At 37.1% G+C, this 57,671-nt stretch carries 53 protein-coding genes, 1 pseudogene, 1 riboswitch and 1 other annotated feature (2 of these 56 cut by a window edge); of the genes and pseudogenes, 24 read left to right on the top strand and 30 right to left on the bottom strand.

Annotated elements, in window-relative coordinates:
• The 3 genes in view from KD050_RS13860 to KD050_RS13850 are tightly spaced (at most 58 nt apart) and all read left to right on the top strand, a layout consistent with a single transcriptional unit that may run on beyond the window.
• Nucleotides 1-176, top strand: the final stretch of a protein-coding gene (locus KD050_RS13860; protein ID WP_211892925.1) for an iron-hydroxamate ABC transporter substrate-binding protein. Its footprint begins 745 nt before the window's first position; 176 of the gene's 921 nt are visible here — the last part of the coding sequence; its start codon lies beyond the left edge, outside the window; its stop codon occupies nucleotides 174-176.
• Between the two features lie 58 nt (nucleotides 177-234).
• Complete coding sequence (locus KD050_RS13855) at nucleotides 235-1,233, top strand: FecCD family ABC transporter permease (protein WP_235753817.1); 999 nt, start codon at nucleotides 235-237, stop codon at nucleotides 1,231-1,233.
• Nucleotides 1,230-2,237, top strand: a complete 1,008-nt coding sequence (locus tag KD050_RS13850; RefSeq protein ID WP_211892923.1) for a FecCD family ABC transporter permease — start codon at nucleotides 1,230-1,232, stop codon at nucleotides 2,235-2,237. Before KD050_RS13855 ends, KD050_RS13850 begins: the two co-directional genes overlap by 4 nt.
• 735 nt (nucleotides 2,238-2,972) lie before the next feature.
• On the opposite strand, the gene KD050_RS13845 is transcribed toward KD050_RS13850, so the two are convergent.
• From KD050_RS13845 to KD050_RS13830, 4 genes are all read right to left on the bottom strand, one after another.
• Entirely contained in the window at nucleotides 2,973-3,692 is a 720-nt protein-coding gene (locus KD050_RS13845) for a glycerophosphodiester phosphodiesterase (protein ID WP_211892922.1), read from the bottom strand.
• Nucleotides 3,693-3,773: 81 nt separating this feature from the next.
• Nucleotides 3,774-4,487, bottom strand: a complete 714-nt coding sequence (locus tag KD050_RS13840; RefSeq protein WP_211892921.1) for an AAA family ATPase — start codon at nucleotides 4,485-4,487, stop codon at nucleotides 3,774-3,776.
• A 36-nt stretch (nucleotides 4,488-4,523) separates the two neighbouring features.
• A complete protein-coding gene (locus tag KD050_RS13835; protein ID WP_211892920.1) occupies nucleotides 4,524-5,120 on the bottom strand; it encodes a histidine phosphatase family protein in 597 nt (198 codons plus the stop codon).
• A 28-nt stretch (nucleotides 5,121-5,148) separates the two neighbouring features.
• On the bottom strand, nucleotides 5,149-5,574 hold the full coding sequence (locus KD050_RS13830) for an NUDIX hydrolase (RefSeq protein ID WP_211892919.1): 426 nt from the start codon (nucleotides 5,572-5,574) through the stop codon (nucleotides 5,149-5,151).
• Nucleotides 5,575-6,153: 579 nt separating this feature from the next.
• Here KD050_RS13830 and KD050_RS13825 point away from each other — a divergent pair.
• Entirely contained in the window at nucleotides 6,154-7,149 is a 996-nt protein-coding gene (locus tag KD050_RS13825) for a DUF2268 domain-containing putative Zn-dependent protease (protein ID WP_211892918.1), read from the top strand.
• A gap of 566 nt (nucleotides 7,150-7,715) precedes the next feature.
• Here KD050_RS13825 and KD050_RS13820 read toward each other — a convergent pair.
• From KD050_RS13820 to KD050_RS13790, 8 genes are all read right to left on the bottom strand, one after another.
• Nucleotides 7,716-8,840 (bottom strand): S-layer homology domain-containing protein, encoded by a 1,125-nt coding sequence (locus tag KD050_RS13820; RefSeq protein WP_211892917.1) that lies wholly within the window; start codon nucleotides 8,838-8,840, stop codon nucleotides 7,716-7,718.
• A gap of 327 nt (nucleotides 8,841-9,167) precedes the next feature.
• The gene (locus tag KD050_RS21540) at nucleotides 9,168-9,359 is read right to left on the bottom strand and encodes a hypothetical protein (RefSeq protein ID WP_370627084.1); all 192 of its coding nucleotides are present in this window, start codon (nucleotides 9,357-9,359) and stop codon (nucleotides 9,168-9,170) included.
• Between the two features lie 36 nt (nucleotides 9,360-9,395).
• Nucleotides 9,396-9,548 (bottom strand): hypothetical protein, encoded by a 153-nt coding sequence (locus tag KD050_RS21535; RefSeq protein WP_370627083.1) that lies wholly within the window; start codon nucleotides 9,546-9,548, stop codon nucleotides 9,396-9,398.
• A gap of 204 nt (nucleotides 9,549-9,752) precedes the next feature.
• On the bottom strand, nucleotides 9,753-10,247 hold the full coding sequence (locus tag KD050_RS13810; RefSeq protein WP_211892916.1) for a DinB family protein: 495 nt from the start codon (nucleotides 10,245-10,247) through the stop codon (nucleotides 9,753-9,755).
• A gap of 289 nt (nucleotides 10,248-10,536) precedes the next feature.
• Nucleotides 10,537-11,403, bottom strand: a complete 867-nt coding sequence (locus KD050_RS13805; protein WP_211892915.1) for a GNAT family N-acetyltransferase — start codon at nucleotides 11,401-11,403, stop codon at nucleotides 10,537-10,539.
• 10 nt (nucleotides 11,404-11,413) lie between these two features.
• Nucleotides 11,414-13,234 carry an ABC transporter ATP-binding protein gene (locus KD050_RS13800; RefSeq protein ID WP_211896309.1) on the bottom strand — a complete coding sequence of 607 codons (1,821 nt, stop codon included), beginning with the start codon at nucleotides 13,232-13,234 and terminating at the stop codon, nucleotides 11,414-11,416.
• A complete protein-coding gene (locus KD050_RS13795) occupies nucleotides 13,218-14,954 on the bottom strand; it encodes an ABC transporter ATP-binding protein (protein WP_211892914.1) in 1,737 nt (578 codons plus the stop codon). Before KD050_RS13795 ends, KD050_RS13800 begins: the two co-directional genes overlap by 17 nt.
• Before the next feature lie 108 nt (nucleotides 14,955-15,062).
• Complete coding sequence (locus KD050_RS13790) at nucleotides 15,063-15,992, bottom strand: DMT family transporter (protein ID WP_211892913.1); 930 nt, start codon at nucleotides 15,990-15,992, stop codon at nucleotides 15,063-15,065.
• Between the two features lie 130 nt (nucleotides 15,993-16,122).
• Between KD050_RS13790 and KD050_RS13785 the strand changes: the two genes are divergently transcribed.
• Complete coding sequence (locus KD050_RS13785; RefSeq protein WP_211892912.1) at nucleotides 16,123-18,135, top strand: sensor domain-containing protein; 2,013 nt, start codon at nucleotides 16,123-16,125, stop codon at nucleotides 18,133-18,135.
• 523 nt (nucleotides 18,136-18,658) lie between these two features.
• Here KD050_RS13785 and KD050_RS13780 read toward each other — a convergent pair.
• The 6 genes from KD050_RS13780 to KD050_RS13755 all read right to left on the bottom strand — a co-directional run bounded on the left by KD050_RS13780 (nucleotide 18,659) and on the right by KD050_RS13755 (nucleotide 26,576).
• Nucleotides 18,659-19,108, bottom strand: coding sequence for a threonine/serine exporter family protein (locus KD050_RS13780; RefSeq protein ID WP_211892911.1), 450 nt, complete (start codon nucleotides 19,106-19,108; stop codon nucleotides 18,659-18,661).
• Nucleotides 19,109-19,120: 12 nt separating this feature from the next.
• Entirely contained in the window at nucleotides 19,121-19,864 is a 744-nt protein-coding gene (locus tag KD050_RS13775) for a threonine/serine exporter family protein (RefSeq protein WP_370627082.1), read from the bottom strand.
• A 332-nt stretch (nucleotides 19,865-20,196) separates the two neighbouring features.
• Nucleotides 20,197-22,308: a beta-propeller domain-containing protein gene (locus KD050_RS13770; protein ID WP_211892909.1), complete on the bottom strand. Its 2,112-nt coding sequence runs from the start codon at nucleotides 22,306-22,308 to the stop codon at nucleotides 20,197-20,199.
• A gap of 420 nt (nucleotides 22,309-22,728) precedes the next feature.
• Entirely contained in the window at nucleotides 22,729-23,922 is a 1,194-nt protein-coding gene (locus tag KD050_RS13765; protein WP_211892908.1) for an acyl-CoA dehydrogenase family protein, read from the bottom strand.
• A gap of 2 nt (nucleotides 23,923-23,924) precedes the next feature.
• Nucleotides 23,925-25,082 (bottom strand): saccharopine dehydrogenase family protein, encoded by a 1,158-nt coding sequence (locus KD050_RS13760; protein WP_211892907.1) that lies wholly within the window; start codon nucleotides 25,080-25,082, stop codon nucleotides 23,925-23,927.
• A gap of 15 nt (nucleotides 25,083-25,097) precedes the next feature.
• Nucleotides 25,098-26,576 (bottom strand): aldehyde dehydrogenase family protein, encoded by a 1,479-nt coding sequence (locus KD050_RS13755; protein WP_211892906.1) that lies wholly within the window; start codon nucleotides 26,574-26,576, stop codon nucleotides 25,098-25,100.
• 158 nt (nucleotides 26,577-26,734) lie between these two features.
• Here KD050_RS13755 and KD050_RS13750 point away from each other — a divergent pair, with 158 nt between their 5' ends.
• The 3 genes and pseudogenes from KD050_RS13750 to KD050_RS13740 all read left to right on the top strand — a co-directional run bounded on the left by KD050_RS13750 (nucleotide 26,735) and on the right by KD050_RS13740 (nucleotide 29,841).
• Nucleotides 26,735-27,541 carry a TIGR00266 family protein gene (locus tag KD050_RS13750; RefSeq protein ID WP_211892905.1) on the top strand — a complete coding sequence of 269 codons (807 nt, stop codon included), beginning with the start codon at nucleotides 26,735-26,737 and terminating at the stop codon, nucleotides 27,539-27,541.
• A gap of 290 nt (nucleotides 27,542-27,831) precedes the next feature.
• Entirely contained in the window at nucleotides 27,832-28,182 is a 351-nt protein-coding gene (locus KD050_RS21290) for a TetR/AcrR family transcriptional regulator (protein ID WP_235753816.1), read from the top strand.
• 293 nt (nucleotides 28,183-28,475) lie between these two features.
• A pseudogene (locus KD050_RS13740) lies at nucleotides 28,476-29,841 on the top strand (DHA2 family efflux MFS transporter permease subunit).
• Nucleotides 29,842-30,017: 176 nt separating this feature from the next.
• Here the strand turns inward: KD050_RS13740 and KD050_RS13735 are convergent.
• The gene (locus tag KD050_RS13735; RefSeq protein WP_211892904.1) at nucleotides 30,018-30,545 is read right to left on the bottom strand and encodes a DUF2798 domain-containing protein; all 528 of its coding nucleotides are present in this window, start codon (nucleotides 30,543-30,545) and stop codon (nucleotides 30,018-30,020) included.
• A gap of 303 nt (nucleotides 30,546-30,848) precedes the next feature.
• On the bottom strand, nucleotides 30,849-31,409 hold the full coding sequence (locus KD050_RS13730) for a TetR/AcrR family transcriptional regulator (RefSeq protein ID WP_211892903.1): 561 nt from the start codon (nucleotides 31,407-31,409) through the stop codon (nucleotides 30,849-30,851).
• Nucleotides 31,410-31,771: 362 nt separating this feature from the next.
• Between KD050_RS13730 and KD050_RS13725 the strand changes: the two genes are divergently transcribed.
• From KD050_RS13725 to KD050_RS13705, 5 genes are all read left to right on the top strand, one after another.
• Entirely contained in the window at nucleotides 31,772-31,969 is a 198-nt protein-coding gene (locus KD050_RS13725) for a hypothetical protein (RefSeq protein ID WP_211892902.1), read from the top strand.
• A gap of 86 nt (nucleotides 31,970-32,055) precedes the next feature.
• Nucleotides 32,056-32,162: riboswitch (SAM riboswitch) on the top strand.
• 83 nt (nucleotides 32,163-32,245) lie between these two features.
• Nucleotides 32,246-33,361: a methionine biosynthesis PLP-dependent protein gene (locus tag KD050_RS13720; protein WP_211892901.1), complete on the top strand. Its 1,116-nt coding sequence runs from the start codon at nucleotides 32,246-32,248 to the stop codon at nucleotides 33,359-33,361.
• Nucleotides 33,362-33,364: 3 nt separating this feature from the next.
• Entirely contained in the window at nucleotides 33,365-34,552 is a 1,188-nt protein-coding gene (gene metC, locus KD050_RS13715; RefSeq protein WP_211892900.1) for a cystathionine beta-lyase, read from the top strand.
• Nucleotide 34,553: 1 nt separating this feature from the next.
• Nucleotides 34,554-35,660: a 5-methyltetrahydropteroyltriglutamate--homocysteine S-methyltransferase gene (locus tag KD050_RS13710; RefSeq protein ID WP_211892899.1), complete on the top strand. Its 1,107-nt coding sequence runs from the start codon at nucleotides 34,554-34,556 to the stop codon at nucleotides 35,658-35,660.
• 200 nt (nucleotides 35,661-35,860) lie between these two features.
• On the top strand, nucleotides 35,861-36,166 hold the full coding sequence (locus KD050_RS13705) for a hypothetical protein (RefSeq protein WP_211892898.1): 306 nt from the start codon (nucleotides 35,861-35,863) through the stop codon (nucleotides 36,164-36,166).
• A gap of 100 nt (nucleotides 36,167-36,266) precedes the next feature.
• Here the strand turns inward: KD050_RS13705 and KD050_RS13700 are convergent, their stop codons facing one another.
• The 4 genes from KD050_RS13700 to KD050_RS13685 all read right to left on the bottom strand — a co-directional run bounded on the left by KD050_RS13700 (nucleotide 36,267) and on the right by KD050_RS13685 (nucleotide 40,082).
• Nucleotides 36,267-37,415 (bottom strand): acyl-CoA dehydrogenase family protein, encoded by a 1,149-nt coding sequence (locus KD050_RS13700; protein WP_211892897.1) that lies wholly within the window; start codon nucleotides 37,413-37,415, stop codon nucleotides 36,267-36,269.
• A gap of 11 nt (nucleotides 37,416-37,426) precedes the next feature.
• Entirely contained in the window at nucleotides 37,427-38,578 is a 1,152-nt protein-coding gene (locus KD050_RS13695; RefSeq protein WP_211892896.1) for a thiolase family protein, read from the bottom strand.
• Nucleotides 38,579-38,619: 41 nt separating this feature from the next.
• On the bottom strand, nucleotides 38,620-39,390 hold the full coding sequence (locus tag KD050_RS13690) for a 3-hydroxyacyl-CoA dehydrogenase (protein WP_211892895.1): 771 nt from the start codon (nucleotides 39,388-39,390) through the stop codon (nucleotides 38,620-38,622).
• A 125-nt stretch (nucleotides 39,391-39,515) separates the two neighbouring features.
• Entirely contained in the window at nucleotides 39,516-40,082 is a 567-nt protein-coding gene (locus tag KD050_RS13685) for an NADPH-dependent FMN reductase (RefSeq protein ID WP_211892894.1), read from the bottom strand.
• Between the two features lie 176 nt (nucleotides 40,083-40,258).
• Between KD050_RS13685 and KD050_RS13680 the strand changes: the two genes are divergently transcribed.
• The 4 genes from KD050_RS13680 (at nucleotide 40,259) to KD050_RS13665 (ending at nucleotide 42,354) form a co-directional block, all read left to right on the top strand.
• The gene (locus KD050_RS13680; protein WP_211892893.1) at nucleotides 40,259-41,167 is read left to right on the top strand and encodes an AEC family transporter; all 909 of its coding nucleotides are present in this window, start codon (nucleotides 40,259-40,261) and stop codon (nucleotides 41,165-41,167) included.
• A 120-nt stretch (nucleotides 41,168-41,287) separates the two neighbouring features.
• Nucleotides 41,288-41,506 carry a spore coat associated protein CotJA gene (locus KD050_RS13675; protein ID WP_211892892.1) on the top strand — a complete coding sequence of 73 codons (219 nt, stop codon included), beginning with the start codon at nucleotides 41,288-41,290 and terminating at the stop codon, nucleotides 41,504-41,506.
• A complete protein-coding gene (locus KD050_RS13670; protein ID WP_211892891.1) occupies nucleotides 41,503-41,769 on the top strand; it encodes a spore coat protein CotJB in 267 nt (88 codons plus the stop codon). The genes KD050_RS13675 and KD050_RS13670 overlap by 4 nt, the downstream gene beginning before the upstream one ends.
• Before the next feature lie 15 nt (nucleotides 41,770-41,784).
• Entirely contained in the window at nucleotides 41,785-42,354 is a 570-nt protein-coding gene (locus tag KD050_RS13665) for a manganese catalase family protein (RefSeq protein WP_090564714.1), read from the top strand.
• A gap of 54 nt (nucleotides 42,355-42,408) precedes the next feature.
• On the opposite strand, the gene KD050_RS13660 is transcribed toward KD050_RS13665, so the two are convergent.
• From KD050_RS13660 to dacB, 3 genes are all read right to left on the bottom strand, one after another.
• Entirely contained in the window at nucleotides 42,409-44,499 is a 2,091-nt protein-coding gene (locus tag KD050_RS13660) for an MMPL family transporter (RefSeq protein ID WP_370627081.1), read from the bottom strand.
• A gap of 105 nt (nucleotides 44,500-44,604) precedes the next feature.
• Nucleotides 44,605-45,180, bottom strand: coding sequence for a TetR/AcrR family transcriptional regulator (locus KD050_RS13655; protein WP_211892890.1), 576 nt, complete (start codon nucleotides 45,178-45,180; stop codon nucleotides 44,605-44,607).
• 316 nt (nucleotides 45,181-45,496) lie between these two features.
• Nucleotides 45,497-46,981: a D-alanyl-D-alanine carboxypeptidase/D-alanyl-D-alanine endopeptidase gene (gene dacB / locus KD050_RS13650; protein ID WP_211892889.1), complete on the bottom strand. Its 1,485-nt coding sequence runs from the start codon at nucleotides 46,979-46,981 to the stop codon at nucleotides 45,497-45,499.
• Nucleotides 46,982-47,197: 216 nt separating this feature from the next.
• Here dacB and KD050_RS13645 point away from each other — a divergent pair, with 216 nt between their 5' ends.
• Together KD050_RS13645 and KD050_RS13640 are read left to right on the top strand one after the other, a co-directional pair.
• Entirely contained in the window at nucleotides 47,198-47,542 is a 345-nt protein-coding gene (locus tag KD050_RS13645) for a PadR family transcriptional regulator (protein WP_211892888.1), read from the top strand.
• Nucleotides 47,529-48,194, top strand: coding sequence for a DUF1129 family protein (locus tag KD050_RS13640; protein ID WP_211892887.1), 666 nt, complete (start codon nucleotides 47,529-47,531; stop codon nucleotides 48,192-48,194). Before KD050_RS13645 ends, KD050_RS13640 begins: the two co-directional genes overlap by 14 nt.
• A 52-nt stretch (nucleotides 48,195-48,246) precedes the next feature.
• Here the strand turns inward: KD050_RS13640 and KD050_RS13635 are convergent, their stop codons facing one another.
• Nucleotides 48,247-49,512 (bottom strand): erythromycin esterase family protein, encoded by a 1,266-nt coding sequence (locus KD050_RS13635; RefSeq protein WP_370627080.1) that lies wholly within the window; start codon nucleotides 49,510-49,512, stop codon nucleotides 48,247-48,249.
• Nucleotides 49,513-49,645: 133 nt separating this feature from the next.
• Nucleotides 49,646-49,906, top strand: a binding site (T-box leader).
• Between the two features lie 61 nt (nucleotides 49,907-49,967).
• On the opposite strand from KD050_RS13635, the gene KD050_RS13630 reads away from it, so the two are divergent.
• The 3 genes from KD050_RS13630 (at nucleotide 49,968) to KD050_RS13620 (ending at nucleotide 52,894) form a co-directional block, all read left to right on the top strand.
• On the top strand, nucleotides 49,968-51,173 hold the full coding sequence (locus tag KD050_RS13630) for an MFS transporter (protein WP_211892886.1): 1,206 nt from the start codon (nucleotides 49,968-49,970) through the stop codon (nucleotides 51,171-51,173).
• A 281-nt stretch (nucleotides 51,174-51,454) separates the two neighbouring features.
• Nucleotides 51,455-52,141, top strand: coding sequence for a TVP38/TMEM64 family protein (locus tag KD050_RS13625; protein ID WP_211892885.1), 687 nt, complete (start codon nucleotides 51,455-51,457; stop codon nucleotides 52,139-52,141).
• 18 nt (nucleotides 52,142-52,159) lie between these two features.
• Nucleotides 52,160-52,894 (top strand): metallophosphoesterase family protein, encoded by a 735-nt coding sequence (locus KD050_RS13620; protein WP_211892884.1) that lies wholly within the window; start codon nucleotides 52,160-52,162, stop codon nucleotides 52,892-52,894.
• A gap of 487 nt (nucleotides 52,895-53,381) precedes the next feature.
• Here the strand turns inward: KD050_RS13620 and KD050_RS13615 are convergent, their stop codons facing one another.
• Nucleotides 53,382-53,879: a flavin reductase family protein gene (locus tag KD050_RS13615; protein WP_211892883.1), complete on the bottom strand. Its 498-nt coding sequence runs from the start codon at nucleotides 53,877-53,879 to the stop codon at nucleotides 53,382-53,384.
• Between the two features lie 154 nt (nucleotides 53,880-54,033).
• On the opposite strand from KD050_RS13615, the gene KD050_RS13610 reads away from it, so the two are divergent.
• Together KD050_RS13610 and KD050_RS13605 are read left to right on the top strand one after the other, a co-directional pair.
• Nucleotides 54,034-54,354, top strand: a complete 321-nt coding sequence (locus tag KD050_RS13610) for a YflT domain-containing protein (RefSeq protein ID WP_211892882.1) — start codon at nucleotides 54,034-54,036, stop codon at nucleotides 54,352-54,354.
• A 110-nt stretch (nucleotides 54,355-54,464) separates the two neighbouring features.
• Entirely contained in the window at nucleotides 54,465-56,603 is a 2,139-nt protein-coding gene (locus tag KD050_RS13605) for a type IA DNA topoisomerase (RefSeq protein ID WP_211892881.1), read from the top strand.
• 126 nt (nucleotides 56,604-56,729) lie between these two features.
• Here the strand turns inward: KD050_RS13605 and KD050_RS13600 are convergent, their stop codons facing one another.
• On the bottom strand, nucleotides 56,730-57,671 hold the 3' portion of the coding sequence (locus KD050_RS13600; protein ID WP_211896306.1) for a DmpA family aminopeptidase. It continues 78 nt past the right edge of the window; the window shows 942 of its 1,020 coding nt (coding positions 79-1,020); its start codon lies off the right edge, out of view — the gene reads right to left on this strand; the stop codon is at nucleotides 56,730-56,732.

Here is a 57,671-nt window from a genome sequence, read left to right as displayed (position 1 = left end):
GTAAAGTAGCAGATCAAGATAACTCATTCCAAGAAACGGATGTATATAAAAATATCCCCGCTGTTCAAAACGGCAAACTATTTGAAGCAAATGCAGAGGAATTTTACTTTAATGATCCTATTTCGTTAGATTACCAATTGGAGTTCTTTAAAGAAAGCTTCTTAAACAGCAAGTAATAATAGTGGAGGAATTCTAACGGGATTCCTCCACTATTATTGTAGAAAGGATAAGATGATGAAAACCTCTATTCATTTTAGTTTAAAGTTTGTTATTGGGCTTATTTTGTTGGTAGCAATGTTCTCTGTTTCAATGGTTTATGGTGCTGCTTCGACATCCTTACAAGATGTATGGCAAGCATTATTTACTCATGTAAAAAGCGATTCTATCAATATTTTACGAGAGCTTCGACTTCCTAGAGAAGTCGCTGCTATATTGGTTGGTGCTGCCTTAGCTGTATCTGGTGCGATTATGCAAGGTGTAACCCGTAATCCCCTCGCCGACCCGGGATTATTAGGATTGACTTCGGGGGCAAACGCAGCCCTTGCAATCAGCCTTGCGCTAATTCCTGGTATAAATTACTTCGGTATTACAATTGCATGCTTTATCGGTGCTGCAATTGGTGCAGTAATGGTATTCGGCATTGGAGCAGTGAAAAAAGGTGGCTTTTCTCCACTACGAATAGTTCTTGCAGGTGCAGCTGTCTCCGCCTTTTTGTATGCGGTTGCCGACGGTGTTGGAATCTATTTTAAAATTTCCAAAGATGTGTCTATGTGGACAGCTGGTGGATTAATAGGAACCTCCTGGAGTCAGCTCCAGATGATTACTCCTTTTATCGCAATTGGAATCGTTGTTGCTCTTTTACTAGCTAGACAGTTAACTATTTTAAGTTTGAACGAAGAAGTAGCAGTCGGGCTTGGACAAAAAACAACCCAAACCAAAACGATTTTATTTATAGTCGTTATATTACTTGCCGGCGCCTCAGTCGCACTTGTAGGAAATATGGCATTTGTCGGTTTGATGGTCCCTCATATTGTTCGAGCAATAGTTGGAACAGATTACAGACTGATAATTCCTATGTCGGTTATAGCAGGGGCTACCCTTATGCTACTTGCTGATACAATTGGAAGAACTATTAATATTCCATATGAGACACCAGTTGCTGCAATTATAGCTATTATGGGATTACCTTTCTTTTTAGTGATCGTTCGTAAAGGAGGGCGCGTATTTCAATGATTCATCGTCAGCAAGTTAAAAAACAACATATACTTTTTATAGTTTTACTATCATTGATTATTATTACTGCTTTTATTAGTGCAGGAATTGGATATTCCACCTTATCCTTTAATCGGCTTTTACCAACTTTTTTAGGGCAAGGAACATTTAAAGAGGAATTTGTTTTGTTCTCTGTTCGTTTACCAAGAATTATCATTACTATTCTTGCTGGAATGGCACTAGCCCTTTCTGGGGCTATTTTGCAAAGTATTACACGTAATGATTTAGCAGACCCTGGTATTATTGGTATTAACTCTGGAGCTGGAGTGGCGGTTTCAATCTTCTTCTTATTTATACCGATTCAACCTGGTTCTTTTGTATACTTACTACCACTAGTGGCATTTGTTGGCGCTTTGATTACTGCATTTTTTATCTATATACTATCGTACAATCGAGGAACTGGGTTGCAGCCGGTTCGATTAATATTAGTTGGTGTTGGGTTCTCTATGGCTCTTTCAGGCTTGATGATTGTCTTTATCTCATCTGCTGATCGTCAAAAGGTAGATTTCATCGCGAATTGGATGGCGGGGAACATTTGGGGTGCGGATTGGCCTTTTATCTTGGCTCTTTTACCTTGGTTAATTGTCCTTATCCCTTTTACGTTATATAAGGCAAATAAGTTAAATCTACTCAATTTAAATGAACCCGTAGCGATTGGTGTAGGAGTTGCAATTGAGAAAGAGCGAATTATTCTTTTATTAGCCGCTGTTGCTCTTGCAGCCTCTGCGGTATCAGTGACTGGAGGAATTGCTTTTATAGGCTTGATGGCCCCTCATATCGCTAAATCATTGGTTGGACCTCGTCATCAATTATTCATACCTATTTCCATCCTAATAGGTGGTTGGCTATTACTTTTCGCCGATACAATCGGTCGAAACGTTATCGAACCAAATGGGATTCCGGCAGGAGTTGTAGTTGCTCTAATTGGTGCACCTTACTTTATGTACTTATTGATGAAGAAATAGCATATAAGAAAAACCGGGCAAAAACCGCCAGATCCTTTAAGGTCAAAACCTGTATCTATCGTTTCCGAAGTGCTTTGGACTGACTTGTTGCTATATTATTATTACCATGTGAATTTTTAGGGATGTTGGTTGAGACGGACGTCACAGCCAGCATCCCTTTCCTTCGGTAATCTTATGGCGTTTGTCTGTCCGTCGTCCTTCAAAAATTTGCGGAAACAGGTTAGCGTATTTTTGGGTAACTAGAGAAAAGATACTTTTCTATACCTAGAATAAGCGCCAGAAGATACAATTTCTGGCACTCTACCTATTCTTTATTGAGTAAACACTTACTATTTCTCGGTATTTCCACTGATAAAAGAAAATCTACGTTCTTCAGCTATCCCTGGATAATAGCATTTCTAATCCAAAGCTATTACAAATAATTTTATAACTCTCTAAAATTTGACCACTCTAGTCATCTAAGCGAAAAGCATGCTAAATCTTATAGTGGAGTACTACACACTATATTGATTGTAGTGGAAGGTGGCGACTCCGGCGGGAACAGCACGAGCTGAAAGCCCCGCAGGAACACAGTGACGTGGAGATTGAAGCCGTGCCCGCGGAACGCGTCCACCTATAACCGAAATCACAGGATTATTCACTCTTTAAAGTCTCAAAAACCCAGTGTTCACGGGACATTATTATATACTTTCTTAATCTACAAAAAAGGACTACGACTTTTTCGTAGTCCCTTGCTTATGATTGAAGGTATTTCCACATTTTCTCTGGGTAATCCGTGAAAATAGCATCTACTCCAACTTCTTTCAACAAATCTGCATACTTTTCTTCATTGACAGTAAAAACACGAACTTTTTTACCACTTGCAATCGCCTCCGCACCCATTTGCCTTAGGACTGCCGGGAAAAATGCATGCAGTGCATCTGCTCCTACTTTTTCTGCATACTTGTGCGGCTCTATCATAACTTCCATAAAGAGGACGGCCGTTTCTATATAAGGGGCCAATTGTTTAAAGTTTCTTATCATCTCATGATTAAACGAAGAGACGACAACACGTGCTTCTAATCGATAATCTTTTAACATTTGCACTACGGTCTGCTCCATACCTTCATATGGAAATATGTCGGATTTCAACTCTATATTTAGGTGGTGATCTGTATCTTTAAATACATATAGCACTTCTCTCAGAGTTGGGATTGTTTCCTGTTTGAATTTGGGAGAGAACCAAGAACCAAAGTCAAATTCCTTCAATTCAGCTAATGTCAAATCTTTAATGAAGCCTGTTCCATTAGATGTGCGATTTATCGTCTCATCATGAATAACAACCAGCTCATGATCTTTCGTCATATGAACATCAAATTCCACGCCATGAACAGGTAATTTTGCAGTTGCTCGAAAAGCTGCGATTGTATTTTCTGGATGCGTACCTGAAGAACCTCTATGGGCATAAATTTTCATAAAGCCTACCTCCTTGCACCATTATTAAATCTATTATACCTCTTTATTTCTTGCATAAGAAAGCAAAGTTTTGCAACTTTTTTAATCTTCCGCTAATATATCTAGTAAAAATTTTTCTCTATTTTGTAAAAAGTATTTCGTTATTTGATAATGGTCAGTCTCCTCATAATCTATCTCTTGAATTTCACCTTTGTCAAAACTAAGAATGGCAGCATCTGGGTAGCCTAATAGAATTGGTGAGTGCGTGGCGATTATAAATTGGCTAACATCTTCTTGTACTAAATCATGTAGAATTCTTAGAAACGCTAGCTGACGCGCTGGTGATAAAGCTGCCTCTGGTTCATCCAATAAATAAATCCCTCTCCCTCTGAATCGGTTAGAAAAAAGGGAGAAAAATGCCTCTCCATGAGATTGGTGATGCAAGGACTTTCCACCATATGGACCTGTCCCTAATGTGTCAATATGAGAGGCAAAATTGTAAAAGGATTCAGCACGAAGAAAGAAACCATTTGTTATTTTGGGAAGCCATGACAGTCTAATATAATCTCCAAGTGCTGATTCCGATGCGTTTAAGTCATAATAGTTATTCTTTCCCCCTCCTGCTGTATTAAATTCACATTTATCCGCAATGGCTTCTAACAGAGTAGATTTTCCTGAACCATTTTCTCCAACGAAAAAAGTAACTTTGTTGTGTAATTCCAGTTGATGTAGGTTTGTAATAGAAGGAATGGAGAATGGATACTGATTATATGACGGAATAATATCCCGCTGAAGTTCAATTCTTTTTAAGAACATGATCTCACCTACGATTATATTTTTATTTGGACTCTATTATACGTTACTAAAAGTATTATCTAAATGCTTCGTACAGTTATAGAGAGAACAGTTCCAAATACCCTGTTTAATAGTTAGAATAGTTAACGATGTATTATCTAATTGTGTTTTTTGGAACTGCTCCGGTAGCAACCTTTGTAGAGTAAGCCCTATTAATGCCCCATGACTCACTACCAATACTCGTTTGTCACTATATGTAATAGCTAATTCTGTTAGAAATTCATACCCTCTATTAGATACATCTCCGAACTTTTCCATTCCAAGGTCTAATTTCCACCAGTTACTCCCCCACCTTTTTAACCTTTCCTCTTCCGTTGTACCTTCAATTTCTCCGCAGTTTATTTCTCGTATTCTTTTATCATATATATTGATAGGTAGGTTTAGTTTAGCGGCGATTATTTGTCCTGTTTCTTTGGCACGTGATAAGTCACTTGTCACAATAACATCCCATTCTCCTTCTAATACAAGCCTGTTTGCCAAAGCAATCGCCTGCAGTTTTCCGAGATTATTTAAAGGAATATCTGATATACCTTGTGATTTCCCAAGTTCATTCCAATCCGTAATTCCATGCCTTACAAGTCCTATAGTAGTCAAAATATTTATCCCCTCTTGTTAAATGAAATCAGTTTCCATGTAGGATTTTATCAGCCAACTTAATGTTTTCCTTTAGATAAACTGGTAGATCTGCGACATCTAATATTTCCTGTGTCGACATCCAAAAAATATCACTTACTTCATCCAGGCATTTAGCATAGGGCTCTCCAGATTGATGCTCGCAAAGAAAAACAATGTCTATTACAGTTAAACCTGTATCTGTTTCAAATAAAGAACTATTAACATACTTAAGATTTGAAACCTCTATGCCTACCTCTTCTGTAATTTCTCTTTTTAGAGTTTCTTCTAATATATTTGATGTTATCCCATCTATTTCTACCTTACCTCCAACAAGGGATAGCAATCCCGCTGCGTGATCTTCTTTTTCACTCCTTCTTACTAACAGCCATTTTTCATTTTTGTAAATTGCTCCTTCAACATTAACTATAAACATGTACTTCCCTCCTTGTTTTTATATTCTATATTGTAAAAGTCTTATCCTTTATTTGGCACTCTTATCTTGGGTGAAAGGAACCGTTCAAAAAAGATGTACAGTCCTTTAAGTTCAAAACCTGTTTCTAGCGTTTTCAGTAGGCTTTAGACTGACTTGTTGCTATATTATTACCGATTGATTTTTAGAGGGGCTGGTCGTGACATAGTCACGACCAGCCCCTCTTTTCTTAGTAATATTATGACGTTTGTCTGTCCGTCTCCCTCCTACAACTGTTGAAATTAGTACTGACACCTTCTTGTTCTTCTTTCATTAAACTGCACGAAAGTTTTTAGAAGAAAAAATGCTGTATTCCTTCTTGAAGTAAAGCACCCGTTAGTTTAAGTACATTATTTCACAAAGATTTTATTTATAATTGGAAAGGTAGTCTCCGAATCTTCCCTCCAACTATTCCAAGCACTTATTATCTTAAAAGTATGTTTTGTTTTATGTTATTAAAATTAAAATTAATAGTTTAAATTAATGAAACTTTTAGACAAAATGGAATGTATAGGAAATAGATTGAAAAGGGAGATGAAGTTTATGAATATCACAAATAAAGTTTTTATTTCATTTTGTATGCTTCTATTAATTTTTATTTTATCAGCCTGTAAGCAAACTGAACAATCTCAGGAGAATATTAATACGGAAAATGAACAAAAAAATATATCTTATTCTTTTAAAAACCCCAATACAGAGCAAGAATTTAATATAATTCATGCTTACATGCTATATGAGAACTATTTTGAAACTGTAAAGGATAATCCAGATGAATCACCCCATAAATTGTATCAACAAGAAATTATAGAACCTATATATGATGCATGTTTTAAAGATACGGAATATTTAGAAATTAATTCGTTTGAATGGACACCGGAAGAAAGTGATTATGATAGTATCAAGAATCAAGTTGAATCCATAGATAAAGATCATATAAATAAGTTATTCGAGGAATCCCTTGTTAAATCCTCCGACATACTTTCATCCGATAAAAAAACAAATGTATGTGTGTTTCCTAAAAATGAAAGATTTCCATCTGACATGTTGACAGCCGGGTCAGGGAAAATTTTAGTCTTTTTCAATGATTTCGATAACTATTATAGTTTGAGTGAGCTTGATAATAATCATAAATCAGGTATTTCTCATGAATATCATCATAGCGTTTGGATCGAAAAACATTATACAGAAGATTATTATCCAACACTATTAGATTATTTAATAATGGAGGGCCAAGCCGTGATGTTTGAAACCTCAGTGTATCCCGATTCAAATAGTACTGCTTATGTGATCGACGAAAACTTTAACAAAGAATATTGGAGCAGGATTGAACCAAATCTTGAGGGTTCTGTTACTGATCAGATTTATGAAATACTGATAGGTGGGACTAATGGTTTTCCCAATTATTATGGCTATAGTGAAGGCTACAAGATGATTAGATCTTACTTAAACTTGCATCCCGATATGACAGTAGAAGAATGGACTTCCAAAAGTCCGAAAGAAATATTTGAAGAAGGGAATTACATGGCTAACTACGAGTAGATTTCTTTATCAATGGTCTACAAAACTTTATGTGTCCTTTTCTACATGTTAGAAAAGGATTTTTTGTTTATATTCCTAATACTCTTCTTTCACTTAAACCGCTACGATAGATTAAGTGTAACATTTCACAATGGATCGCCAAAATCTGCTTGTTGTTTTGGACGTAAAAATAGATCGAAATGATGGTCATGTTTAACTAAAGAACCCGTTACATTAATAACGTTTCACTTGCTTTTTGTGAACAATCCTTCTAAGGTTCCCAAGGATGTACTAAATACTGAAACTTTTCTTCTAATACGGCAGGGCATTTTTAGCAATTTCTTCGACTTCTTGTACACTTTCAACCTCATAATTACCAAAACCCAGTATGATCCATAAACAGTCCCACAGACACCAATCTATCCTTTAAGGAACCGACTAAATAATGGCGATATGGCACTAAATTATATTCCCAATGAGGTTTTCCATTTAACCTTGCCTCTCCTCTTGAATAGATTTACATTCGTTTTTATATCTATAAAAAAGATTCCCTCCTCTTTAAATTAGAGTCGGGAATCTTTTTTAGGTTAATTACCAGCCATAGCTGCAGTTAGCGTATTGTCATAGTCCTCATCATCATAGACAATGTTATAAATTTTCCAAGTTCCGCCTTCTGTTTTCTTTAAATATGCAGTTCCTGATAAATCCAGTGTCATTTCAAACTTCATGTCCATGTCTGGTTCTTTCACGGAAACATGAACCTTTAGATTGTCTATTTTAACTTCTGCAAAATGCTTATTTAAGGAAACAATTTTGCTTGAATGCTCACCCACTTGTTCCATCGTAGTGGAACCAAATGAATATTCAGGGTCATCTAGTAGACTCTGGCTATTAAGTGAATAAGCTAGATAATAACCCATTGTTGTTTCGCGATAAAGAGCTTCCAATGCTTCAAGATTTTGTTGTTCAGAGTATAGGGACAACTCTTCTGTGACGTTACGATTTACAGTTTGAATCACTGAAAGTTCGTCTTCGGCTGTTCCAGATTCTAGATGTAATGCGCGGTCAATCATCAATACGGCATGGGAACGTTTAGCAAAATTATTCGGTTTGAAGTTGTCTCCATAACCATTTACGATTCCGACACCTGCTGTTTTCACAACGGCTTCATAAGCGTAGCTATTTTGAGTTACATCTTTGAAAGTCTTTCCTGTTGTTGAAAAATCCACCGTCTCATTAAATGCCCGATAAATCATAGCAGCCATTTGAGCACGTGAAATCTTATCATTTGGCTTAAAGGTCCCATCTTCTTTTCCAGTAATAATCCCTCTGCTACTAGCAATTTGGACATAATTATAATACCAAGCTGAAGAATTTACATCAGAGAACGTTTTTTTGATCTCGCCACTTGTTAAATTCATAGCATTAACCATAATTTTTGTGAATTGTGCACGGGTAATATTATTTTCTGGTTTTAAAAGAATGGATGTATATTCATATTCTTCTCCATCTTCTTCATAAACCTCAGTTTCTTCATATCCATCTATGATATCTGCATACAAGAAACGTTCTAATTGTTCGTATGCCCCATGCCCGTAATCTACATCATCCATGTAATATTGATCAATTGTTTTTTCTGCTGCAAAAGTAGGTGTTATAGAAAAAAGACCAAAAGTAATAAGTAAAACTAATAAAATACGAACTGTCTTCAATGGTTTGACCTCTCTCCTTATAAATATCTAATACATGAATATATTACTTAATGTAAACTTAAAAGCATATAAGAATAATATGGAAATAATAATATTAGCTAATTCCTAGTTGCAAATTGGACATATTTGTATTGTATTAGATTAGTGATTTTTCAAGCACACTTTAATACATCTACTACTCTGATTCCAGTTTGGATGCCGGATACACCCTAATAGACATAACACCCGTTTATGAAATTAGTTAACTCCATTACTCAATACGAAAAAACTGTCCTGTAAAGGCAGCCGATTGTTCAACTAAAGCACCCGTTAGTTGAATAAGGATGTTTATTCATCACTCATTTTAAAAAAACCCTCTGGATACAAATGGTCCTCTTCAACATCAACATCTGGGTACTTAGTAAAAGCTGACTCAAACTCACCGTTATAGATAAGGTAGTCAATGACTTCATAAAGTCTTTCTCTACTTACAATATCTATAAGAACCATATCGCTTGACCATAAATATGCACCGCTCATACATTCGCCTGTCTTCGCATTTTTCTCTCTCAATGTCTATATGTTTTTGTAGGTGAAAAAACTCGCAATCCATTTAGAACGGTCAGAGAAAGTTACGATGACATCAAGGTTATCATCTTCAACATTCCATTCACCTTCAGCCCATTCTTCAGCTTCAATCCATATATGTCTATTGTTTACTTTTTTCAATGGAGAACACCACCTTAAATCAGATATATTATAGCTTTTTTCTCTAGTGCTTATTGAGCTAATCTGCTGTGTTAGTTTCAGAGTAACATTTCACAATGAATCGCCGAAATCTGATGTTTTGGCCCTAAAAATAGACCATCGAAATGATAGTTATGCTTAGCTAAAGCACACCTTTAGTTCAAGATGGCCTAATGGAACTTTTATTTATTCATCTTCTCCAACATTTATTTTCCAGCTATTTTGCAACTTTCGGATATAAATGATCTGACCAATGTGATATGCGTTATGAGTTGACACATTTCCGAGAACTTCCCACCATTTCACATGTCCAGAAAAACCATTAACTTCACTCTCAACTTTTTCTTCAGATAATAACTCTTGCCAAAGTAAAAGCACCTCTAATAGTTGTTTTTTTAAGTCAGCAAATGAATGATTTTCAGGAATAATAAAGCTGTTATTATTATTTCCTATGGAAGGCACAGCATCAACGTGAGATTTTTGGTACCTTGTTTGCCATGTTTGATTCCAATATAGTAGATGCTGCACAATTTCAGCAATGCTATTACTTTCCTCGTTTGGCTTCCAAAATGCTTGCTCCTCAGACAATCTTTTTATTGAATCTGAAAATGGTAGGTACCAACTAGGGTCATTCGCATTTGCCAACAACTGATCAGATAAAATATCTTTTGCATGAACCATGACCAACACTCCTCATAAAAATATACTTTTTCTCTAAACAATGTCATCTTATTTATATTCTACCTAGTATATTGATTCTCCTGTTCTTATTGAAATAATCTGCTGCGTTAATTTAAGTAAAATAAAATTTTTGAAATTTTCTTTTATTTCACGTAAATATCCAGCGATAATATTATTTAGGGAATTCCATATTCGTTAAGCATTAATCAACCTTTTCCATTAACAGAGACAAAAAAACAGCGAACAAATCAACACATAATTTGTTCGCTGCTATCATTAAATTTCCAGGTTAAGCTTTTTTATAAAAATGGGTGTTACTCACTGTAGTAAATCCTGCTTTCTCATAAATGGAAAGCGCCTGATCATTGTCTGTTTCTACATCCAAATAAACGGATGCTTTCCCCATTCGATTCGCTTCGTTTTTACTCCAGTTCAATAAGTATGTTGCCACACCTCTACCACGTGCATTTTCATGAACAGCAAGCCCTGTCACCCATAGCTTTTCGCCGTCATCAACTAATGTAACCGTTCCTACTAATTCATCTCGTAGTTTGGCAATCATCATTAGGCGACCTGGCGTTTGTGTATTAAACGCGATTAACTCTTTAGCTTCTTCTTCCGTGTCACCAAATGCGCTTACTAATACTTCGATGATTTCTGACTCTTCGTCGGTATACCGATAAACTTCCACTTCACTATCTAATTCCACTTTTTCCGCATCAGCTAACATCGTTCTCTCCGAAAAATCTAAAGCATAACCAAATTTGTGAAGAAACTGCTGACCTGCTTCAGAGCCTTCTGGCATTAAGGCGATATCCGCAGCCGCCCCTCTTACTTCTAAATTTCTACCTAATTCTATTACTAGTCGTTCACCTATCCCTAATCTTCGAACACTAGGTAGCACAACACTACTCCACTCAAAATCCAGTGTCGCAATTCGATCAATGGAGGTTAACACGCCGACTAAGCGGTCGCTATCGTCATCATAGGCTATTACGCAAAAACCTTTTGTATAAAAATCGGATAGCTCTTCTACGCTAAGTAGTGAAGTATAATCCACTTTATCAACTGTTCTTGCTTCAGCTATCAATTGATTTACTTCCTCTATCGTCTCCTGGTCTAACGGAAGGGACACTGTCATTACTGATATATTCATCTGTTTCTCCTTAAATCTTTGAATTCGTTAACATACTATAATATCTACCTTTTTTTTGCAACAGCACGTCCTGTGGACCTGACTCTATTAGTCTTCCATCTTCCATCACAAATATTATATCTGCCTGGCGAATTGTATTTAATCGATGGGCTATTACGAAGCTGGTTCTTCCTTCCATCAATCGTTCAAGGGCCTCTTGAATTTTCATTTCTGTAACTGTATCTATGCTAGACGTTGCTTCATCTAACAACAGAATTGCTGGATCTGCAACGAGTGCTCGAGCAATGGATAATAATTGTTTTTGACCCTGACTAATTTCCCCACCATCAGCCGATAAAATAGTATCGTACCCATTTGATAATTTCATGATGAAATCATGTGCATTAGCTTCTTTTGCAGCGTGGAGCACCTCTTCATCTGTGGCATTCAATTTGCCATATCGAATATTTTCTCTTACTGTCATTTCGAACAAAAATGGATCCTGTAAAACAAATGCCGTTTGGCTTCGTAGCGTATGTCTAGGCAACTCATCAATAGAAATACCATCTACTAATATACGTCCTCCATTTACTTCATAAAAACGTGCAAGTAGTTGCATAATCGTCGTTTTTCCAGCTCCAGTTGCACCAACTAATGCAGCAGTTTTCCCTGACTCTACATGAAAAGAGACGTCGGAAATCGTCGGAGACTCATCTTCTTTATTGTAATAAAATGTTACATCTTCAAATGTCACATTACCCTTTAGTTTATAATCTGTATTTTCAACCGCAGCATCTTCTTCAACGGGCTCATCCATAATAGCAAAAACGCGTTCTGCCCCTGCAATTGCAGACAGCACTGTATTGAATTGGTTCGCTAGATCATTTAATGGACGAGTAAATTGCCTTGAATACTCCGTGAAAATAACAATTTCTCCTATTGTCACATGTCCATAATATGCTAATAATCCACCTACTGCAGCAACAAGCGTAAAGCTTGTATTATTCAAAAAGTTCATCACTTTTGGAATAAAACCAGAGTAAGTTAACGCCCAGAATCCAGTTAGTTTTAAACGCTCACTCTTAACGGCAAACTCTTCTTGCATCCGCCCTTCCTGTGAGAAGGCTTTTACAATTCGTTGCCCAGAAATCGTTTCTTCAATCATTCCATTCAATTCACCAACTGCTTTTTGCTGTTCCTTAAACAATTTAGATGTACGCTTCGTAATCCACCTCATCGCAAAATACATAAAAGGTACAATAATAAGCGTGACTAATGTCATCAGCGGACTCAGTAATAGCATGACGACTGTTGTCCCAACCAAAGTTAGGATACTTGAAAACACTTGGATAAGAGATGAGTTTAAAGTTTGACTAACGTTTTCAATATCATTTGTCATACGACTCATTAACTCTCCGTGCTGGCGTTTATCAAAAAAGGATACAGGGAGCTTCTGTAAATGCTCAAATAATCCTGTACGAAGTCTATAAATTGTTTGCTGTGAAATACCAATCATCCAATAGCTTTGCAAATAAGTAGCAAGAGAGAAAAACAAGTAAACGATGAGTAATACACCAATTATTTTGGAAAGACCAACAAAAATATTTTGAGAAATATGTTCATCCACAATTACTCCGATTAAATATGGACCAACTAATGCTAAAGCGGAGCTAGCTACTACCATCAAAAGGACGACAATTAATAGAAATCGCTGTTCATCGACCAACTTCCATATTCTTGTTAAGACACCCTTCCAATCGGAAGCTTTATCGATTTTCTTTTTGTGATTTTTCTTTAAATCTTCTTTAGTAATAATAGGCTCATAACCAAAAGGTTTACGAATGAAGTTCATCATGCTCGCCCCCCTCTGCCTGCGATTCAGCAATAGCTTTATAGAGAGAAGAGTCCTTCATGAGCTCATCATGCGTGCCATGTGCAGAAACTTGACCCTCTTCTAATAATAAGATGTGATCCGCACCCTTTGCAGTTCGGATTTTCTGTGTAATAACAAGCATCGTTGCATTTTCTTCCTCTAAAGCTTCCCATAATGCATTTTCAGTCGAGACATCTAATGCGCTTGTACTATCATCTAATAATAATATTTCTGGTTTTCTAACGAGTGCACGTGCAATGGAAAGTCTCTGTTTTTGACCACCAGATAGATTCACTCCTTTTTGCCCAACTCTCGTATTGTATTGGTCTGGGAATTGTTCAATAGAGTCATGGATTTGCGCTTGTTTTGCGGCTTCTCTTAATAACTCTTCCGTGGCAGTGGAATCTCCCCATCCTAGGTTCTCCTCTATACTTCCAGTAAAAAGAATAGATTGCTGAGGAACAAGCCCAATTATCTTTCTTAACTCTTCCAGTGGCCATTCTTTTACATCGATTCCATCTATTAATATTGCTCCTTCTGTCGTGTCAAAAAACCTTGGTATTAAATTGAGTAAAGTCGATTTACCAGAGCCAGTTGCTCCCATAATCGCCAGTTTCGATCCCGGTTTTAACTTAAAGGAAACATCTCTTAATACAGGCATTTCTGTAGTAGGATAATGAAATGACACATGCTGAAACTCAATTTCCCCTATTCTTGGAGTTGTTCCTTCTGAGTCTGCATTAATAATTTCAATCCCTTCCTCAACCAGGAGCACTTCCTCCATACGTTCTGAAGATGCTTTTGCTCTAGAAAAGAAAATAATAATGAAAGCAAACATAGAAAAGGCACCTGTCATACGCATCGCATAGTTAATGATAGCTACTAGTTCTCCTAGTTCCACATTTCCTGTTTGGATTTCTTTTGCACCAAACCACAGAACTGCCAACAAGCTAACATTCATGACAAAGAGTAAAACAGGCAATATTAACTCCATGATTCGGAATGCCTTTACATTATCTATTTTCAAATCAGCAGCAACTGTTGCAAAGCGGCTCGATTCAAAATTTCCACGCAAATAGGCTTTTATTAAACGTACTGCCTGTAAATTTTCTTGTATCTTTCTCGTGACCTGGTCCACCCTTTTTTGAACTTTCCCAAATAGCTTTAAACCATTCCGACTCATAATATAAAGGAATACTACTAAAAAAGGAGCACCGATTACTAGAAACATAGCCAAATATGGGTTCACTATAAAGGACATAATAATACTACCAACAACTAGTAAAGGAGCACGGAGCATAATACGTAATCCCATAAAAATTAGATTTTGTGTAATCGTCACATCAGTAGTTAAACGTGTGATTAAACTGGCTGTTGGAAACTTTAAAAAAGTAGCCATTGTAAAAGCCTGTACCTTTTTAAATAATGCCTGACGTATATCGAACCCATAGCTTTGTACAACATGAGAGGCGATAAATGTATTAATAATTCCTGCTAAGAATGCCAAAAAGGAAATTCCAAGCATAATACTTCCCCAAAGAACAATAGCTTGCTGATCCCCTGCTAGAATCCCATCATCAATAATGACTGCGATTAACAATGGTTGAACGAGCTCTACGGAAAGCTCTACTAACATAAACAATAAAGCGACGATAACCAACATTTTATATGGAGATAAATAAGAAAAAATTGTCTTCAAAATGGAAACACCCCTAGATTCTTCGACACTCGAATTAATTCTTGTAAAATCTATTATGCCATAAACTCTTCTGAAGACATAGAAAAAGATGACTTAATATTTCGAAAGTCATCCTTTTCTTTTACTTATTAATTTAATTTCCCCTGCAACAGAGAGCCATGTGACAAATAGAAGCATAATAATAACACCAATATATTGCCATACTCCAAGTATTTGACTAAACCAAAATACTGAAATAATCATCGCCGTTAATGGTTCAATACTGGACAGTATACTTGTTTCCACTGCCGTTATGTATTTCATACTCGACAAAAACAATATAAATGCAATGGTTCCTATTAATATAATAATTATTACGATAAAGTTTATAGGATATGCTGCAAGATGAATCCATTCATCCGTTTTCCATATTTGGGTAACCGTTGCTAGGACCACCCCACCTATTAGCATTCCCCAACCGACAATAACAAGAACACCCCACTCTTTCATCAGCCGAGCTGGATACACCGTATAAATAGAAAATGCTATTCCTACAGCCAAGCCCCAAAGTAACGCTTCTCTACTTATTAACAATACGCTCACATTTGCATTCGTTAACAATAAAAACAAACCGATTAATGTACCGATAATACCTATGACCTGATATTTAGGGGGAAACATTTTGTTCTTCCAGGATAAAAACAAAATAATATAAACAGGTCCTAAAAATTGAAGTAATGTAGCGATTGATGCATTACTAGCTTCAATTGCTGCAACAAATGTATATTGTACACCCAACATTCCTAGTACGCTGAAAACAACTAATTGTTTAAGCCAACTAATATCTTTCCATATAAGAAAAATTTGCTTACCAGTTATTAATAGAAATGATAATATACATAATCCAGCTGTTAATAAGCGAACTGTTAAGAAAAAAGAAACAGATAAGCTTGTATTATTCAAAACCCATTCCATCATAGGTCCTGTTGCACCCCATAGAATAGATCCCATAACAACTAATAATATACCTTTGGACCTTACAAATTTACTTTTCGGCATTTTCTCCAACCACTTTCTGAAGTACTTTTTACCCACCTATATATATATAAATGAATATATGGTATTATACTAATGACTAATTATTTGAAACTACATATAATAATCATAGACTATTTAAGGGGGCTTGAATATGTTTCTCAAAGAAGAATCTCTAGACTTAAGTAATACTGTTTTTAGCCACTTGCCTACACCTAGTTACATGACAAATAACGAAGGCAAGATTGTCTGGTGGAGCCAAGAGGCGGAAAAACAATTTGGTTACTCTATTAATGATTTACAGGACACGGATGTACCACTTTTTACAGACTATACACAAGGACACTTCACGGCAAATTGGGAAGCTATTTTACATACAGAAGATCCTTTTGAGGTTACTCCCGTAGTCCTTTACTCTAAAGACAAAAAAGCTATAAAAACTTCTATTGTTGCAAAATCCTTTACATGGCAGGATATGCGTTACGTATTATTTCAGATTAAAACAGATACAAATAATTTAATGGAATTATCTTCTTTTCATGAGCTTCAGATCATAAAAAAAGGATTATCAGATTCTTTCATGCTGCTATATATAGATCGTGAAGGGCTAATCATGCATGCAAATGATAAGTTTTTGAAAAAAAGTTCATGGACTCCTAAAAGAGTTATCGGTAAATCATTTTGGCAGTTACTTCCGGATACTCCTGAAAATATAGCAATTGGTAACCAGATTATCACTAGACTTCGAGACGGAAAAGTATTTCAAGCTGCCGTTGAGAAAGTCACAAAAGATGGAACTATTTATTGGGTGAATTTGTTAGGTATCCCAGTTTCCTATACCCCAAATAATACCCCTTACTTTTTATTATTGGAAGAGGAAATTACCGAAAAGAAATTAATGCAAACCAAACTTGAACAGATTGCTTATGTAGACACAGAAACAGGCTTATTAAGCAGACATCGTTTAGAAGAAGTGGTAAATGAATATATTGAAGAAAAAAAATCATTTTCATTTGTTTTCATTAGCATCGATCAATTTTATACATTAAAAGAAATTTTCAATGATCAAACGGAAACAAAAATGTTAAATGAGTTTACTAAGCGACTGAAAATCTATTTTGAGGATTCTATAATTGCAAGATCCGGCAGAGATGATTTTGCTATAGTTACTCCTTTAAGCGATTGGTATATTCAAGGGTTTACCAATTATTTAAAGCAAAATCCTATTTACTTAGATAGCAAAATAATTCCGATTACTGTAAGCGGAGCTATTACTAGATATCCTGAAGATCAGCAATCTTATCTTCATTTATTAAAAGCTACTACAAATACGATCCAAAAGGTTAAACTAGAAGGTGGCAGTATGATTGCTACCCTTTCGAAATCTGATCATTCAAAACTTTCTCGTAAGGTTCAAATTGAAAAACGATTATTAGAAGCATTGAATCATAATGATTTAAAAGTCATGTTCTTGCCTCAAAAAGATGTGAAAACAGGTGCTATAACGTCAGTGGAAGCATTAGTAAGATGGGAAGATAGCGTATTGGGTACTGTATCTCCTGAAGAACTAATTCCAATTGCTGAGGAAACAGGACTGATCAATGGAATTGGTCAATTTATGCTTGAAAAATCTTGCGAACAGGCTGCTATTTGGCAACGAAAAGGAATACCTATCAAAGTGAGCTTCAACTCATCTATTCGCGAGTTTAGAGATAAAAACATGGTGAAGACCATTCGAAAAGTGCTAGAAAAGTACAATTGTTCTCCAGAGCTGATCCAAATAGAGTTCACCGAGAAATTTGCACTCGAAGCTGAGGCAGAAAAAGCAATTGTTCAGCAAATACAAAAGCTACAACAAGATGGCATTGACTTTGTATTAGATGATTTCGGAACAGGCTATGCCTCTTTACGCTATTTGCAAATGCTACCAATAAGTAAATTAAAGATAGATAAATCATTCATAAGTTCTATTATTCAACATGAAAAACTAGAAAAGCTAGTTCAAGGTTTAGTACAATTTGGACAATCATTAGATCTACAAGTAGTTGCTGAAGGTGTAGAAACCGCCGAACAGTTTGAGCTACTTAAACAAGTGGGCTGTGATGCGGTTCAGGGTTATTACGTAAGCCTACCGATTTCCGCTAAAGAAGTAGAAGAAATGTTATAAGCAACTTTTTATGGAGGTTGGCCTTGAAGCTCGTTGAAAAACGACTTTTGAGGTTCGCCTCTTTTATTTGGTTCCTACTATACTGTTGAACTCCGTTTCGGACAGGATGATTTCAAGCTGAGCGGTCTGTGCGCCTTCTGTGGAGTCTCACTTGGTCACGCTTTTCCAGCCACCTTGCACTCCTATCAAATAGATGAGTAGATAGTAACTATGAAATTGAACGAAGTACTTATTACAAAAACGCTCATGCTAAAATTCATATATACGAGATTTAGCGTGCTGCTGTGCACATCTTATAAGAAAGTATCATTAGTTAGAACTTTTACCACTTATCCATCTTGGCAAGTAGTTTACTTGCGCTCACTGGGCCTTTACTTGCTATACTCTATCAGCTACTTACTTTCATAGGTGATTTACTTGCATGAAGGTAATTTTTTTCCATAATTTTCGAAGTGCTCCTACTTAATCACTTTACATGAGATTAAATTAAAAAAAACCATGAACATAGAAAAAATTTCTCTGCTCACGGTTTTGTTTTTAATTTCACAATTGATTTCTTCCAAAGCTGGGTAATAATTTCCGCAAATACTAAGCCCATTGCAATTGAACCCGAAATCAGTAAGGCTAGAGAAGCAAATTCGAGAGCTAATGAATAGTTCTTCTCAACGACACTTCTCATCGCGTTATAGGCAGTGCCTCCTGGAACAAGTGGGATGATTCCTGCAACACTAAATATGATCATCGGCATTTTAAATTTTTTAGACATTATATGTGATACGAATGCAACGGTAAAAGCTCCCGCAAATGAAGCACTCACCTGATCCTGATTTAGTTGGTTCACATACATATAAACAATCCAACCGGTCGTTCCAACTATTCCACAGTAAAACAGTGACTTTTTAGGTGCATTAAATACTACTCCGAATGCAGCAGCAGCGATAAAACTTAAAATACCTTGAGTTACATATATCAATCCTAACCCTCCCTACAGTGATAGCACTAGCGCAACTCCGGCTCCAATTGCAAAAGCAGTAAGAAAAGCTTCTGCTCCCTTTGATAGACCTGACACAAAGCTGCCTGCCATTAAATCCCGAACTGCATTTGTAATTAGTAGACCAGGAACAAGTGGCATAACAGAACCAATAATGATTTTATCTAATTCACTACCTAAACCACTGGCAACAGATATGGTTGCTATGACTGTAACGATAAACGCCGCAAAAAATTCTGCGAAAAATTTAACCCTCGTTCTTAACTCTAGCCGATCAGCTACCGCATAACCTATACCTCCTGCAATTAGGGCAGTTGGCACATCTAGTAGTTTCCCTGAAAATAATAAGAGAAACGCACCTGAAGCAATCGCTGCTGCAACTATTTGAATCCAAAATGGATAGGTTTTATGTTCATCCTCAATCTGTCTGAGCTCACTATATGCCTCTTCAATTGTAATGTCCCCAAAAGCTAATTTTCTAGATATATTATTTACTGAGGCGATCTTCCCTAAATCAGTCGTTCTTGCATTAATTCGTACTAATCTTGTTGGAAGGTTTTTATTTCCACTAAAAATGATACCGGTTGGAGTGACAAAGCTCTGAGATTGCTTAAGTTCCTGCGAAACAGCCATGCGATCCATTGTATCCTCTGCTCGATACGTCTCTGCACCACTTTCCATCATTAAACGCCCCGCAAGTAAACAGCTTTCCACAACCAATTCATAATCTGCAGCCAATGAGGAACACCTTCTTTCTTCCATTTAAGCTAATCTTATAGAACCAACTGCGAAAAAACAAATACTGTTGGCTTGTTGACCCAGTTTAACAGGCTTTAATACCCCGATGTAGAATATAGACAGAAAGCGCCACATCGTGTGGCTTCATCTATGTTACTCACATCCTGTGAGCCTCTGACCAACAGAATGTTGGTCACTCAGGCATTGCCTCACGACGCGGCGTTATTTGCCTGAGTTCAATTTCCCCATCAGTGGGAGATGAAGAAAACCCCTATTGATGGAGGCTTCACTTTATACAAATAAAGAAAGTGACTATAGTAGTCACTTTCAGTCTAAAACTTTACTAATCCAGTTTGTTTATAAGTATTGATATTATAACTTTTAATTTCTTTCATCGCAATTGTATAAATTGTGTCGCCTGCGTAGACAATTCGCTGAATCGAGCTTTCCCATTCTTCATACATTTGGCCAGAAACTTCTGGTCGAAGTAAGTCACCTATTCGCTCAATTCCAATTTCTGGTGTTATTTCGTAGATTAATGCTCCATCCTGTTTGAAATTAGAATATTCCTGCTCCGGCAGTTTCTCGTAAATAGAGATAGGGAATCCATAAAGGTGGTTCTCCTTATGTTCAAACAGTGCATGATGATCATATTGTATTGGCGAATATGTGCCTTGATCACCTATCACTTCTGTATCTTTTTCTTTCGGATTTGCTAAGTCACTTATATCAAACAAGGAAATTTTCATCCCTTCCGTCATGATCAATGGCTCTTTTCCACCACTTTGTGTATCAATTCTCGTTTCATAGCCAAATCCAATGAGATGATTTTCATCTAATGGATGTAGATAGTTACTAAAACCTGGAATCTTTAATTCGCCTAATACTTTCGGTGAAGTAGGAGTAGCGACATCTATCACGAATAATGGATCTGTTTCTTTGAAAGTCACCATATAAGCTTTATCACCCATGAATCTTGCCGAATAAATTCTTTCGTCCTTTGCAAGACCAGTTAGAGAGCCTACCAATTTCATTCCTTCATCTAATATAAATAAGTTATTTTCTGATACTTCATTTTCATCCCAACTATTCCCTTTCGTTGTCACTGCCCGGAAATACCCATCGTGTTCATCCATGGAAAATTGATTTAAAATATGACCCTTTAACCGATTAGAGGCTACAAATTGGATTGCTGTTTTATCTAGCGCAAATTTGAACACTTCCGTATCCATAGAGCCTGGATTCCAAAGCATTTTATTGGTAGAAGTACCCTCCTCATAAATACTAGACGTTAAATATAAATTATCCTTCGACATATACAATTGCTCACTTCCACCGAGATAACCTTTTGTTATTACTTCATTTTTCTCGGGATTAGAAACGTCCAAAGCTGTGATAATGCTGTAAGTCGCTTCCTTGGAATTTGGTAGAATGGAGAGATCCTCGTACGGTATAGGATTCACTGCATCCCCTTTTTCAGAGTCATAGGTGTACGGACGCAACTCTATATCTTCCTGTTCTTCCATTATCCAAAAATTCGGATAGACATTTGTTACATAATAGAGTGTACCAGCCGTTAGCCTAGCTCCAGACATATGCCCTTCCGTCCCGACCTCTCTTTGTAATTTCGGGGCAGATGGATTGGAAATATCATAGAACAACACTGTCGTCATAGAATCCATTGGCATAGACATACGTGCTATATCATTGCTACTTTGTTCATATGGTAATGCCTGAAAGGAATTCTTTTGTGCCAAAACAATTAGCGTTTTATCGGTTAGGAATAGCTGCATCGGATAATAATCACTTCCCAAACGAATTTTTGTTTCCTCTGACATTTTCGTTGGGTCTTCTATATTGACGATTGAGATGTTGTTTTCTGTTATTGAGTATATATGGGTTCCATTTGTTTTTACTATATCTGCCTCGTCTACCCCCTCAACCTGATTGTTTGTTGTAGAATAATCACCGCCACTCTTGGCACTTGAAGATTCCTCCATGGCCGAATCCTCCATTACCGCAATCCCTTCGTGTGGAATATTTTGTAATTTCTTTGCCATTTCAAAATGAGCTTTTAGCTCCGCTTGTGAACGGACAGTAGGTAGCTCTTTATAAACGCGAAAAGGAAAATTAGTTTTTGTAATTCCAAGTTTGTCTTTTACACGTAAAGTATATGAGCCCTCATTCAAGCCCTCAATTTCTATGGATTTACCGTTTGAAGTGAGCGAATAATTTGCATCCACCTTCCTACCTTGTTGATCCTCCACATACACTTCTTCATTTTCTAATGCTTCCTTTCCAATAGCTGAAGAAAAAGATGCTTGAAAAACTTGACCAGATAGCACAACTGACTGAGCTGTCACAGATAATTTGGTGAAATAGAATAAACTAGCTATACATACAACCAACCCTAAAGCGACTATTGAAATAATCCTTCGTTTCAATTTGTATCACCCTTCCTTTTTTCTTTGTTAACCCATTAGACTTTCTAAAAAGAAATTAGTTACACCTATAGGGAGAAAATTCAGAAATTTTTAAGTAACTAAAAGGATTATCATCTTAATAACAGTCAAAATATACCTCTCTATGGATAGATATTTCGTCTTGAAAATCCTTTACTTTCGATGATTAGTAATTTACTTGCTTTCCTCTATCAGTTACTTGCGTTCACCGGATATTAACTTGATAACAGGAATATTTATCCATTGGCAAGGCTGATGAAGGAGTTGTATGTCCCAGAATACAAAAATTTGTTTGCCCTATTAAACTATAACGATATAATTTGATTTGATTGTAACGCAAAACGCAAGAATGTTATTCACGGTGGTGAACAACATTCTTGCGTTTTCAATTGGAGTTCTTTTTTATTCGTCAAATGGCCACTTCGGCAGCATATTGCTTAATGTTTTGTCTTCACGGTAGCCGAGGACATATTCCGCTTGCATGATCGTATGAATCTCTCGTGTTCCTTCATAAATAACAGGAGCTTTTGAGTTTCTCAAATATCGCGCTACTGGGTATTCATCTGAATATCCATATGCACCATACACTTGCACCGCATCATCCGCAGCTTTATTGGCAAAATCACATGCCTGCCATTTAGCTAGAGATGTCTCTCTTGTATTGCGCACACCTTTGTTTTTTAGTTCACCTACACGGTATACGAGGAGACGGCTCATCTGGAGACCAGCTTCCATTTTGGCAATCATTTGTTGAACAAGCTGATGCCTGCCAATCTCTTGCCCAAATGTTTCACGCTCCTTGCTGTATTTCACGCTTGCTTCTAAACACGCAAGAGATAGCCCGGCTGCTCCTGCAGCTACTGTAAATCGCCCATTATCCAAGGCCGACATGGCAATTTTAAACCCTTCACCTTCTTTTCCTAGAAGATTTCCCTTTGGCACGCGCATATTATCAAAAAACAGTTCTCCTGTATTTCCTGACTTAATGCCATATTTACCTTTAATGGCTTTAGATAAGAAGCCATCTAACGTACGCTCAACGATAAACGCACTAATGCCATGATGCTTTTTAGATTTATCCGTGTATGCAAAAACGATGAAATGATCCGCCACATCGCAAAGGGATATCCATGTCTTCTGTCCATTCAGGACATAGTGATCTCCATCTAGCACCGCTACTGTAGACATCGAAGCTACATCTGACCCGGCGCCTGGTTCCGTTAAACCAAATGCTCCAATTTTTTCACCAGTAGCCTGGGGAACTAAATATTTTTGCTTCTGTTCTTCTGATCCCCACTGCATTAAAGTCATGGAGTTTAAACCAGTATGAACTGAAACTGCCGTCCGAAAAGCCGTATCGCCGCGCTCCAGTTCCTCACATACAATTGCAAGTGAATTATAATCCATTCCACTTCCGCCATACTTTTCAGGGACACATACACCCATCAAACCTAATTCCGCAAGTCTTTTCCAAATGGCAGGATCAAATGCACCGTCTGATTCCCATTTTGCAATATGTGGAATTATTTCATTATCTACAAACTGACGAACTGTTTTACGCAATAGCACTTGTTCTTCTGAGAAGTCAAAGTTCATCTTTACTCACCTCTAGTTATGGATTCTCTTATTTCTACACCTCTTGCTGCCATTTCTCGGATATATAATTCACCAGGAACAATTAGCTCGGGAGGATATACCCCACGATTTTTAATGACGCCGTTTCCAATCATTTGTGCAACAACGGAAATAGTATTTGCTGTTGCTCGAGCCATTGCGGTTTCACCTGAAAGGGAGTCTTTTTTGGTAGCCATTTCATACGTGAAATTACTAGGAGCTCCGTCTTTTGAACCTTCTACAATAACTCGTAGCAATACTGCATCCTCTTTATCTCCAAGTAATAACTGTGGAGTTAGCACTTCTTTCAATACATCTCGTACCTTTACCATATTGCCATTTACATTAACAACTGTTTTTTTGTTTGTTAACCCTAAGTCTACGAGTAGTTTAAATTTATCTGCATGCCCTTTATATCGAATTGTTTTATATTCAAGCGTATCTACATTCGGAAAAGATTTTGGTAGAGTTGAAGTACCGCCAGCTGTATGGAATGCCTCTAGTTCACCATACTCTTCAAAGGTAATCGATTCTACTTCTGAAAGAGAAGGTACTTCTAGAAGCTTCCCTTCTCTTCTAACGTATGAAGCATCTGTATAATGATCGAACACCCCTTCTAGTGAAAAGACGATATTGTAACCAAAAATCCCCTCGGGCTCTACTGGTATTCCTCCAACATACAATCGAATAGCATTCACTTCATCAAGTTTAGAAGCACCATATCCAGCTAATATATTGATCATTCCTGGTGCAACACCTAAATCAGGTATTAGAGTAATCCCTTTGGCTTTAGCCTTCTCATGAAGTATCAATACATTATCTGTCGCCCCTCCAATATGCCCTCCTAAATCAATAGAATGTACTCCTACTTCTACAGCGAGCCTAGCTATTTTTTCGTTGAACGTATAAAATAATGCATTTATCACTACATCTGCTTCCCTCATTATTTTGCGTATGCTATCGTCTTCGTTTGCATCAAGTCTCAATACTTCAATTTTGGAGTTCTGCAATCTTTCCTTAAACATTTTCGCCTGTCCCACATCTAAATCACATAATAAAACCTTTTCAACATTTGGGCTTAACACTAAATCACGAGCAGCTTCTTTCCCCATTAACCCTGCACCTAATACAGCAATTATCATGTAATCATCTCCCTATTATTCTGTGTCTATTTGTGCACGCTGTAATTTCCCACTGTAATCTATATAAATGCTCTTCCATTCTGTATACACATCTAATGCTGCCACTCCTGAATCACGATGACCATTTCCAGTTCCTTTTGTCCCTCCAAATGGCAGGTGAATTTCTGCACCTGTTGTTCCTGCATTAACGTATACTATCCCAGTATCTAAATCACGCTGCGCACGGAATATTTTGTTGACATCTCTTGAAAAGATGGAGCTAGAGAGTCCAAACTTCACTCCATTATTTACTTCAATCGCTTCCTCTAGTGAGTTCACTTCTATTAAGGAAACAACAGGACCAAAGATTTCTTCCTGCGCTATTCGCATATTCGGTGTCACGTCTGTAAATAGAGTAGGAGCATAATAATTCCCTTGCGCGAGCTCTGCCTCGTTTAAAATTGTCCCTCCTGTTAGAAGAGTAGCCCCTTCATCTTGTCCAATTTTTACATAGGAATGGATTTTCTCCAGAGCTTTTTTATTAATAACTGGACCGATTTTGACCGATTCATCTAAGCCATCACCAATCGTTAGTTTTTCCATTTGTTCTAGGAGCATTTTTTCTAAATCTTCTCTTACATCTTTATGCACAATAACCCTGCTACATGCCGTGCACCTTTGTCCTGCAGTTCCAAAGGCACTCCATAAAATACCCTCCACTGCTAATGAAAGATCAGCATCTTCCATTACAATTACTGCATTTTTGCCACCCATTTCGAGAGAAACTTTCTTTAAGTGACGACCACCAAGCTCCGCGACTTTACTCCCTGTATCTGTAGAACCAGTAAACGAAATAACCTTTACTTCTGGATGCTCAATCATAGCTGTACCAACTTGGGAACCTGATCCAAATACGACATTAGCAACTCCAGGTGGCAATCCAGCTGCATCAAATATCTTAGCCATTTCATATGCCATCATGGGAGTTTCCGTTGCAGGTTTCCAAATGAATGCATTTCCTGCAACGATAGCTGGGAATGATTTCCACGTAGCGATTGCAACCGGAAAATTCCAAGGGGTTATGAGCCCCACTACCCCAATAGGTGCTCGGACACTCATCGCAAACTTGTCTGCCAATTCAGAAGGAGTTGTCTCACCGAACAAACGACGACCTTCACCAGCCATATAAAATGCCATATCAATGCCTTCTTGTACTTCCCCGCGTCCCTCTTCAATAACTTTTCCCATTTCTTTAGTTAACACTTGAGCTAGATGCTCTTTCTTTTCTTTCATTATTCTTCCAATCTCATATAAATAATCCGCACGTTTCGGTGCAGGAACGAGTGCCCATTTCTTTTGAGCTTTCACCGCCGCTTTAACTGCAAGATTTACATCTTCTATTGTAGATAGCTTAACCTCTGCCAGCTGTTCCCCATTTGCAGGATTTAACACTGGTGTATAATCAGCACTCCCAACATCCTGCCATTTCCCATCAATAAAATTTGTTAATATCATTCTATTCCCTCTTTTCACTTTAAAATGTAAACGCTTCCATCACTAATACATTCGATAATTGTTTAAAAATACCTTTAAAATTTTAGAATTTTTAGAATGAAACCTTTTAACTTTCATATCGTATAATTGGTTAATAACAATTTAGGAGGAGCGAAATTATGAATAATCATGAAATAGACTACAAATTATATGGAGACGATATGCAATTTGTAGAAATTGAATTGGATCCAAAAGAAACAGTTGTTGCAGAAGCAGGTAGCTTAATGATGATGGAAGATGGCATTTCAATGGAAACTATTTTCGGCGATGGCTCCTCAGGTTCTGGTGGTAGTGGCGGCGGTCTTATGGGTAAATTAATGGGTGCAGGTAAACGTATGCTTACAGGAGAGAGTTTATTCATGACAACGTTTACTAATACCGGAAGTGGAAAAAGACATGTCTATTTCGCATCTCCTTATCCCGGCAAAATTATTCCGATGGACTTAAGTCAATACCGTGGCAAAATTATTTGTCAAAAGGATGCATTTCTAGCTGCAGCTAAAGGGGTTACAATTGGCATTGAATTTCAACGTAAGCTAGGAGCAGGTTTCTTTGGTGGTGAAGGTTTCATTATGCAAAAACTTGAGGGTGATGGCCTCGCTTTCGTGCATGCAGGTGGAACTATTCATAGAAAATCACTACAGCAAGGTGAGGTTTTACGAGTAGATACTGGATGTCTGGTAGCAATGACTGCGGATGTAGATTACAATATCGAAATGGTCAAGGGAGTTAAAACAGCCTTATTTGGTGGAGAAGGATTATTCTTCGCTACCCTTCGTGGTCCTGGTACCGTTTGGATTCAATCACTTCCATTTAGCAGATTAGCTAGTAAAGTATTTGCTGCTGCCCCACAAACACCAGGTGGCGGTTCACGTGATGAAGGAAGTATCGCAGGTGGATTGTTTAATTTACTTGGTGGAAAATAAATATTGATCTTAGAGAATGACTTGCTGTTTAAGTCATTCTTTTTTTGTTGTTTTTGAATTAAAATTTGTTGTTGCAGATATGGGGGTAGATATTGCGGATTTCTGTCTAAAAGTTGCGCATAAACACTACTATGTTGCCTATGATCAAATGAAAGTTGCGCATACCCAGTCCTATATTGCATGTAATAAACTGATGGTTCACGAGTAAATAAACCAACGAAATTACGTCTAAAATGTGAACGCGAGTGCTACTACACAGTTCGAAAAGACTTGAATTATAGAGATTTTTATTGTTATACTTTAAAACAGACCAGTTGGTATGTATCTGGTATATGGACACAAAATCGCTGATAATCGACATTGCGACAACGCTTTTCCAACAAAAAGGCTATATAGGCGTAGGATTAAACGAAATTTTGAAAGGGTGTGGAATTTCAAAGGGTTCGCTTTATCATCATTTTCCTAATGGAAAAGAAGAACTTCTTATTACTTGCCTTAAATCTTTGCATGAAGCTATTACGAAGGAGATCAGAGAAATTTTTGAAGGCTATTCAACTACAAATGAAGCAACATCTTCAATGATAGGAAAGCTAGTTGCCAATTTTGAAGCTGAAGGAAGACTTACAGGATTATACCTTTAGCAGTATTGTTAGCGAAATGGATTCATTAAGTGATTCAGTTAGAAATGCATGTGCTAAATTATATTCAGAAATTCAGACTATTTATTTTCATAAATTAGTAGCAGATGGATTTTCTAAGGATGAAGCCTCTTTGAATTTTTAAATGATGACGGCTTCTATTGAAGGTGGAATGCTACTTTTCTTAGCGTAAAAAGGAACGAAGCCACTCCAAGTTATTTCCCAAGTACTACCCCAAATTTTAAAAATAAGGAGATTTAAAAAAAGTGAATAAAACTTATAAGACAGGACCTATAATGACGGCTCTATTAGTAGCTGGCTTTGTAGGACTTTTTAGTGAAACGGCATTAAATATTGCCTTAGGAGATTTAAGTAAAATTTTCGAAGCAGATCCCACAACAATTCAATGGTTAGCAACAGGTTATTTCTTAACCCTAGGTATTTTAATACCAGTAACAGGTATTCTAATGCAAAAATTTTCAACAAGACAAATGTTCTTAACTTCTATCACCCTAACCCTTATCGGCACGATTTTAGCAGCATTATCACCTTCATTTGGGTTTTTATTGGCAGGACGTATTATTCAAGCGGCAGGGTTAGCTATTAACTTACCTTTAACGCAAAATGTTATTTTTACCATCTTCCCTCCAAACAAACGTGGAGCTGCAATGGGGATTATGGGATTAGTAATGTTAGCCGGTCCAGCTTTAGGTCCGACAATAGCAGGACTAATTTTAGATACATTATCATGGGATTGGATCTTCTGGGCACAAGTACCATTCCTATTATTATCACTTATTATCGGAATCTTTTATGTACCAAATGTTAATGAAGTACGGAAAATTTCACTTGATATATTGTCAGTTATTCTTTCTACAATTGGATTCGGTGGGATCGTTTACGGATTCAGTGTATCTGGTGACAATGGATGGACTAGTCCGATAGTTATTGGATCTATCATTTTTGGGTTAGTAGGAGTAGTTCTATTCTCAATGCGTCAAATGAAAATGGAGCAGCCGATGATGAATTTAAGAGCATTTAAGTATCCTCTTTTCATACTTGGTGTATTTATGAGTTTCATTACATTCTTCAATATGCTATCAATGCTTGTAATTTTACCTATGTATATGCAAATGGCATTACTAATCGCTGCATTTACAACAGGTTTAATACTATTACCTGGAAGCTTACTAACTGCATTTTAGCGCCAATAATTGGTGGACTATTTGACAAATATGGTCCTAGAGCGATTATAACTCCTGGTACTCTTCTAGTAGTTATCGCGTATGCACTTTATGCACAATTAGGAACAGATGCGGCTCTATGGGTCGTTGTAGTAATCCATATTATTATGATGTTAGGTATCGGTGCAGTCCTTGCATCTACACAAACAAACACATTAAACTCTCTACCAAAAGAATACTATCCAGATGGTATTGCTATTACCCAAACAATCAACAAGTAGCAGGTGCAGTTGGTATTGCGGTTATGGTTTCTCTATTATCAGCTAAACAAAATAGTTACCTAACAACAGTTAGCGACAATTTACCAGAGGCAGCAGCATCAGGTTCATCATTTGTATTTACAATAGGTTTAGTATTCGCAGCTATTAACTTTGTACTGTCATTCTTCATGAAAAAGCCAGTGGATGTAAAGTTATAATAAAAAACTGATTTTCATCATATTTAACTTCATTCAGCAAATGTTTTTTGCGACGAGCTGTGCGCTGGAGTCTGGATGGAGAATCACTTGTAGAAATTATCCACATGCCATAGATTTTATTATTTTCTAATGAATAGAAAAAACGCTTAGACAAAAAATATTGTCTGAGCGTTTTTTTAGTTATTTTGTACTTGTGGCACAACATCGTCTGCTGCTTGAGCCTTACCGTCTTGAGACTCATGTAATTTTACCATCGCAAAACGTGCAATTGGTTGAATTACTAAGCTTTCTGCAATAAGCACAACTACGAAGTTACGTGGCCAATTTTGTAACCAATTGCTGAAAATTTCAGGAGTAAAGCCGTTTCCTACAATATCACCAACAAACGTCATAGCGATTGACATTCCTAGTACAGTGAAAAGAATACGGAATAAAATTTTGGAATTGAAGCTGTCTGTTGGACTAGTAAATTTTGCCACCAAAGCTTCCGCAATACTCCCGAAGATAGTTGGTTCAATGATCATAACAATAATCCAAATAATCGGTAAAGCCTTCAGTATGATTAAAAATACTTCTACGTTAAATTCTCCAGCACCAAGAATGACATTAAATGATGTCATAAAAATAACTGTCAATGTAGAAATAATTGTGCCATACAAAAGACCCTCTTTTCCGTTTCTTGGTAATCTTTTTTCTAAATGCATACTTTAATTTTCTTCCTTTCAAAAAGCTTATTTTAGACCTTGGTAATATGCTAATTGTATGAGGAAATACAGTAACGGTTGTGCAATAGTGGATAACGTTAAGGAGGGAATAAACGTCTGGAGTGTCATCAATTTCTATATTTAATATCCTGTTTTAAACCAAAAGATTGTGATTTCATTCGGACTAAAGATAGTACTCAGTTTCCTAAGTGAAATATTAAAGGCTGTTTTCATAAACAGCCGACAATTCCTACTATTAACAGAGACTTCATAAACTACTCTGTATTAAATTCTGTTTTCTTATTAAAACCTCTCCAATAAATTCGGTAATAGGTTAGCAATTGTTTTTAAAGGATCAGTCGATTGTTGTGTTAAACAAAGCATCATTGCCCCTTCAATCGAAGCAGTCAATAATAATGAAATAGCAGCAGCAGTTTCAGCAGAAAAACCATCCGCTAATAGTTTCGTGCAGTAAATATGTTCAATATTTTCATATAACTCACTGCAAGCTTTGCGAACAGGCTCACTCATTGTAGACATTTCACTAACAATGCTGCTAAATGTATAGCCAGTAATAGTACCGTCCTTTTCAAAGCTACTTATTAATGTATCGATCATTGATATTATGGCATCCTTAGTTGATAAATGCTTACTGAAAATAGCTTCTATATCTGTCGTAATTTCTTCTTTTAAAGCGTGTAAGCAAGTAATCAAGAGTTCATCTTTGCCATTTGGAAAGTGATGGTAGAGAGCTCCTTTTGTAACCTTACAGGCTTTTAATATTTCATTGAGTCCTACTGTTTTGTAGCCTTTTTGTTGAAAAAGGATTGTAGCAGTTTCAATCAAGAGTGATTTAGTATCCATAATGGTTTCTCCTCCTAACATACCAACGGGTCTGTTTGTAAGTATAACAAATTTTAAACAACATTCTAGTATTTTGTTTATTGCAATAAAGGATATTCTGAATAAGAAAAGCGCACGCACCCTTCAAGGTCAGAACCTGTTTCTACTGTTTTCGGGTGCTTTCAGACAGACTTTTGCTAAATTATTACCGACTGGCTGGCCATGTTGGAATTCCGAAAAAGTGCTAAATATTTTCGGTGAAACCTCTTTACTCTGCAATGATTCAGCAGATTGTTTATACCCCTTCCCTATTCCCTTCATATAATATGTGGAGGGACGCTATACCTTGGGGTTCCTACATTATAGGATGGGAGGTGTGGATAATGAATTCTTCTACAGGTTTATGGGTCGGTTTATTAGGCATAGTCTTAGGGGTATTAGGTTTCTTTTATGCTCCGCTTTGGTTAGGTGCTGGAGCAGTTCTTTTAGGGCTAGCAGCTTTAGCTTACTCTCACAAGTTAATAGTAGGTTGGATATCTTTAATACTCGGTGTAATTGTTTTAATATTTACACTTTTGTAATAATATTAAATAAAAAGCGTATTGTATTAATATCCACAACGTGTTAAGCTTATTTAAATTTAAAATTTTGATAATTTCATATATTTTTCTTATCCAGAGAGACGGAGGGATTGGCCCGAAGATGTCTCAGCAACCAGCCAAGTCGAGGTATGGTGCTAATTCCAGTAGACGTAAAACGTCTTGCAGATAAGAAGACAAACTTCGATATTTACCTGAGGGTTCTCTTCTTATTAGAGAATCCTCTTTTTTTATTTTAATTGTAAAGGATGAATATTTATGTCAAAGAACAGTATTGATACACAGTTGGTGCAATTAGGAAATCATAGTGATGAGAAAACCGGTGCTATAAATCCACCTATTTATTTATCCACAGCATACAAACATAATGGAATCGGTCAATCTACGGGATACGACTACACGCGAACTAAGAACCCGACACGCGCTATCTTAGAGGAAGGAATTGCTAAGTTAGAGGGTGGAGACGCTGGCTTTGCCTGTAGTTCTGGTATGGCTGCAATACAATTGATTTTATCCCTTTTTCGTTCGGGTGATGAGATTATTGCTCCTGAAGATTTGTATGGCGGGACGTATCGATTATTTAACCAGTACGCAGATTCCTACAATATTCGTACTACATACGCAAAGTTTGAATCAGCTGAAGAAGTAAATGCTTTGATTACAGAAAATACAAAAGCTTTATTTATCGAAACTCCAACTAACCCTTTGATGCAAGAAATCGATATACAACTATTTGCGGATGTAGCAAAAAAGCATAATTTATTGTTGATCGTAGACAATACATTCTTAACTCCTTATTTACAACGACCTATTGAATTGGGTGCCCATATTGTAATCCATAGTGGCACCAAATATATCGGTGGCCATAACGATGTACTTGCAGGACTTGTTGTTACAAAAGGTACTAAACTAAGTGAACAATTGCAAACCAACCACAATGCTGCTGGTGCTGTCCTCTCTCCTTTCGATTCTTGGTTATTAATAAGAGGATTAAAAACACTTCATCTACGTATGAAGCAGCATGATACAAATGCAAAAAAGATTGCAACTTTTTTGCAGAATGAGCCCTCAGTTAAGGATGTTCTGTATCCTGGTATTGGCGGTATGCTTTCCTTCCGTTTGCAAAAAAGTGAATGGGTTGCTCCTTTCTTAGAGAGTCTGAAACTAATTGTATTTGCTGAAAGCCTTGGAGGTGTGGAAAGCTTTATCACATATCCTACTACTCAAACTCATGCGGATATCCCAGAGGAAGAACGCAATGCACGTGGTGTTGACAGTAGCCTGCTCCGTTTCTCAGTAGGAATCGAAGAAGCAGAAGATTTAATCGCAGATTTGAAACAGGTATTTAATACTTTAACAAGTGAGGGGGGCTAACTATTGAGTAACTATAAAGAATCGCTAGAGACTACCCTAATCGTGGCATCTACTCGGGGAGACTCAGAAATAAAAACTGGAGCTGTCAATGTTCCTATCTATTTATCCTCCACTTTCCATCAAGAAGGCTTTGACGATTTTGGACCTTATGACTATAGTCGATCGGGAAATCCTACGAGAGATGCACTGGAAAAAACGATTGCAGAATTAGAGGGGGGCACTAGAGGTCTGGCATTTGCTTCAGGTATCGCGGCTATTTCTTCTGCTTTTATGCTTTTGTCATCAGGAGATCATATCGTGATTACCGAAGATGTATACGGTGGTACCTTTCGTTTTGTTACAGAAGTCTTGCCTCGTTTTGGTATTGAGCATACTTTTGCAGATTTCACTAATATAGTAGCAATTTCAAATGCCATTCAGCCAAATACAAAATTAATTTACATCGAGACTCCTTCGAATCCATGCTTAGGTATTACTGATATTGCTGCTGTAGTAGAGCTTGCGAAATCCAATGATTGTTTAACCTTTTTAGACAATACATTTATGACACCAATGTATCAGCGTCCGTTGGATTTTGGCGTAGATGTCGTCTTACATAGTGCAACAAAATTCCTATCTGGACATAGTGATATTATTGCAGGGCTTGCCATAACACGTGATGAAGAATTAGGTAAGCGTTTGGCGTTTATCCAAAACTCATTTGGTGCTATTTTAGGAGCACAGGATTCGTTTTCTTTAATACAAGGTATCAAAACATTGAATGTGCGTTTTGAAAAATCTGCGCAATCTGCACGAAAAATTGCAAACTATCTAAATGGACATGATTTAGTGGAGAAGGTATTTTTCCCTGGTCTTTCCACTCATCCAGGATATGAAACGCATAACAAGCAATCGAGCAGTGCTGGGGCAGTCCTTTCCTTCCGTTTACCGAATAGAATCATTGCAAAGTCATTTATAGAAAAAGTCAAAATCCCAGTATTTGCGGTAAGTCTTGGCGGAGTAGAATCAATTCTCTCACATCCAGCTCAGATGTCTCACGCTGCAATGCCTAAAGCCGAACGAGAAAAACGCGGTATAACAGATGGTTTACTACGTTTTTCGGTTGGATTAGAGAATGTAGATGATTTAATAGCAGACTTTGAGCAAGCATTAGCAATTGCATCAATACAAATTGAGAAAGTAGGAATTTAAAATGTCAAAACCATTAGTTGTAAATACACCATTCAAAGCTGATCACGTAGGAAGCTTTTTACGACCAGCTCGCCTAAAAGAAGCTCGACAACAATTTGAAAATAACGAAATAACTTCAGATCAATTAAAACAAATAGAAGACGAAGAAATTACAAAACTAGTCACAAAACAAAAAGAATCGGGACTTCAATCTGTTACGGACGGTGAGTTTAGACGTAAATGGTGGCATTTTGATTTCCTCGGTGGATTTGACGGCGTAGAATTTTACGATACAGATAAAGGTTTAACTTTTAAAGGTGTGCAAACTAAAGCCCATGGTATTAAAGTAACTGGGAAAATTGGATTTAGCACGCACTATATGATTGAACACTTTAAATTTCTTCAAGGTATTGCTGGTGATGCCGTAGCAAAATTTACTATACCTAGTCCAAATATGTTATTTTATCGAGCAACTATTGAAGATGGCGTTTATTCGAGCCAGGAAGAATTGTTTACCGATTTAGTCTTTGCATATCAAGGTGTGATTCAAGCACTTTATGATGAAGGCTGCCGTTATCTTCAAATTGATGATACTTCATGGGCAACCACTTTTTCTGAGGAAGGAATTGCTTCCTTAAAAGAAAATGGACTAGAATTGGAAGAAGCATTAGCATTATCCGCACGCGCTATTAATGAATCTATCGCTAAACGCCCTGAAGACTTGCTTGTGACTATGCATATTTGTCGAGGTAATTTTAAATCTACGTATATTACAAGTGGAAGCTATGAGCTAGTTTCGGAAACTATTTTTGCAGGATTAGATGTAGATGGCCTATTCTTAGAGTTTGATGACGAACGTTCAGGCGGATTCGAACCGCTTCGTCACATTAATCGCTCTGATCTATCTATCGTCTTAGGGTTAATCACGTCGAAACATGGAGATTTAGAAGATGCGGATCTTATCAAAAATAGAATTAATGAAGCTACTAAATATGTACCTATAGAACAGCTTTGCTTAAGTCCACAATGTGGTTTCTCATCTACTGAAGAGGGAAATCTTTTAACGGAGGAAGAACAATGGTCAAAAGTTCAGCACGTTATTCAAATCGCTAAGGAAGTTTGGAAATAAAGTGATTTAAAACCTAAAAGTCGTGCATCCAGTTTTATCTGGATGCACCCTTTTTAATTTGATCATTATGTTCATATATCTATCTGCTTTGCTAATTCAACAGATTACATGGTTTTCCCCAATACTACATGTCATGTTTTAGACATGCTGCGCTGGGTAAATAGATAGTAGATGTTATAAACATGAAGGAGGAATTTAACATGGGAACCCAACAGTATGAACACGCAACAGATGAAGTAGTAGAAGAAACTGGAGCATATACATGTGAGGCTGGAATTACTAAAAGATTAAACAAAGGCGATAAATTTCCTTCTTGTCCAGAATCGGAAGTAGCAACTTATTGGAAACACGCAGAAGGACACCATCATAATTCAGGGGAACCAGTAACAGAATCTGGCACATATATCGATGAGGATGGCGACAAATTGGAATTAGCAGAAGGTGCTACATTCCCTAATTGCCCAAAAGCAGGAACTCCTACACAATGGAGACATGCAGGAAACTAAACACGCATAATGAGTAATTAACAGGAACCTACTAAAGCTCGGCACAATGAATATTTAATTCATTAGGCCGCGCTTTAGCTAAGTTACTAGTTCACATATTTTATAAACCTAAATTCTTTGAAATAATTACCTTCATTATTTCATTTGTCCCAGCGTAAATAGAAGCTACTGGAATGTCTCTATATCTTCTTGCAATCTTATATTCTTCCATATAACCATATCCCCCATGCAATTGCATGCAGTCAATCGAAATTTCTCTTGCAGTTTCGGTCAGCCAATATTTGGCCATCGATACTTTAGTAACTACTTCTTTACCTGCAATATGATCCTCAATTAGTGATTCCAAAAATGACTTTCCAAGCTCGATTTTTGTAGCTATTTCGGCTATTTTAAATTGTGTATTTTGAAAGGATGATATGGATTTTCCAAAAGCTTTACGAGACTTTACATATTCCATTGTCATTTCTAGCATATCCTCTGAAGCAATTTGAGCAGAGATTGCTACTACTAATCTTTCCTGTTGTAGTTTCTCCATCAAGTAACCAAAGCCTTTACCCTCTTCTCCGATTAAATTAGAAATAGGAATACGACAATCCTCGAAGTATAACTCTGCGGTATCCTGTGCATGTAAACCTACCTTATCTAGCTTACGCCCTTTCGAAAATCCAGGAGTCCCCTCTTCCACCATAACTAAACTTATACCTTGATGCCTCGGTTCTGCTTTTGGGTTTGTTTTCACTACTACTAAAAATAGATTGCCATTAATTCCATTAGTAATGAATGTCTTTTGCCCATTTAAAACGTAATGATCATCATCGCGAATTGCTGTTGTTTGTATATTGGCCAAATCTGAACCTGCTCCAGGCTCTGTCATAGCGATTCCAGTAATGAAATCTGAAGTTATACATCCTGGTAGCCATCGTTTCTTTTGCTCCTGCGAGCCAAAAGCTTCTATATAGGGAACTACAATATCATTATGCAATCCAACGCCTACAAGACTTGAACCGATTCTTTCTAATTCCTCTGAAATAATTACACCAAAACTAAAATCTAAACCGAGGCCACCATAATCTTCCTCCACTTGTGGACACAAATAGCCCATCTCACCTAGTTTTCTCCAAAAGTCCTTTGGAATAAGACGGTCCTGTTCCCATGAATCATAATTGGGGGCAGCTTCTTTCTGAAGAAAATTACGTAAAGATTTTCGAAATATCACATGCTCTTCGGTCTCAAATCTATATTTTCCCACTACAAAACCCCCTATTCAATTCTTTCAATAATTGTGGCATTTGCCATGCCCATACCCTCGCAAATAGCAAGAAGACCATAGCGCCCACCAGTACGTTCTAGTCTGTGTAGCATAGTTACTAATAGCTTTGTTCCTGTAGCTCCTAAAGGATGACCTAAAGCTATTGCCCCTCCATCTGGATTTAACTTTTCTGGATTGGCACCTGTCTCTTTTAGCCAAACTAATGGAACCTGTGCAAAAGCTTCATTGACTTCATAGGTATCCATGTCTTCAATTGTAAGACCCGCTTTTAAAAGCACTTTTTTCGTCGCTTCAATTGGACCAGTTAACATAAGTGTTGGGTCAGATCCCGTAACACTTCGAGCTATTATACGAGCTTTTGGCTTTAGACCAAGCTCATCTGCCTTTTTACGAGACATTAAAAGAACTGCAGAAGCTCCGTCACTCATTTGACTAGCATTACCAGCCGTAATCACACCATTTTCATCAAATACAGGTTTTAATCCACTTAATACATTAACAGTAGAACCTGCACGAGGGCCTTCGTCGGTTGCAAAGCTTTTTACGGTACCATCTGCTTGCGGAACCTCCACAGGAACAATTTCTTTTTCAAAATGACCTTTTTCAATTGCTGCAAAGGCTTTAACATGACTTTCAGAAGAATACTTATCTAGTTCTTCACGTGTTAAGTTCCATTTCTTTACCATTCGTTCTGACGATAATCCTTGATTGATGATCTCGTATTTGTCAGTTAGTTTATTACTTAACTTCGTTTCTCCTACATTGGAAAACATAGGCTCACGCGTCATGCTTTCTACTCCCCCAGCAATGACCATATCCATGTCTCCAGCGGCAATTGCTTGTGCAGCAAAATGGACTGCTTGTTGACTTGAACCACATTGACGATCAATTGTAACCCCAGGTACATGTACTGGAAAGCCAGCAATCAATGCTGCAGTACGAGCGATATTCGCGCTTTGTTCGCCTATTTGTGTGACACATCCTAAAATGACATCATCTATTTCTGCTTTATCCACACCAACACGATTCACTAACTCGCTTAAAACAATAGCGGCAAGTTCATCAGCTCGATATTCTGAAAGCGCACCTTTTCTTCTTCCTATTGCTGTTCGTATCCCTTCTACTATTACAACCTCTTTCATGTCATCTCCACCCTTCGCTCTTTGTTTGGGACATCTTTAATTTATCTCGGTTGCATTCGAATTGCTCCGTCTAATCGGATTACTTCCCCATTGATATATTCGTTTTCAATCATAAAAGCTACTAGTGTAGCAAATTCTTCTGGTCGACCTAATCGCTTTGGAAATTCCACTAATGACTCTAGCTTCTCTATTACTCTATCCCCTAAACCTGCTGCCATAGGTGTACGGAATAACCCTGGAGCAATCGCATTAATACGTATTCCATAAGAAGATAGGTCCCTTGCAATTGGCAAGGTCATCCCCACTATTCCTGCCTTACTAGCACTATAAGCTGCCTGCCCCATTTGTCCCTCGAATGCTGCAACTGAAGCTGTATTGATAATAATACCTCGGTCATTGGATTCCATGAGGAAATCATTTTTTGTCATTTCCGCAGCCGCTAATCTCAATGTGTTAAACGTCCCTATTAAATTCACATCTATCACTTTTTTGAAATTTTCTAATGGTATTGCTCCAGATTTTCCAACTGTTTTTTGCGGAGGAGCTATACCTGCACAATTCACACAAATATGTAATGCCCCAAATTTTTCTACTGTTTGCTGAATTGCTTTATTGACAGAACTTTCATCGGCAACATTAACTATTTCATAGGCTACATTTTCTCCTAATTCTTGAATTGCCTTTTTTGCTAATTCTTCATTTACATCAAAAATTACTACCCTTGCCCCCTTTTGTAATAAATGTGCAACAGTTGCATGCCCCAATCCAGATGCTCCACCTGTTACAATGGCCACTTTATTATTAATATCCATTACTCCACCCCGCTATAATTCCCTTTGTTGTTATCTAAAAATTTTCAATATTCTATTTTAATTATAACGTAAAAAATCCAAGGGAAAAGTATATTTCCCTTGGATTTGAATTTCTTTTAAATATGTTAACGAAGTGTTTTTAAAGCCCCGCTCCATGCAAGCAATTGGTCAAGCATTGTATTTGCATTTCCTTCATGATAGTCAGCGGGTTTAAATACGCTCATATTTTCAAAATCCGTCATTAGTGAAAATGTTACAGCAGTACGAACATCTGCAACTTGTAACTCTCCTAAGATCAAACGCATATTTTCATGTGCACGAGCTCCACCTAAACTACCATATCCAACAAAACCAGCTGCCTTATTGTTTAACTCAGGATTTAAGTAATCTAATGCATTTTTTAGTGCTCCGCCTACTGTGTGATTATACTCTGGAGTCACGAAAATATAGCCATCATACGTAGCCATTTTCTCTGACCAACCTTTGATAGCCGAATTTGCTTCTTCCTGTTGTTCTGAAGGAATCTCTTGCCCAAGAAGAGGTAATCTATAGTTTATCAAATCAACTATTTCATAGTCTGCATCATATCTCTTTGTAGCAAAATTATACATCCAGTTCGAAACTGCCTCTGCATTACGCCCTTTTCTTACACTACCTACTACAATTCCAATTTTTAATTTTTCTACTGACATTATTGTTCCTCCTTCTTTCTTTTTCAAAGAATTAAAGAATTCATGCTCTGCCACTACTTTTTTATCATTTCCATTTGAGTGATTTCTACACATAGTTGAGATTATATATTCAAGGCAATATGATATAGTAATTTAATAGAAAGAACTAATAATGATTTTAGATTGAAGGTGTTGAAGTGGAACTGGTTTTAATAGTTTTGCCCGTTTTTATTATTTTCTTTATCGGGTTTATTGGACAGAAATTTATTGGTTTCGATATTAAATCTATCTCTACAGCCGCGTTATACTTAATGTCTCCATTTTTAGCTTTCCGAACATTTTATACAAATGCCTTAACAATGGAATATTTTTATATTGTATTATTTTGTCTTATTTTAGCCTTCATTTTACTTATAATTACTTGGGTTACTGGAACTCTAATGAAGACTTCACGCTCGGAACTTTCTGCGATGATTTTAGGTGGAATGTTTATGAATAGTGGAAATTATGGAGCTCCGGTAGTGTTATTTGCTTTAGGGGCTACTGGTTTTGATTATGCTGTAATGATTATGGTTCTTCATGGTTTATTCATTAATACATTTGGTATATTCTTTGCATCTCTTGGTGGTGGAGAGAAGGCGACATGGCAGCAGTCCTTGCATCGGGTTATTAGGATGCCGGTCGTGTATGCAGCTGCACTCGGCATTTTTTTACACGAAACCGGACTGACTGTGCCACAGGCGGTAATGGATGGCGTCGGACTCGTTGCCGATGCATCGATACCAACAGTGATGCTTGTTCTCGGAATGCAATTAGCGGTCATTTCTCGGAAAAAAGTCGCTTATCGATACGTTGCTGCGGTTTCCGTTATTCGGATAATTGTATCTCCCCTTCTAGCGATTGGAATTTTATACTTCTTGCCGGTCAATGATACGGTCAAACAGGTTGCGATTATTTTAGCAGCTATGCCAACTGCAGCTAATACAACGATGTTAGCTTTGCAATTTAATACCGAACCGGATCTTGTTTCGTTTACAACTCTAGTTACAACGCTTGTCAGCATCATTTCTATTCCGTTAGTTTTATTTTTCTTAGGTATTTCCTAGAATAATATAGTATGAAAAATCGACAAACTCTTATTAGTTTTTCATAACTGATAAGAGTTTTTATGTTGCGTAATTAGACAAGTTCTAGCTTCATAGGATGGGTAGAAGGAGTGATGACATTTGGAACGTCCAAGTTATCGAGGAAGTTATAAGCCTTTTGTTTCACCACGGGATCCCTGCCCCCCGATTACCGTGAAGTATTTTGTGTTGCCCCCACAAATTTTCACAAATTTCCAGCAGCCTGGCCTACCGCAAAATTCTCCCGAGGAGGCACTAATGCAAGGTTCGCTCTGGCCTAAATTTGTGGATGGATTCTCCCGAGAGGAAGGAATTTCATGAATGCTTTTGATGAAAGAATGCATCTGTTAAAAAAAGTACAACAAATGGATTTTGTTGTTGTCGAATGGACATTATACACGGACACACATCCAGATGATGAAGATGCTTTAGAGCAATGGAGAGAAGCGATTAAAAAAGCTGCATCTGCACGCAAACAATACGAAAATAAATTTGGACCTTTATCCCTTAAATCCATTCCCTCTAGACAGGCGCTAGAAGTAGGCTGGCGCTGGAATCAAGACCCTTGGCCGTGGCAATTATGAGAAAGGGGAAATCAGATGTGGGTTTATGAAAAAAAGCTGCTTTATCCCGTCGAAGTAACAACCTGTAATCCGATGCTCGCAAAATATCTTATGGAGCAATACGGAGGCGCTGACGGTGAACTGGCGGCTGCACTCAGATATATGAACCAGCGTTATACAGTTCCGGATAAAGTAATCGGACTGCTTACAGATATTTCCACCGAGGAATTCTCACATCTTGAAATGCTTGCGACGATGATTTATAAATTAACTAAGGATGCTACCCCTGAACAATTAGAAAAAGCCGGTTTAGGTGCACACTTTGTTAATCATGGTCATTCATTGTTCTATGAGAATGCTGGAGGTGTTCCATTTACAGCTACTTATATTCAATCTAAAGGAGATCCCATAGCCGATTTGTATGAGGATATTGCCGCGGAAGAAAAAGCACGCGCCACCTACCAATGGTTAATCGATATTTCAGATGATCCTGGTATCAATGATGCTTTACGTTTCTTAAGAGAACGGGAAAATATTCATTCTCTCCGATTCCGAGAAGCTGTTGAATTGCTTAAAGATGAAAGGGACCGGAAGAAGATTTTCTAAAAAACAAAAAAGCATGGTCCTCTTGGAATTATTCCAAATGACCATGCTTTTTTGTTATTTTTTATCTTTCTCAAATAGGACAATTAATGCGGGTAAAAGAATTCCGCGAATTAAGAATGTGTCCAAGATAATTCCCACTGCTACGATAAATCCAAAAACAAATAGCAGTTGGATTGGCTGCGTCATCAGTACAGCGAATGTTGCAGCAAGTAGGATACCTGCTGAAGAAATAACTCCACCTGTGTGGGATACTGCAATTTGAACTGCTTCTTTAACGGAATGTTTTTCACGTTCCTCTAAATATCTAGATATAAGAATAATATTATAATCGATTCCTAGTGCTACTAAGAACACAAACGAATAGAGTGGAACACGATTACTAATCGTATCAATATCGAAGAATAAATTAGTTAAGAACATACCAAGACCAAGTGCAGCCAAGAAGGACAATAGAATAGTACCCATCATGTAAATTGGCATTTTAATAGATTTCGTTAAAACAATTAATAAGATAAAGATTAAGAGTGTTTCAAGCAATACAATGATGATTAGATCACGGCTATTTGCTGACCGATCATCTAAGTTCGATGCAGTTTCACCAGCAAAGTACAATTCACCATCTACGTCACTTTCGTTCACAATATTATCCGCTTTCTCCATCATAATTTCCAAGGCGTCCATTGACTCTGTTGAATATGGACTTTCCTCGAATGTTAGTTGGAATTGTGCCGCAAGTCCATCTTCTGAAGTTCCTGAAGCACGAACACTGCTCACTAAGTCTTGTTGTAATAACTGATTAACTAGACTTGCTTGCATTTCCTCTGTAATTTCACTTTCAGATTCAAAAAGGACAGTTGTTGGAGCTAAATCCCCTTTTTCAAATTCCTGTTCAATGACTTCATATCCTTCACGGGACGGCATGTCACTTGGGAAAGATTTAATCGTATCGAACTCATATTTCAGATTGAATAAGTTCAATGCGGAAACTACTAAAATAACTAATATCGACACTGCAGCGATTACTGGTTTATTGACTACAAACCTTGCAATTTTACTCCATAATGAGTTCGCTTTAACTTCTTTTTCTCCATATTTCGGAACACGAGGCCAGAAAGACTTACGTCCAAAAAGAGTAAATAATGCTGGGATTAGTGTGACAGAAGCAAACATAATGACAAACATTGTCGTCCCGAAAATTGGTGCGAAATTACGATAATCTCCAAATGATGCAAAGAATAGCACGAGCATTGCTGCTAAAACTGTACCACCTGCAAAGAATACAGGAATTCCAGTCTCACGCATTGCATACTTCATAGCATCGAATTTAGTTTCATAGTTCTTTAACTCTTCTCTATAACGAGAAAATACAAACAATGAATAATCAATTGTTGCCGCAAACAACAGAATCGACATTATCGATAACGATTGAGTAGCTAACTCCAAGCCAGTAGCGCCAATCATACCAAGTATTTGGTTTACAACCTGGTAAACAATTCCTGCTGCTAGTAAGGGAATTAGAGCTAATAGCGGCGAACGATAAATGACAATTAGTAGGATAAGGATAATTCCTACTGTCGATAAGATTAAAACCAGATCCGCACGTTCAAATAGATTTGTTGTATCTACAGCAATTCCAGCAGGACCTGTCATATAAACCGTCGAACCGGTTTCCTCTGCTACAATTTCCCTCACCTGAGCCAAGCTCTCCTCTAAATCAGAAGTTTCTAAAGAGGTGATAAAGCTTATAGGAATAACTGACGTTTTCTTATCTTCCGAGAAAAAGCCTTCTAACGCCTGGGGTGGCAGACTACTAAACGGAACCATTTCTTTTAAACCATTTATATCTATATCAGCTACTTTATCTAATGCTGCTCCAAGCGTTTCAATATCTATTTCTTCTTTCGACTGAAGAACCAGAATTCCAGGTAAACTTTCAGCATCTTTAAAGTGCTCATCAATATTCTCCTGGGCTATTATCGACTTGGCATCCTCAGGTAACGAGGCTACACTAGAAACCTTATAATCGCTTGAACCTGGGGCAAATATTGTAAGAATTACTGTTAGAGCGATCCAAATACTTAACGTAATCCACATACCTTTTCGCGTCGTAACAAAATCGGTTACTCTGCCTAGTATCTTTTTCAATAAGACCACTTCCTTCTCCATTTAATTAATGACACAAGTGTCACTTTGAGTAAAAAAAAACATACTTGTCATTTACATTATGTGTAAAAGTGACTTGTATGTCAATTAATCTTTCTGAAACATTCCTTCACTTAAAATCTCTTTGATAGAAGCTACCCATTCGTCTTTAGGAATCCCAAAATGATTGGGAATAGCAATAGTCTGAAAAATCATCCCAAGAATTATAGCATCAGATAGATGACTTTTAATCACTCGCTCTTTCTTCCCCTGCTCGATCAACCCTTGGAATTGTTTGTACATATTAATGTAATATGTATTTAACTCTGTCTGATTGGAGACAACGCGATGGGAAGATTGTTTAGGAATTTGATGAATAATCTCTAATATCTGATGAATTTCACTATGTCTAAAAATAAAATTAATAACTAGAGAAAACTGTGTTTGAAAATCTCCACTTTTATCAAGCTCACTAAAACCTTGGAGAAAGTAATTCATTTCATACATCAGAAACTCCGATATCAATTCATCTTTGTTCTCATAATATTTATATATACTTCCTCGAGAAACTTCCATCATCGAGGCTAACTTGCTAAATGTGAAGGAATCATAACCATCCTCAATTAGCAAAAGCTTCGTTGATTTAAATAACTCATCATCAGTAAATTTACGCTCACGCGCCATTCGTTTCACCTCACTACACAAATAGTATAGTACATAGATAAAAAAAGTTAAACTACACTTAAAAATTACCATTAAGTAGGTAAGTTTTTAATGGATTCATTATTTCCCATTCTTATTTTATTATTTCAAGTAGGAGTTCAGTTATTTTGTTTTTCACTTCTATGAAAATTGAATCATCTAAGGAGGCTCGACCTTGCCCGCAGAAAGAGTCCGACTGTAACGGAAATCCGCAGTTATATTTATCTGAGCAAATTATAAAACCCTCTTTATACTAATAAAAGCGCCACCAATGCTTTGCAAAGGTGACGCTTTCCTATTAATAATGATTAGCAATCGTTGTAGCAATCCTATCAAGAGCGGGGATTGTGCTCGTTTTATTTTTCTCTGTTAACACGGTAAATATAAGAGTCTCACCGCTTTTAGTTTTTGCATATCCAGCGAGAGATTTTATATTTTCTAGACTGCCAGTTTTCGCTGTTATGTTACCTCTAGCACCAGTAGTTTTCAATCTATTCCGAAGGGTCCCACCTACAAAACGATCAGATATGCCCGCTACTGGAAGGCTTTTACTGAAAGTCTTATACCAAGGCTCTGACTGAACTGCATAAAGTAAAAGTGATAATTCCCTAGTTGTAATCTTGTTTGAATATGACATACCTGATGCGTCTTCGAATTTCCATTTAGTACTGTCCAATCCAATAGAATTAGCATATTCTCTCATTACTTTTAAACCTGCATTCCAGCTTCCTTCTCCATACTTCACTTTTCCCATCTCTTTTGCTAGCATCTCCGCATGTGTATTATTACTAAGCTTCATAAATGGAATGACTATATCCTTTAGCGGTTTTGACCTTTTAGATTCTAAAACCTTTGCATTGTCGGGTGTCTTCCCTTTCATAACCACAGACGAAGGTATAAATGTGATACCCTTTGCTTGTAATGACTTTTTAAATACATCCAATACATATAATGTGGGATCTGTCACAGAGATCCATTCCTTCGTTCCGTAAGTTCCAACTGGAGAGTTTCCAGAAATAATTACCTTATTAGTGCCTACCTGTCGAGTAATTTTCAACGTGTTTTTGTATCCTTTAGGAACGGTTCTGGACTTATTCACTACCTGTAAAACACTAGTTTGAGGAGTTAGCGTTACTTTAGTTGCCTTCCCATTTATTGAAGGTATCGCCTGGACTATTACCGATCCAGCGTCAAAATCACTATTCGGCGAAACTGTTAGAGCAGAAATAGGTGCTGCATAATAATATGGCTCATCCTCCGCCAAAATACCTGCAGACAGCCGAACGGAATCATACCATGAATCATCCCCAACTATATTTCCAGAAATTCTTTTAATACCTTGTTTTACTAAACTATTCGCGAAATTATCAAAGTCGGACTTCAATAAGGTTGGATCACCTTTACCACGCATATACAAATTACCATTTAATGTACCGTTTTGTACTTGTCCATTCGTATATACTGCTGTTGGGAAACGATAATCTTCCCCAAGTGTTTCTAAGGCTGCTGCTGCAGTTAAAAGCTTTAATGAAGACGCTGGCGTTATCCCTTTATCTCCGTTATATTGATATACTATTTCACCAGTAGATGCTTTTCTTACCGTAAGAGCTGTTGTTGCACTTTTCATACGGCTATCTGCCATTATATTGTTAATTGCACTTTTTAGACTGCCGTACGAAGTTGCGGCCTCTACAGTATTATCCTCACTTGTAGAAATAAAAACAGAACCACTGATTGTTACAATTGAAACGACAGAAATTAATAATTTTTTCCAAATTTCCACTATGTACCTCCTATATCGTTTTAAAGTTATTGTTAGTTTAACACGAAGTTGTCAGATAATAAGGGTCTTTTTTAATCCTTACAAGAAATTGGACCATTGACCTAGTAGACATTATTTCAAATTATCTTTATACTATGTTTAACTACTTTGCAAAGCAAGGTAGTTCATTTTTAAATAACTACTTTGTTTTACAAGATAGTGAAAGGGAGAAGAAACATGTCCATTAGGAGTCAACTACTTAAAGGTATTCTTGATGGCTGCGTACTGGCCATTATCGAAAAAGAATCAGTATACGGTTATGAATTGTCTAAAAAGCTTCAAAAAGTGGGCTTAGAGGATGTGAGTGAAGGAACTATTTACCCTGTTTTATTGAGACTTCAAAAAAACAAGCTTATTATTGGTGAAATGAAGCCCTCAGAATCTGGACCTAACCGAAAATATTATTCATTAACTCCTGCTGGTAAGGAAGCTCTTGAAACAATTTCCATAGAGTGGAATCAGCTATCGGTACCTATTAATGCATTATTATCAAAAGGGGATGAAATGCTTGAAAGCAAGTGAGTTAATAGTACAAAACAACCAAAAAAGAGGGTTACTGACAGAGGAAAATGAGAAGTATTACACGAATTTACTACTCTATATCCGAACAAAGTTAACCTTATCTGAGCAGCAATCAGAGGAAGTTTTGATGGAAATGTTAGATCATCTTATAGAAGGTCAGAAGGACGGGAAAACTGCGAAAGAAATCTTTGGTAATGACCCTAAGGGGTATGCAGAGGAGATCTGTAATCATTTGCCACGTGAAAATAAACGTAATAGCTTCATATCCATGAGTGAAGTAGCTTTAAATATTATTGGATGGTTTTTAATAATGCGAAGTATAATTATCCCCATAATCGGAGGTGAAACCTCGGAAAAAGTGTATGTCATTTCTTCCCTACTTCTCATTATATTGATAGTGATTATGACAGCATTTGGAGTAAAAATGATTTTCGGATTAATAAGTCAAACATCCTTTGATGAAAATGCTACTGACAAAAAAATGATGTTTAAGGCTGGTTTGTATGGGGCTGGTGGGTTTTTAGTTATTGCAATCATTAGCTTTTTTGTAAAGGAGATTGGACCATCCTTTATATTACCTTGGCAGGTTTCACTTGGTGTAGGTTTTATATTAATACTGATTTCATGGCTTATGAAAAAGTATAAATTGTAGATAACATAGACAGGTGGAGAAATTCTTTGCCTTCTCCATCTGTACTTGATCTTTATTCATTTTCTTGAATTGGTGACAATGCTTTTGTTTTATCTATAAAAATAAAGGCATCGTATCTGCTCCCGATTTTAGAAGGTACATAATTTCCATAAGCTTCGAAGTCTGGATTATACACGACTCCAATAGCCCGATGCCCAATCCAATTATTAAAGAATGTTCGATTCTCCTCATCAAAAAGCAGAAGCTTATCTGTAGCTTCAACACGATGCAGCATATCTTCCCATGTATCTTTTCTTGCAGGTGGCACAGTCATTTTCTTAGGAATAGTCCCCCACTCGTCTGCTGCAATAACCTCACCTCTATGTGTACCAAATCCCACCGAATACACATTTTCGGGGTTGTTCTGTAGACGAAGAATTTCCCCCACGTTTGTCAGACCTTCTTCTTTCATATCCGTTGCGGATGCATCTCCAATATGGGTGTTATGTGCCCAAATTATTATTTTCGCACCTTTACCATGATAATCCATTATTTCATTAATCACTTCGACCATATGCTCATCACGAACATTCCATGAAAGTTCATCACTACGAACCATAGCTCGGTAGTATTCTTCCGCATTTTGAGCAACTAAAGCATTTATCTTTAAATTTAAATCTGCTTCCTGACCACCTTCATAATGCTTTTCGTTTATACGAATTGAAGAAACTAACTTCGCCACTTCCTCCACACATGCATCAGAAATGTGAATGGAAGAAAAAGCATACGTTTCGGGATGACGATTAAAAGGCTCAAAACAGGAAATTGCTTTCTTCGCAAAAGCCATATCTGTTCCTTCCGGATTTGTTTTACCCAAATAGCTTACAACCTCATCTAGAGATTCCCATAAACTATACACATCGACTCCATAAACTCCCGTTTTCCTGTTACCTTCTAATTTCTTATTATGTTTTTCTAACCACTTAACTAATTCAAAAATCTCTTCATTTGCCCACATCCATGTCGGCCAGCGTTCGAACGCATTTAGTACATTTTGTTTGTTAGCCTCTGTATCGTATCCTTTTATAAATCTATTTACTCGCTGAGTGGATGGCCAATCCCCTTCTACCGCAATTAGAGTAAATCCCTTATCTTCTATGAGTCGCTTTGATAACTCTGCTCGAACTTTATAAAATTCCGATGTCCCGTGACTAGCTTCCCCCAATAGAACAATTTTCGCATCTCCAATCGCTTTTAATAGAGGGGTAAAATCCTCGGGAGTATTAAATGGCAGTGCAAACTTTTTAATAGCTTCTATAAGAGATTTTATCTTAAACACTCCTTTTCCCTAGAAGTTTGCGTTACACTATCACCCTTTATACCGTTTTAATATTTGGAGCTGTTAAAATATATTGCCTATCATAAAAAAAACAACTAGTATTTAAAGAAAAATATGGTATGATAGGAAAAATTAAAAAGCAATGAAGAGAAGAGTAGGTAATCGAATTTCTTAACAGAGAGCCCTATTAGCTGCGAATGGGTAAGAACGAAGTTACTGAAACAAGCCTCTGAGCTTCACGTAGGACTTGTACAGAACAAGGCATTATGTGACAGACGCTCCTGTTATCGAGCTAGGGTATAAGCATGCTTACATGCCGTACTTGAAAAGGCCACTAATGGTGACATTAGGGCAAACTAGGGTGGCACCACGACATATTAATCTCGTCCCTAAGACAGTAGTCTTGGGGGTGGGATTTTTTTATTTGCCAAATTAAATATGTCGGAGGTTTTAAAATGAAATCATTCAAATGGAAGTTTCCTATCATATATTTGTGCTCCGTTGGAATTGCCAATATCGGAGGATGGATATACTTATTAGCAATCAACTTATTGGTATTAGAGAAAACAGGATCTGCATTAGCAGTTGCGGCATTGTATATTATTAAACCTATCACCCAGTTATTAGTTGGACCTTGGGCAGGTAGTCTCATTGACCGTGTTTCTACTAAGCATATTATGGTGTATTTAGATGTGATTAGAGCAATATTAATCCTCTTCATCCCTTTTTCAGATTCCATCGTATTCATTTATATACTAGTGTTTTTCATCCAAATGGCTGGAGCAATATTTGAGCCAGCATCCTTCACTTATATGACGCTTTTGCTGCCTGAAAATATAAGACATCGATTTAACGCAATTCTTAGCTTTGTCCATTCGGGTGCATTTGTAACTGGGCCTTTGATTGCAGGTATTTTATTTATGATTGGTTCCCTTAAGGAAGCATTATTTGTAAACGTCGTTATTTTTCTATTATGTGCTGCTCTTGCCCTTCTACTTCCTAGACAAATGTCTACAGCTACTTTTGAAAATTCAAGAATAACATGGTTGAACATCCGAGATGATTGGAGTTTAGTTGTACATTTTAGTAAGAAGGCTATTCCTTTTTTCGTCTTATATATGATGTTCCAAATGGTAATGCTACTAACTGCCGCATTAGACTCCATGGAAGTGACCTTTGCCAAAAAGGTCCTTAATCTATCCAATACTGCCTATGGGTCTCTTGTCACTCTTGCTGGGATTGGATTTCTAGTGGGTGCTATCTGCACCAATGTAATAGTAAGATTTGCTCCAGCTAAACTGTTAATGATTATCGGAACACTATTTGTCTCTGTTGGTTATGTTATTTACAGTTTTTCCACAACCTACTTGATAGCCAGTATCGGATTTTTTGTTCTTTCATTTTTTCTATCTATTTCAAATACGGGATTTATGACATACATTCAATCCAATATCCCTACCGATATGATGGGTAGAATCTCAAGCCTTTATGAGATGCTATCGAGTTTTATACAAATTATCGTTATTCTTTTTCTAGGATTGGCTTCTCAATGGTTTTCTGTAAAAGAGGTGGTCATTGGAGGTTCTATCCTAATGTTTTGTGTGGCTCTCTACTTAACTTTACTTTCAGCTAATCAATTTAAAAGGAAATTGGTCCAATAGTATGTAGCTTTTTGGTCTTTACATAATTCAATTGAATATCTTTAAAGAAGAGACCTTAAAAGTTTTTTAGTAACCTCAAGTCATGGTACGATTAGATAATAAAGTGAAACTTCAATCAGTGGTGATTTTCTTCTTCGCCACTGATCGTTAGTTGAACCATTCGGGCTTTTACGGGCAGTTGTCTCCCACATATGCTTTGTTACTTGGGAGAGGCTTTAGAGTGGGAGATTACTGCCCGTTTATGCGGGATAAATGTGAGAAGGACCAGGTGACGTTAACAAATGAAGAATAAAATTCAACATCTTACGAAAAGACAATGGATTATATGGAGCGGTTTGCTGCTAATTTTAGTTTTTGTCTTATTAAACAAAGATATTGTGACGTCTTTATTGCAGGGTGATATAAATGAAGTACAACTATTTTTAGAAAGAAATATCGGCTACGCTCTATTTTTTATGGCCCTTGTCATGCTCATACAAAATTCATTTACTATTTTTCCACTCATTATCGTAATTACCATTAATATCACGATTTTCGGATTTATCAACGGCTTTTTATGGAGTTGGTTTACAAGTGTAATCGCTTCAGTCATTGTGTTATACGGCGTGCGCTATGTTTTTCAAGACATTATTATCGACAAGTTCAATAAAGGTTTAATTGAAAAGGTAGATGCAAATGGTTTCGCTTATGTACTTCAAGGAAGACTTTTCCCTTTTATCCCAACTAGTTTGATTAATATTTTGTCTGGTCTAAGCACAATACGTATCGTGCCTTTCACTATAGCTACTGCAATTGGAAATTTCCTTTATTTCTTTGTCCTTGCTCTAATTCCAGCTGGAATATTATCATCTGATGTAGATGAATATCTCATTTTCAGCATTATTTTTGCGACTATTCTTATTTATTATTTAGTGAAGTATGTGAAGCACAAAAAGAAATCTACAGAAAAAGTAGATTCGTTAGATTAAGTCGTAGGAGTGATTATTTTGAAGGTAGCGATTATTACAGATATTCATGGGAACGAACTTGCCCTACAAGCAGTATTGAAAGAAATAGATGCTACGGAAGATGTGCAGGAAATTTGGTGTCTTGGAGATATGATCGCTATGGGACCGGATACAAATGAAGTTCTAGATACTCTATTTGAGCGTTCCGATATCCAAATGATTACTGGTAACCACGACGAAGCAATACTTTCCCTTATTTTAGGAGAAGGACACCCCGATAGCTATAAGCACACACGTGAACACCATGAATGGATCGCTAACCAATTATCCCTTCAAAATGTAAAGCGACTTCAGCAACTCCCAAGAATAATAAAAAAAGAAATTAAAGATATACGTCTTTTTGGCATTCACTATCATATCGAGCAACATCTGCTTGAAGCTCATATTAAAGAAGAGCCCTTTTATACAATTTTAGAGCCTACACTAGAAAATACGATAAGCATGTTTGGTGCTTATCCTGCAGATATCATTTGTTTTGGGCATAATCATCCAGAGCATCTATTTCAAACGGACAACAAGATATTACTGAATCCGGGAGCCCTTGGTGTATCTAAAGGAAATACTGCACCATATGCGATAATAGACTTTGCTTTTGTTAAACCAGAAGTTACCATCCATCACGTCGCCTATGACAAAGTAGCTTTTTTACAAAAGTTCGAGACTCTCCAAGTACCACAAAGAGAAATACTGTTTAAGCTTTTTTATACAGAGTAATAATTTAGAGGATAATCTCTCCCAAGCAAGTACAACTTGCTTGGGAGAGATTTTTTCTTTCTTGCTTTCTCATCAGATTTACTTACTCTACTCATGTCGTTACTTGCTTTCCTAATATATACTTGCTTCCCTTCTTTATTTACTTGCTATCAATGGCTCTTTATTTGCGGAAGAGAATTTATTTACAATCTGAGTCAGTTCATAATTACCTGCTTCAATTATCACGTGTTACCACAATTTTATATTCGTTTTTAAAAAAGGCCATCTTGTTGATTGGAGAGGAAGGCGGCGACTCCAGCGTGAATAGCACGAACTGAAAGCCCCGCAGGAACGTAGTGACGAGGAGATTGAAGCCGTGCCCGCGGAAAGCGTCCGCCTAGAACGGAAATCAATGTTGTTCGGTTTTCACTATAATATTCTTTTATGAAATTGATTCAATTTTATACATAAAAAGGACATCCATCAGGATATCCTTTTCACTAATTATTCATTTATAAAATTCTGTTGGGATCGCACCGATATTTCTGCGGTGATACAATAAAGGCTCTTTTGCTGCATTTTGAATATGCAGTACCTCACCAATCATAATTGTATGATCGCCAGCTTCAACTTTTTTAAACACTTTACATTCCAATGTTGCCAACGAGTTAGAAAGTACCGGCAAATTCAATTCTGATTTGTTCCATTCACACAGAGCAAATCTATCCTCCACTTTACTAGCGAATAAATTACAAATATCTCCTTGGTCTGCTGATAGAATATTTACCGTAAACTTATCTACTTTTAAAAACTCTTCGTATGAGTATACTCTTTTATCAATAGACCATAATATTAATAATGGATCCAACGAAACAGATGCGAAGGAATTTACAGTCAATCCCATTGGTTTACCGTCACTATTAAAAGCAGTAACTACTGTGACTCCTGTAGGATAATTTCCCATTGCCGCTTTAAAGCTGGCTACTTGATCTAATTTATTTTCCATCCAGATAACATCCAATCTCTTTTTCTTTTAAGCATATCAAAACCATACATTTCTTTCACACATTTGGATTCATTCGAACCTATTTTGTTTAAAGTTGTTACTACCGGGTAAATATAAACTAGAACACACTACTAACAAAATGGAGGAATTATACATGACAGTCAAACTAACAGTTGAAAATGCAGTTCAAGCTAAACAAGAAATTGAAAAACTTGAGACACAAGGATACGTTCGAGACAATATTCATATTTTTGCCCATTTTAAAGAAAGAGCAGACGATATTAATGATGCTCTCGACACTTCTGATGTAGGTATGAAAGAACAAGGCTTTTTACAATCTATGAAAAACATGTTTACCTCTCGTGGTGATGAGCTTCGCAACAAAATGGAAGCAGCTGGTATCTCTAAACAAGAGGCAGAAGCAGCTGAGAAAGAATTAGACAACGGTAAATTAGTAATTATTGCTCATAACTGATGAATTGAATTACATCCCATTCCTTTATAGGAATGGGATTTTTATTTGTATTTTTTCATTTTCTAATGCACAATTATAGGAACGAATGTTTTAGGCGAAGAGGTGAAATGATGAAGCCTGTTATTTTAGCAGAAAAACCAAGTCAGGCAAAAGCATATGCAGATGCTTTTAAAGTAAAACGTCACGAAGGATACATAGAAATCAATCCGTGTCCTATTTTCCCAGAGGGAGCCTATATTACATGGGGAATTGGCCATCTCGTTGAACTAAAAGAACCAAAAGCATATGATCCAAAATGGAATAAATGGTCGTTAGCTAGTTTGCCTATTTTGCCACAAAGCTATGAATTTCAGATTGCCAAAGGAAAATTTAAACAGTTTTCCGTAGTAAAAAAATTGCTTAAGTCTACCGATACCGTTATTAATGCGTGTGACGTAGACCGCGAAGGATCAAATATCTTCTATAGCATATACAATCAAAGTGGAGCACGTGGTCAATCGATTAAACGCTTATGGATTAATTCCCTAGAGGTTGATGAAGTACTGAAGGGCTTCAGTAATCTACAGGATAATCGTAAGGATCTTCTATTATATGACGAAGCCAAAGCTCGTCAAATTAGTGATTGGTTAGTAGGTATGAACGGTTCTAGATTATATTCACTTTTGTTGCAGGAACAAGGTATTAAAGAGGTATTTCCTATTGGACGGGTCCAATCACCGACTATATTCTTGATTTACCAGCGTCAAAGAGAAATCGAACAATTTGTATCGGAGCCCTTTTATGAGATAGAAGCTACTTTCCAGGCAGAAAAAGGAGAATACAAAGGAAAAGCAAAAGCTAAGGAACCTAAAAGAGAAATGATTCAAGAGCTCCTTTCTCAACATCATATTCAGCCTAACTCTCCGGGTGTAATTACTTCGATCGAAAAAATCGATAAACGAATACCACCACCTCAGCTCCATTCTCTGTCGACATTACAAGCAACTGCCAATCGATTATGGAAAACGAGCCCTGCAGATGTACTTAAAACAATGCAGGGTCTTTATGAGAAAAAGTTAGTCTCTTACCCACGAACGGATGCAAGACATATTACACCAAACGAATTTTCCTATATAGCGGATCAGGTTTCGGCTTATCAGCAAATTATTGGTCTTCCTTTTAATGTTGCTTCACTTGCTCCTAAAAAACGATATGTCGATAGCTCGAAAGTACAAGAGCATTATGCCATTATTCCAACTAAGAAGCTCCCGACAGCTGCAAAATTAGCAGGACTTTCAAGAATTGAACGAAACCTTTACGAGGAAATTGTCCGCTCTACTTTGGCGATGTTCCATACCGACTACTTATATACAGAGACAAAGGTTACAACAGATGTGAATGGTATGGCCTTTTTCACTACCGGAAAAATGGAGCGAGATCAAGGATGGAAAGCATTATTTCCCCGCTCAACTAAGGATAAAGAAGAACAGCCTCTGCCTTCCTTACGAGAACAGGAAAAGGTAGAGAGCGATATTCGCATTAAAGAAGGAAAAACAATGCCTCCGAAGCCATATACAGAAGGACAGCTCATCGCTATGATGAAAACCTGCGGAAAGCTTGTGGAGGATAAACTTGAAACTGAAATTTTAAAAGAAGTAGAGGGTCTTGGTACCGAAGCAACTCGAAGCGGAATTATCGAAACGATTAAACGTCATGGTTATATTAACGTAACGAAAAATATTGTTTCCATAACAGATAAAGGCCGTGTCCTCTGTCAGGCAATTGAGGGTAATCTTCTCGCCAGTCCATCTATGACCGCTAAATGGGAAACCTATTTACGTAAAATCGGTAACGGCGAAGGCTCAATGGATCGTTTTTTAGGTAGTATTGCAAAGTTTATCCAGAGCTTGATGGACGAGGTACCGAATCAATTAAAAACAAAACAAATTGATATAAAGCTAGCACCTCGGGCATCAAAATATGATTCTAAATTCAAAAGAGATCCTATTGTAACGTGCCCGAAATGTCAAAAAGGCTCCATAATTGCACATAAAAGTTTCTATGGTTGCACAGAATACAAAAATGGCTGTACACAGACATTTAATGGGTACTTTTTAAAGAAAAAAATAACACCTAGCCAAATAAAGTTGCTTTGTACAAAAGGTAAAACAAATCTTATTAAAGGATTTGAAGCAGAAAATGGTCAAAAATTTGATGCCAGCTTAACATTTGTTGAAGGTAAAATAAAATTGGAGTTTAAAAAAGACTAATTCTTTCTGTTTTCGATTATCGTTTGGCATTGATCGATTTTATCAAAGACTTGTTTAGCGATTCCACTTTATCAAGGCTATATATATCGAAAAGGTTGATCTCCATTGTGAAGATCAACCTTTGTTTTATTCGAATGGATACGCATGAACGATAGTTCCATTTCGCCCTGTTGTAGTTACAGCCTGTGACAAAGAATTTAAAATAGCCTCTTCCGTAACTTCTGCCACTCCTTGGAATAAGTCGTTCATAATAGGGTGATCATCTCGTAATAACTGCCTTATTTCCACACTTTCTTTAGAACTATGCTGTATTTGATGCGCAGTCGAAAAAGCAATGACAATATCACCACTTCCATTACTAAAATGGCTACCAGTTCTACCTAGTCCCACCCCACATCGTTTAGCAAGTCGTGAAAGCTGTCTATTACTTAATGGTGCATCTGTTGCCAAAACAATCATAATAGATCCATCTGCAGGCTTTGGAAAGTGAGGGGTGTTTCCTTTTTCATTTACCTGATACCGAGAAGCTTGGAATTCCTCTTTTCTTCCAAAGTTGCTAAGCACCATACAACCGATGGTATAGACTGTATCACTCTCCTGAATAATACGTGAGGAGGAACCGATACCTCCTTTATATCCAAAGCAAATCATCCCTTTACCCGCACCAACTGCTCCCTCCGGTGATGTTTCGGACGAAGCACTCTGGATACACTCAATCGCATGCTTCGGTTGGACTGGGAGCTTGCGAATTGAGTTTAAACGACTGTCATTGCACTCCCCTACTACTATATTAATAGTTCCCGTAGAATCCCCTATTTCAGGGTTTCTTTCTAGCATATACTCAAGAGTCCCTTGAGAAACTGCTGGAATGCCAAATGTATTCGTCAGCATGATAGGAGATTCAATTAGCCCGAGCTCATTCACTTGTACAAGACCGGTTGTTTTTCCGAAACCGTTTAAGATGTAACTTGCTCCAATTACTTTCTGTTGAAATAAGTTATCTCCATGCGGCAAGATTGCTGTTACTCCAGTACAAGCATATTCTCCTTCACTAAGTGGACTGTCTAA

The sequence above is a fragment of the Psychrobacillus sp. INOP01 genome (assembly GCF_018140925.1).
Lineage (GTDB): Bacteria > Bacillota > Bacilli > Bacillales_A > Planococcaceae > Psychrobacillus.
The sequence above is the reverse complement of the archived record's forward strand: the minus strand, read 5'-3'. Positions and strand labels throughout refer to the sequence as shown.

What these genes read in the sequence shown, in the direction of transcription:
- KD050_RS13690 (WP_211892895.1), bottom strand. Translation starts at nt 39,390, where the DNA reads ATGGATATTAATAATAAAGTGGCCATTGTAACAGGTGGAGCATCTGGA.
- KD050_RS13800 (WP_211896309.1), bottom strand. Translation starts at nt 13,234, where the DNA reads ATGAACTTCATTCGTAAACCTTTTGGTTATGAGCCTATTATTACTAAA.
- KD050_RS13615 (WP_211892883.1), bottom strand. Translation starts at nt 53,879, where the DNA reads ATGGAAAATAAATTAGATCAAGTAGCCAGCTTTAAAGCGGCAATGGGA.
- KD050_RS13695 (WP_211892896.1), bottom strand. Translation starts at nt 38,578, where the DNA reads ATGAAAGAGGTTGTAATAGTAGAAGGGATACGAACAGCAATAGGAAGA.
- KD050_RS13825 (WP_211892918.1), top strand. Translation starts at nt 6,154, where the DNA reads ATGAATATCACAAATAAAGTTTTTATTTCATTTTGTATGCTTCTATTA.
- KD050_RS13785 (WP_211892912.1), top strand. Translation starts at nt 16,123, where the DNA reads ATGTTTCTCAAAGAAGAATCTCTAGACTTAAGTAATACTGTTTTTAGC.
- KD050_RS13645 (WP_211892888.1), top strand. Translation starts at nt 47,198, where the DNA reads ATGTCCATTAGGAGTCAACTACTTAAAGGTATTCTTGATGGCTGCGTA.
- KD050_RS13720 (WP_211892901.1), top strand. Translation starts at nt 32,246, where the DNA reads ATGTCAAAGAACAGTATTGATACACAGTTGGTGCAATTAGGAAATCAT.
- KD050_RS13670 (WP_211892891.1), top strand. Translation starts at nt 41,503, where the DNA reads ATGAATGCTTTTGATGAAAGAATGCATCTGTTAAAAAAAGTACAACAA.
- KD050_RS13750 (WP_211892905.1), top strand. Translation starts at nt 26,735, where the DNA reads ATGAATAATCATGAAATAGACTACAAATTATATGGAGACGATATGCAA.
- KD050_RS13610 (WP_211892882.1), top strand. Translation starts at nt 54,034, where the DNA reads ATGACAGTCAAACTAACAGTTGAAAATGCAGTTCAAGCTAAACAAGAA.
- KD050_RS13710 (WP_211892899.1), top strand. Translation starts at nt 34,554, where the DNA reads ATGTCAAAACCATTAGTTGTAAATACACCATTCAAAGCTGATCACGTA.
- KD050_RS13810 (WP_211892916.1), bottom strand. Translation starts at nt 10,247, where the DNA reads ATGGTTCATGCAAAAGATATTTTATCTGATCAGTTGTTGGCAAATGCG.
- KD050_RS13705 (WP_211892898.1), top strand. Translation starts at nt 35,861, where the DNA reads ATGGGAACCCAACAGTATGAACACGCAACAGATGAAGTAGTAGAAGAA.
- KD050_RS13665 (WP_090564714.1), top strand. Translation starts at nt 41,785, where the DNA reads ATGTGGGTTTATGAAAAAAAGCTGCTTTATCCCGTCGAAGTAACAACC.
- KD050_RS13735 (WP_211892904.1), bottom strand. Translation starts at nt 30,545, where the DNA reads ATGCATTTAGAAAAAAGATTACCAAGAAACGGAAAAGAGGGTCTTTTG.
- KD050_RS13730 (WP_211892903.1), bottom strand. Translation starts at nt 31,409, where the DNA reads ATGGATACTAAATCACTCTTGATTGAAACTGCTACAATCCTTTTTCAA.
- KD050_RS21540 (WP_370627084.1), bottom strand. Translation starts at nt 9,359, where the DNA reads ATGAGCGGTGCATATTTATGGTCAAGCGATATGGTTCTTATAGATATT.
- KD050_RS13845 (WP_211892922.1), bottom strand. Translation starts at nt 3,692, where the DNA reads ATGAAAATTTATGCCCATAGAGGTTCTTCAGGTACGCATCCAGAAAAT.
- KD050_RS13755 (WP_211892906.1), bottom strand. Translation starts at nt 26,576, where the DNA reads ATGATATTAACAAATTTTATTGATGGGAAATGGCAGGATGTTGGGAGT.
- KD050_RS13655 (WP_211892890.1), bottom strand. Translation starts at nt 45,180, where the DNA reads ATGGCGCGTGAGCGTAAATTTACTGATGATGAGTTATTTAAATCAACG.
- KD050_RS13605 (WP_211892881.1), top strand. Translation starts at nt 54,465, where the DNA reads ATGAAGCCTGTTATTTTAGCAGAAAAACCAAGTCAGGCAAAAGCATAT.
- KD050_RS13625 (WP_211892885.1), top strand. Translation starts at nt 51,455, where the DNA reads ATGAAGAATAAAATTCAACATCTTACGAAAAGACAATGGATTATATGG.
- KD050_RS13805 (WP_211892915.1), bottom strand. Translation starts at nt 11,403, where the DNA reads ATGAATATATCAGTAATGACAGTGTCCCTTCCGTTAGACCAGGAGACG.
- KD050_RS13850 (WP_211892923.1), top strand. Translation starts at nt 1,230, where the DNA reads ATGATTCATCGTCAGCAAGTTAAAAAACAACATATACTTTTTATAGTT.
- KD050_RS13840 (WP_211892921.1), bottom strand. Translation starts at nt 4,487, where the DNA reads ATGTTCTTAAAAAGAATTGAACTTCAGCGGGATATTATTCCGTCATAT.
- KD050_RS13855 (WP_235753817.1), top strand. Translation starts at nt 235, where the DNA reads ATGAAAACCTCTATTCATTTTAGTTTAAAGTTTGTTATTGGGCTTATT.
- KD050_RS13765 (WP_211892908.1), bottom strand. Translation starts at nt 23,922, where the DNA reads ATGAACTTTGACTTCTCAGAAGAACAAGTGCTATTGCGTAAAACAGTT.
- KD050_RS13630 (WP_211892886.1), top strand. Translation starts at nt 49,968, where the DNA reads ATGAAATCATTCAAATGGAAGTTTCCTATCATATATTTGTGCTCCGTT.
- KD050_RS13830 (WP_211892919.1), bottom strand. Translation starts at nt 5,574, where the DNA reads ATGTTTATAGTTAATGTTGAAGGAGCAATTTACAAAAATGAAAAATGG.
- KD050_RS13685 (WP_211892894.1), bottom strand. Translation starts at nt 40,082, where the DNA reads ATGTCAGTAGAAAAATTAAAAATTGGAATTGTAGTAGGTAGTGTAAGA.
- KD050_RS13760 (WP_211892907.1), bottom strand. Translation starts at nt 25,082, where the DNA reads ATGATAATTGCTGTATTAGGTGCAGGGTTAATGGGGAAAGAAGCTGCT.
- KD050_RS13790 (WP_211892913.1), bottom strand. Translation starts at nt 15,992, where the DNA reads ATGCCGAAAAGTAAATTTGTAAGGTCCAAAGGTATATTATTAGTTGTT.
- KD050_RS13725 (WP_211892902.1), top strand. Translation starts at nt 31,772, where the DNA reads ATGAATTCTTCTACAGGTTTATGGGTCGGTTTATTAGGCATAGTCTTA.